At 36.5% G+C, this 57,671-nt stretch carries 47 protein-coding genes (1 of these 47 running past the window's edge); 12 read left to right on the top strand and 35 right to left on the bottom strand.

The window, feature by feature from the left end:
* Positions 1-339, top strand: the 3' end of a protein-coding gene (nadB, locus tag E0I26_RS06790) for an L-aspartate oxidase (protein ID WP_131915736.1). The gene continues 1,224 nt to the left of window position 1, outside the view; 339 of the gene's 1,563 nt are visible here — the last part of the coding sequence; its start codon lies beyond the left edge, outside the window; it ends in the stop codon at positions 337-339.
* Between the two features lie 431 nt (positions 340-770).
* Here the strand turns inward: nadB and E0I26_RS06785 are convergent, their stop codons facing one another.
* The 3 genes from E0I26_RS06785 to E0I26_RS06775 form a co-directional block, all read right to left on the bottom strand.
* On the bottom strand, positions 771-2,768 hold the full coding sequence (locus E0I26_RS06785) for a TonB-dependent receptor domain-containing protein (protein WP_131915735.1): 1,998 nt from the start codon (positions 2,766-2,768) through the stop codon (positions 771-773).
* Between the two features lie 68 nt (positions 2,769-2,836).
* Positions 2,837-3,688: a hypothetical protein gene (locus E0I26_RS06780; protein WP_131915734.1), complete on the bottom strand. Its 852-nt coding sequence runs from the start codon at positions 3,686-3,688 to the stop codon at positions 2,837-2,839.
* 124 nt (positions 3,689-3,812) lie between these two features.
* Positions 3,813-4,187, bottom strand: a complete 375-nt coding sequence (locus tag E0I26_RS06775; RefSeq protein WP_235831730.1) for a hypothetical protein — start codon at positions 4,185-4,187, stop codon at positions 3,813-3,815.
* A gap of 141 nt (positions 4,188-4,328) precedes the next feature.
* Here E0I26_RS06775 and E0I26_RS06770 point away from each other — a divergent pair, with 141 nt between their 5' ends.
* From E0I26_RS06770 to E0I26_RS06760, 3 genes are all read left to right on the top strand, one after another.
* Positions 4,329-4,922 (top strand): Crp/Fnr family transcriptional regulator, encoded by a 594-nt coding sequence (locus tag E0I26_RS06770; RefSeq protein ID WP_131915733.1) that lies wholly within the window; start codon positions 4,329-4,331, stop codon positions 4,920-4,922.
* Position 4,923: 1 nt separating this feature from the next.
* Positions 4,924-6,156: a hypothetical protein gene (locus tag E0I26_RS06765; RefSeq protein ID WP_131915732.1), complete on the top strand. Its 1,233-nt coding sequence runs from the start codon at positions 4,924-4,926 to the stop codon at positions 6,154-6,156.
* A 66-nt stretch (positions 6,157-6,222) separates the two neighbouring features.
* The gene (locus E0I26_RS06760; RefSeq protein WP_131915731.1) at positions 6,223-6,777 is read left to right on the top strand and encodes a fasciclin domain-containing protein; all 555 of its coding nucleotides are present in this window, start codon (positions 6,223-6,225) and stop codon (positions 6,775-6,777) included.
* A gap of 74 nt (positions 6,778-6,851) precedes the next feature.
* On the opposite strand, the gene E0I26_RS06755 is transcribed toward E0I26_RS06760, so the two are convergent.
* The 28 genes from E0I26_RS06755 to fucP all read right to left on the bottom strand — a co-directional run bounded on the left by E0I26_RS06755 (position 6,852) and on the right by fucP (position 40,765).
* A complete protein-coding gene (locus tag E0I26_RS06755; protein WP_131915730.1) occupies positions 6,852-7,223 on the bottom strand; it encodes a group III truncated hemoglobin in 372 nt (123 codons plus the stop codon).
* A 9-nt stretch (positions 7,224-7,232) separates the two neighbouring features.
* Entirely contained in the window at positions 7,233-7,526 is a 294-nt protein-coding gene (locus E0I26_RS06750) for a cupin domain-containing protein (RefSeq protein WP_131915729.1), read from the bottom strand.
* On the bottom strand, positions 7,526-8,293 hold the full coding sequence (locus E0I26_RS06745; protein WP_131915728.1) for an ABC transporter permease subunit: 768 nt from the start codon (positions 8,291-8,293) through the stop codon (positions 7,526-7,528). The genes E0I26_RS06750 and E0I26_RS06745 overlap by 1 nt, the downstream gene beginning before the upstream one ends.
* A complete protein-coding gene (locus tag E0I26_RS06740) occupies positions 8,286-8,999 on the bottom strand; it encodes an ABC transporter ATP-binding protein (protein ID WP_131915727.1) in 714 nt (237 codons plus the stop codon). Before E0I26_RS06740 ends, E0I26_RS06745 begins: the two co-directional genes overlap by 8 nt.
* Complete coding sequence (locus E0I26_RS06735; RefSeq protein ID WP_131915726.1) at positions 8,996-10,225, bottom strand: nitrous oxide reductase family maturation protein NosD; 1,230 nt, start codon at positions 10,223-10,225, stop codon at positions 8,996-8,998. The genes E0I26_RS06740 and E0I26_RS06735 overlap by 4 nt, the downstream gene beginning before the upstream one ends.
* Positions 10,226-10,261: 36 nt before the next feature.
* Positions 10,262-11,281, bottom strand: a complete 1,020-nt coding sequence (locus E0I26_RS06730; RefSeq protein ID WP_131915725.1) for a nitrous oxide reductase accessory protein NosL — start codon at positions 11,279-11,281, stop codon at positions 10,262-10,264.
* Positions 11,282-11,342: 61 nt separating this feature from the next.
* Positions 11,343-13,322, bottom strand: coding sequence for a Sec-dependent nitrous-oxide reductase (nosZ, locus tag E0I26_RS06725; RefSeq protein WP_131915724.1), 1,980 nt, complete (start codon positions 13,320-13,322; stop codon positions 11,343-11,345).
* 73 nt (positions 13,323-13,395) lie between these two features.
* On the bottom strand, positions 13,396-13,893 hold the full coding sequence (locus tag E0I26_RS06720; protein ID WP_131915723.1) for a c-type cytochrome: 498 nt from the start codon (positions 13,891-13,893) through the stop codon (positions 13,396-13,398).
* A 388-nt stretch (positions 13,894-14,281) separates the two neighbouring features.
* Positions 14,282-15,916 (bottom strand): beta-N-acetylhexosaminidase, encoded by a 1,635-nt coding sequence (locus E0I26_RS06715; protein WP_131915722.1) that lies wholly within the window; start codon positions 15,914-15,916, stop codon positions 14,282-14,284.
* Between the two features lie 32 nt (positions 15,917-15,948).
* Positions 15,949-17,271, bottom strand: coding sequence for an alpha-L-fucosidase (locus E0I26_RS06710; protein WP_235831729.1), 1,323 nt, complete (start codon positions 17,269-17,271; stop codon positions 15,949-15,951).
* Positions 17,272-17,503: 232 nt separating this feature from the next.
* Entirely contained in the window at positions 17,504-19,855 is a 2,352-nt protein-coding gene (locus tag E0I26_RS06705; protein ID WP_131915720.1) for a beta-galactosidase, read from the bottom strand.
* A gap of 12 nt (positions 19,856-19,867) precedes the next feature.
* Positions 19,868-20,773, bottom strand: a complete 906-nt coding sequence (locus E0I26_RS06700; protein WP_131915719.1) for a metallophosphoesterase family protein — start codon at positions 20,771-20,773, stop codon at positions 19,868-19,870.
* A gap of 292 nt (positions 20,774-21,065) precedes the next feature.
* On the bottom strand, positions 21,066-22,526 hold the full coding sequence (locus E0I26_RS06695; RefSeq protein WP_131915718.1) for an alpha-L-fucosidase: 1,461 nt from the start codon (positions 22,524-22,526) through the stop codon (positions 21,066-21,068).
* A gap of 77 nt (positions 22,527-22,603) precedes the next feature.
* A complete protein-coding gene (locus tag E0I26_RS06690; protein ID WP_131915717.1) occupies positions 22,604-23,659 on the bottom strand; it encodes an alpha-L-fucosidase in 1,056 nt (351 codons plus the stop codon).
* 18 nt (positions 23,660-23,677) lie between these two features.
* A complete protein-coding gene (locus E0I26_RS06685; protein WP_131915716.1) occupies positions 23,678-24,457 on the bottom strand; it encodes an SDR family oxidoreductase in 780 nt (259 codons plus the stop codon).
* 10 nt (positions 24,458-24,467) lie between these two features.
* Positions 24,468-25,295: an amidohydrolase family protein gene (locus tag E0I26_RS06680; protein WP_131915715.1), complete on the bottom strand. Its 828-nt coding sequence runs from the start codon at positions 25,293-25,295 to the stop codon at positions 24,468-24,470.
* Complete coding sequence (locus E0I26_RS06675) at positions 25,286-25,630, bottom strand: L-rhamnose mutarotase (RefSeq protein WP_205728778.1); 345 nt, start codon at positions 25,628-25,630, stop codon at positions 25,286-25,288. The genes E0I26_RS06680 and E0I26_RS06675 overlap by 10 nt, the downstream gene beginning before the upstream one ends.
* Before the next feature lie 3 nt (positions 25,631-25,633).
* Positions 25,634-26,488 carry a fumarylacetoacetate hydrolase family protein gene (locus tag E0I26_RS06670; protein ID WP_131915714.1) on the bottom strand — a complete coding sequence of 285 codons (855 nt, stop codon included), beginning with the start codon at positions 26,486-26,488 and terminating at the stop codon, positions 25,634-25,636.
* Positions 26,489-26,500: 12 nt separating this feature from the next.
* Positions 26,501-27,832, bottom strand: coding sequence for an alpha-L-fucosidase (locus tag E0I26_RS06665; RefSeq protein WP_131915713.1), 1,332 nt, complete (start codon positions 27,830-27,832; stop codon positions 26,501-26,503).
* Between the two features lie 70 nt (positions 27,833-27,902).
* Positions 27,903-30,272 (bottom strand): family 20 glycosylhydrolase, encoded by a 2,370-nt coding sequence (locus tag E0I26_RS06660; RefSeq protein ID WP_131915712.1) that lies wholly within the window; start codon positions 30,270-30,272, stop codon positions 27,903-27,905.
* 6 nt (positions 30,273-30,278) lie between these two features.
* Positions 30,279-31,784: an alpha-L-fucosidase gene (locus E0I26_RS06655; RefSeq protein ID WP_131915711.1), complete on the bottom strand. Its 1,506-nt coding sequence runs from the start codon at positions 31,782-31,784 to the stop codon at positions 30,279-30,281.
* Positions 31,785-31,802: 18 nt separating this feature from the next.
* Positions 31,803-34,127, bottom strand: coding sequence for a glycosyl hydrolase family 95 catalytic domain-containing protein (locus tag E0I26_RS06650; RefSeq protein WP_131915710.1), 2,325 nt, complete (start codon positions 34,125-34,127; stop codon positions 31,803-31,805).
* Positions 34,128-34,137: 10 nt separating this feature from the next.
* Positions 34,138-34,824: a LutC/YkgG family protein gene (locus E0I26_RS06645; RefSeq protein WP_205728777.1), complete on the bottom strand. Its 687-nt coding sequence runs from the start codon at positions 34,822-34,824 to the stop codon at positions 34,138-34,140.
* Positions 34,737-36,113, bottom strand: coding sequence for a lactate utilization protein B (locus tag E0I26_RS06640; protein WP_131915709.1), 1,377 nt, complete (start codon positions 36,111-36,113; stop codon positions 34,737-34,739). The genes E0I26_RS06645 and E0I26_RS06640 overlap by 88 nt, the downstream gene beginning before the upstream one ends.
* A 114-nt stretch (positions 36,114-36,227) precedes the next feature.
* Positions 36,228-36,965, bottom strand: coding sequence for a (Fe-S)-binding protein (locus tag E0I26_RS06635; protein ID WP_131915708.1), 738 nt, complete (start codon positions 36,963-36,965; stop codon positions 36,228-36,230).
* A complete protein-coding gene (locus E0I26_RS06630; RefSeq protein WP_131915707.1) occupies positions 36,965-37,729 on the bottom strand; it encodes an SDR family NAD(P)-dependent oxidoreductase in 765 nt (254 codons plus the stop codon). The genes E0I26_RS06635 and E0I26_RS06630 overlap by 1 nt, the downstream gene beginning before the upstream one ends.
* Positions 37,730-37,802: 73 nt before the next feature.
* Positions 37,803-39,458: a UxaA family hydrolase gene (locus E0I26_RS06625; protein WP_235831728.1), complete on the bottom strand. Its 1,656-nt coding sequence runs from the start codon at positions 39,456-39,458 to the stop codon at positions 37,803-37,805.
* A gap of 17 nt (positions 39,459-39,475) precedes the next feature.
* Positions 39,476-40,765, bottom strand: coding sequence for an L-fucose:H+ symporter permease (fucP, locus tag E0I26_RS06620; protein WP_131915706.1), 1,290 nt, complete (start codon positions 40,763-40,765; stop codon positions 39,476-39,478).
* A 111-nt stretch (positions 40,766-40,876) separates the two neighbouring features.
* Between fucP and E0I26_RS06615 the strand changes: the two genes are divergently transcribed.
* The 8 genes from E0I26_RS06615 (at position 40,877) to E0I26_RS06580 (ending at position 51,104) form a co-directional block, all read left to right on the top strand.
* Positions 40,877-41,743, top strand: coding sequence for an AraC family transcriptional regulator (locus E0I26_RS06615; protein WP_131915705.1), 867 nt, complete (start codon positions 40,877-40,879; stop codon positions 41,741-41,743).
* Between the two features lie 190 nt (positions 41,744-41,933).
* Positions 41,934-42,326 carry a DUF6660 family protein gene (locus tag E0I26_RS06610; protein ID WP_235831727.1) on the top strand — a complete coding sequence of 131 codons (393 nt, stop codon included), beginning with the start codon at positions 41,934-41,936 and terminating at the stop codon, positions 42,324-42,326.
* A gap of 107 nt (positions 42,327-42,433) precedes the next feature.
* The gene (locus tag E0I26_RS06605) at positions 42,434-45,694 is read left to right on the top strand and encodes an efflux RND transporter permease subunit (protein ID WP_131915704.1); all 3,261 of its coding nucleotides are present in this window, start codon (positions 42,434-42,436) and stop codon (positions 45,692-45,694) included.
* Between the two features lie 62 nt (positions 45,695-45,756).
* The gene (locus E0I26_RS06600; RefSeq protein WP_131915949.1) at positions 45,757-46,122 is read left to right on the top strand and encodes a four helix bundle protein; all 366 of its coding nucleotides are present in this window, start codon (positions 45,757-45,759) and stop codon (positions 46,120-46,122) included.
* A gap of 3 nt (positions 46,123-46,125) precedes the next feature.
* Entirely contained in the window at positions 46,126-47,418 is a 1,293-nt protein-coding gene (locus E0I26_RS06595) for a TolC family protein (RefSeq protein ID WP_131915703.1), read from the top strand.
* An 11-nt stretch (positions 47,419-47,429) separates the two neighbouring features.
* Complete coding sequence (locus E0I26_RS06590) at positions 47,430-48,689, top strand: efflux RND transporter periplasmic adaptor subunit (protein WP_131915702.1); 1,260 nt, start codon at positions 47,430-47,432, stop codon at positions 48,687-48,689.
* Positions 48,690-48,726: 37 nt separating this feature from the next.
* A complete protein-coding gene (locus tag E0I26_RS06585; protein ID WP_131915701.1) occupies positions 48,727-49,080 on the top strand; it encodes a heavy-metal-associated domain-containing protein in 354 nt (117 codons plus the stop codon).
* 35 nt (positions 49,081-49,115) lie between these two features.
* Complete coding sequence (locus tag E0I26_RS06580; protein WP_131915700.1) at positions 49,116-51,104, top strand: heavy metal translocating P-type ATPase; 1,989 nt, start codon at positions 49,116-49,118, stop codon at positions 51,102-51,104.
* 50 nt (positions 51,105-51,154) lie between these two features.
* Here E0I26_RS06580 and E0I26_RS06575 read toward each other — a convergent pair whose 3' ends face one another.
* The 4 genes from E0I26_RS06575 to E0I26_RS06555 form a co-directional block, all read right to left on the bottom strand.
* Positions 51,155-51,403, bottom strand: coding sequence for a hypothetical protein (locus tag E0I26_RS06575; protein ID WP_131915699.1), 249 nt, complete (start codon positions 51,401-51,403; stop codon positions 51,155-51,157).
* A gap of 537 nt (positions 51,404-51,940) precedes the next feature.
* Complete coding sequence (locus E0I26_RS06565) at positions 51,941-53,884, bottom strand: OmpA family protein (RefSeq protein WP_131915697.1); 1,944 nt, start codon at positions 53,882-53,884, stop codon at positions 51,941-51,943.
* An 11-nt stretch (positions 53,885-53,895) separates the two neighbouring features.
* Entirely contained in the window at positions 53,896-54,807 is a 912-nt protein-coding gene (locus E0I26_RS06560; RefSeq protein WP_131915696.1) for a PorP/SprF family type IX secretion system membrane protein, read from the bottom strand.
* Positions 54,808-54,861: 54 nt separating this feature from the next.
* A partial coding sequence (locus E0I26_RS06555) for a gliding motility-associated C-terminal domain-containing protein (protein ID WP_131915695.1) occupies positions 54,862-57,671 on the bottom strand: 2,810 nt, incomplete at its 5' end.

The raw sequence follows: 57,671 nt of genomic DNA, 5'->3' as shown, positions 1-57,671 counted from the left end.
ATTTCTGATTGTAAATTAGAACTAAAACCTATCATAAATCCAGATTACATTGCTAAGATCAAAACCGAATTGCAATTATTAATGCGCCAAAATGCAGGAATTGTGCGTTTTGATGTTGATTTGCGTAAAGCAAAAGAGCAATTGATGCAATGGCAAGACGAATTAGAAACAATAATTAAAAACAATCAAATTAGTACTGAGCTGTACGAATTGTGCAATATGATTACAATTGGGAATCTAATCGTGCAACAATCTATCGAAAGGGACGAAAATTGCGGTGGTTTTCTGAAGTTTGCACCCAGTTATAATTGTAGAAAAAAAATTAAACGAGTAACCTGAATTCGTTTATTATTTTAAAATATAATTCGTTTAAAATCATAAATATACACACAATAATCAGGTCAAACGCATTAAAATAAGTTGAAGTTTAAACCACATAGAAACATAGTGTTTATTCCTGCAAAAATAAATTTTGACGATGATAAGAGTTCACAATAGAAAAAAAAGCATTGGCTTTTTTCTATGTCTCCTAAATTTCGACTGTTCAGAACAGATTTAAATCAAAATTAAGTTAATTCCTATGTTTCTATGTGGTTCAATTTTTAATGCGTTTGACCTGACGCAATAATACATTTCCTGCAAGGTTTTTTTTAACCTTGTAGGTTTTGGATATATTATAATACCTACAAGGTTAAAAAAACCTTGCAGGACAATAAACACGAAAAAACAAAATATTAATATTCAATACTTTAACAATCGAATTCAGGTTGTTAATACGCAAAATTAATATTCAAAAAGAAATTTCTTCCTTTTCTGGGAATATTGTTCCAATCTGAAAAAGTGGAATAATTAGTGTCCAGGATATTTTCAATACCCACTCTAATATTCCATTTACTTTTTTCAATACCAAACGAATAACCCGAAGCAAGGTTTAAAATCGCATAATCCGGCGTTCTGTCTTCGCCATAAAAAGGGCTAAATTGGGTTTGCACAGCATTGCCCTGAACCATAATTTCGGCAGAAAATTTATTCACTTTGTAATTTAAAGACGCTGAATATCGCAACGGACTTATAAATGGCAAATTTCTCTTTTCAAAGTCTTTTCCGTAATTGTAAACTAACTGGCCCTTCCCTTTAAAATTGGCCGTAATTTGGTATTCAATATTCAAATCTGTATTGAAAATAGTGGCATACTCTAACGCCGTATAAATTTTTACACCGCTGGCGCCAATAGTCATTGGAATAAGAGTTGGGTCTGGTTTTCCAACAATAAAATCGGAAATATGAAAATAAGAAGACGTTATTTTAGCACTCAATTTTTTTGTTGCATATCCCAAAGAAACGTTTCCTTCAACTGATTTTTCGTTTTTTAATTCTGGGTTTCCAATGTAATCAAATCGGTCAAAACTATTAAACAAATAAAACCCGTATCCTTCTGAAACCGAAGATGCCCGCTCTCCATACGCTAAACCAAAACCATATTCAAAACCATTTTTATTGTGAAAATAATTAGATGAAACGCTTTTTAAAATTCGGTTTTTACTTTCTTTCATATTGGGGTAAAAAATCTGTAAACTTTCTAAACCCAACTGATTGGCAACTTTATTGAAATGGTTTGCCAGGCTTGCAGAAAATTTCAAACTGGAATACGGATTCAAAACTACATTGTCTTCTAAAAACAATCCTCCATATGAAGTCCTCACATCAGGCCAAGTAAACATAAACATCACATTCTCGTTCGGATTATTCGGATACATGGTCATTTCGGCAATGGAACGATTATAAAAAGAATTCAAATCTGCCATAAAATGATGGTTTTTAAAAACTCCTTTTACTTTCGAATAAAAGCCATACGTATCACTCCAACCGGGCATATCCATATGAATGGCAACCAAAGGTCGTTTCGTGTCATCCATTCTATGCGTAACGGTATTGTAATATATTTTGGTTTCCCAATTTTCTATTTTCGACAATTTAGGAGCATATTCAAATTTTAAGGAAGTTATTAAGGCTTCCGCCAAAGAAACATCCATTGGAAGTGCCGGATAACCAACATCGGTTGCTTTATCATAGATCAGCGATGCCTCTATGAGTTTATTTTTATTAAAAATAAAACCGGAAGTTGTGGAAACATTAAACTTTTTAAACTGTGAAAACAAAACTTCCTGGTTGTTTCCAGAACTATAATTCTCGGCATCCCGATACATAAAGTCGGTATCCACATAAAACGAACTATCGACATAATTAATCGTTGTTCCAATGATTTTCTGCTTGCTGTTGGTTTCAAAACCGGTATTTACAGCCGTTTCCCAGCCTAAATCAGCAAATTTGCTTCGGTTCCTTTTTAAATCAATGGCACCGCCAATCGTTGCTCCATGACAGCCGCCTTGTTGTCCGGATTTTATGATTGCTTCCGATAAATTAGAAATTTCAACATAGGATGTTATGGGATCCATTTTATCGGTACAAGCACCAAAAATACGCATTCCGTCTATGGTTATTACTGTTCTTTCGGTTGCCATACTATTGATGATTGGCTCCCAAGCATAACCGCCTCTTTTAATCATTTCGACTTTGCCGGACTGTTGCAAATATTCGTCAATAGTGGCTAATAGTTTAGGTTGTTTTTGATACAATTGTGCTTTTTTACCAATGACAATAACTTCGTTTAGGATTTTAGGAACTACGGTGTCTTTAGATTGTTCTTGGGCTGAAAGTGAGATTGCAGCAATACATTGTAGCAATAAGAGAAATATTATCTTTTTCATACTGAAATGGTTTGAAAAAGGTCAAAAAATGAGTTCTTGACCTTTTTGATTTAAGAAAATAAATATTTCTAGAATTCTACTTCAAAGTAAATGCTGCTTGTAGGAACCGCATCAGTAATTGCTTCGCCTTTTAAAACTTCGCCAGCGGCATTCAAAAGTTGCAAGTTAATTTTCCAATAACCGGTCATGGTTAACGATAATTTCCCGTGGTACAATTTATCTGAAACAGACTGTGTTAAATCAACATTATTAGGAGATCCATGATTTCCCATACTCGGCATTCTCGGGTCAATTTTCACTTTAAAATTATCAACAACCGGGAACACCATCATTGATTGCATCTTAAAAACACCAACAGTCATCTCGTTTGTAGCCACTTTTGGATTCGTTGGATCAATTAATGCCAAAAGATATTTTGTCCCGTCAGTTCCGATAAAAGTAGTTACTCTCTTTTTGGCGGAAGCTGGAACACTAATTTGATTATTCGCGGTATATGCTATACCATTAATAGTATAATTTATGGTTAGAGTCCAATGTTCCATGGTATTTTCGGCCATTTGAAAAACAATATAACCATTGTATAATGTTTCTTTTCCTGTAGTTTTTGTAACTGCCGAAAACGGACAGGCGTGCGACATTGTTGTCATTTGCATTAATGGCGCCCAAGTGATTGTCGCATTTTTTTCGTACTCATTCGTTGTTTTGTTTTTGATTCTCAAAGAGATTGTGTTGTGTCCCTGCTGCAAAGTTCCTGTAGGGGAATAAAGTTCTACAATGTGGGTATCATTTGTGATTTCTTGTATTTTATTCAATCCTTCTAATTCATTTGCCATAATTGATGGATTTTCATCATTTGAACAGGAAGAAAAAGCTAACGCCATAGCCATTACAGCTATTATATTTTTTAATGGAAATTTCATTTTGTATTTTATTAAAGTTTATAGGGAATCTGCTTGAGAAGATTTTATCTTTCAAACATTTGAAACCATAAGGTCTCCTCCGCTTGAAAAAATCAAACGAAAACGTACACTTTCGTGTAAAACTTTAAGAAATAACTGTGGGCGGATGAAAAACAGCGCAACTAATCCTGTGAGAATATAAATTAGAATAGTTACTATTTACTTTTTCAGTCTTCTGAAAATAAACTGGTAAAACGTTAAACGGATTAATTTCTTGAAAAAATAAAACTTCTACTTCTTGTGAAGTTATTTTTTTATTGGGAGAAATTGGGCTGTCGTTCTCGGAAGCTTTTGCCAATTCTTTCATTAAATGGCATTTTCCGTTGCATTGCAATTTGGGCTTGTCTTTATTAATGCAAAGCACTTTTGAAATATAATCATATCTAACTGCATATTCTAAAACCGGAAATATTGGTTTTAGAAGTATGAGTAACGCTATTATGAGTATTCCTTTTTTCACAAAACAAAGATATAACTACATTAACTAGAATTTGTATGACTTTTATCATATTTTCATTACTTTTATAGTAATTACTTTGTACTTAATTAGTTGTCATGTCATTCGCAAAAAAAACGTTACTAATTCCAAATCAGTTATTTTATGCAGATCGATTTAGATTTACTTTTCTCTTGGGGCGCGGTAGCCAAAAAATACAAAAAAAATGAAGTCATTTTTGATGAGGATGAAGTAGCCCATTTTTATTACCAAATCATTGATGGAAGCGTGAGAATGTTTAATTCAAATGATGAAGGAAAAGAGTTTACGCAAGGTCTTTTTTGTAACGGAAATAGTTTTGGAGAACCACCATTGTTTATTGATCAGCCCTATCCGTCAAAAGCGATTACCATCCAGGATAGTACAATTATAAAGTTATCAAAAGACAAATTCTTGAAAATCCTTGACGAATATCCGTCCATTCAAAAATCTTTTATGATTTTACTGGCCAACAAAATTCATTCTAAATCAAACACTTCAAAAGAGATCATAAACCAGAAACCCGAGTTTAGAATTGTCGCTTTTTTGAATACCCACAAGAAAAAATCGGAATGCTGTACCGAGAAAGTATTAATTCCTTACACGCGTCAGGAAATTGCTAATTTCACCGGTTTGAGAGTAGAAACAGTCATTCGTGTTTTATGCAAGATGAATACTTGTGAGAAACTAGAGATTGTGAATCATAAAATATATTATTAAAATGAAATTAAATGTGACGTTTTGGCTTAAATTATCCTTGTTAAATCTATGTTTTGTTGCTACACTAGGTGTTTTAATGCGCTATAAAATAGGTTTTGAATTTCCTTATTTAGACCAAAAACACCTTCAACATTCCCATTCCCATTTTGCTTTTTCTGGTTGGATCAGTCATACTCTGATGACTTTAATGATCTATTATCTTCAAAACAAAACAGCTGATTTTCAAGTAAACAAATACCGGAAAATAATTATTGCCAACTTGATTATTTCATATGTAATGCTGGTCTCTTTTATTATTGAAGGCTACGGACTGTTTTCTATAACAGCCTCTACAGCTTCTATTCTAATTTCTTATATTTTTGGCTATTATTACATTAAAGATTTAAGAAAAATTGATCGCGATTTATTATCCATAAACTGGTTTAAAGCAGCTATTGTATTTAATATTATCTCCTCATTCGGCACATTTTACTTGGCTTATATGATGGCGAGTAAGAATATTGTTCAAGATTACTATTTGTCTTCTATCTATTATTTTCTTCATTTTCAATACAACGGCTGGTTTTTCTTTGCCTGCATGGGGTTGCTTTTTGGATTTTTAAACCTAAAAAAGACCGATAATTCCTTTTATGAAACGGCATTCAAACTGTTTGCGTTTTCCTGTATTCCTGCTTATTTTTTATCCACGTTGTGGCTGGATTTGCCCGTTTGGCTTTATGTAATTACTGTAATTGCGGCAATAGTTCAGGTTTTTACCTGGTTTAAACTTCTTTTTATTTTAATACAATCCAGAAAAGAATTTTTGAAAAACTTATCGCCATTATTGCGTTATATTTTATTATTTGTAAATCTTGCTTTAAGTATCAAATTAGTACTTCAATTGGGATCAACCATTCCTGTCTTGAGTGATTTGGCTTTCGGTTTCAGGCCAATTGTAATTGCCTATCTGCATCTAGTTTTACTGGCAGTAATCACCTTATTTTTACTATTCTACATCTATGCTAACCATTTGATTTTTATTAGTAAAAGAATAAAAATTGGATTGCTCTTATTCACTTTTGGCGTTTTATTAAATGAAATTGTACTGGCTGTTCAAGGAGTTGCATCGTTTAGTTACACGATGATCCCTTATGTAAATGAACTTCTTTTTGCGGTAGCACTAATTTTGCTTTTCGGGATAGGATTTACGGCGTATTATTCCATAAAAAAAGTTAAAAACAACCCTCCTTTATGATTATACTCATAGAATAAAACGCTTATAATTAAGTACTTTGACAAACAAAACCTAAGTATTCTTATTATGAAAAAATCTATTCAAGTATTATTAGTCGTTAGTTTCTTTACCGCTTTTAGCTGTAAACAAAATAGCGAAGCTCCCTCTGAAAAAACTACAGAAAACACTTCAACTGAAAGTGTTGGGCAATCTGCAGTAAAAGATGAATCGTCGAGTCCAAACATCGTTCAAACTGCTTCCGGAAGCAAAGATCACACAACTCTTGTAACGGCAGTAAAAGCAGCCGGATTAGTAGATGTTTTAAGCAATGCAGGTCCATTTACCGTTTTTGCGCCAACAAATGCTGCCTTTGACAAACTCCCTGCCGGGACGGTTGAAGGATTATTAAAACCAGCGAAAAAAGAGGATTTGAAAAATATATTAGAATACCACACTTATGTAGGTGCGCTAAAAACAGAATACATGCAAGACGGTCAAGAGTTTGAACAAGTGAATGGCGGTAAAGTAAAAATCACAAAAAAAGGAGATAAAGTTTATGTAAATGGCTCCGAAATTGTCGCTTCAATCCCAACAGCAAATGGGATTATCCATGTAATAAATGATGTATTGCTTCCAAAATAATTATTAATTCGTATTCCTAAATTGAAAAAAGCGCAGACTAATTTAGTTTACGCTTTTTTTGTGTGAGCTCTTTTTTAACCTAATGTTTTATACATCATGGCCATTGCAATATTCGCCGCTCTCTGTTTAATTTCCTCTGCTTTTTCTCCGATAAATAATTCATCAACCGTTTCGTTAAACAAGGCATTCCAATGCTGAAAATGAGCTTCGGTCATTGTACTTTTTTGATGTAATTCCTTGTGTTTAGCCATAGGATTTCCGACAAAATCACCCGTAGAAAATATAATATTTTCCCAGAAATCATACATTCTGGGCAAATGTTTTTCCCAATTCACTTTAGCAACATCATTAAAAAAATAACCAATTTTAGAATCGACTTTTATTTTATCATAAAAGGCATTTATGAGTTTCTCAATGTCGGATCTGTTCTTTATATCTGTTTTCATTTGGAGATTTTATCCTTTAAACAATAAACACAAACTGTCTTCGATAGCTTCAACGGAATGAAGAACTGCTACCGGAATATTTTTTTCATCGTATAAAAAGAGCTCTTCTTGTTGACTTTGCTCTTTATAGATTACATTTCCTTTTATCACTAATAATTTGGCGGGAACATCAGTCTTATGCTCTTTGAGTATCATTCCTTTTTTGAAAGCGATAACCATCACTTTACCGCAAGTGGTGTTCTGTACTACTTGTGCCACCGGATTTACTGCATTTTCTAACTTCTGGAAAATTTCTTTAAACATTATAAATCTTTATTTTTAAATTTTATTAATGAAATGAAAAATGGGACAACTACCCATAAACATAATAGTAGAAATGAAATTAACAATCCCAATGAAGTACCAAAAAAATCCTTGAAAATTGCTCCTGTATATCCCATCATCGCTGATGCGTCAAGCTGCAATAGAATTTGAATTCGGGCTAAATCAATCGGGCTTAAAGCCGTAACGGCAACCATTGCTTTTTCTATTGGATAATCTGAAAATTGGAACAATAAAAACAATACAATTCCATCAAAAAGCAAAGCAAAATACAACCAGCTCATTATCGCAATTCCGATTCCCTTTGATTTATCTCTTGTAAGAATAGAACTCAAGAAGGCCAAAGCCACAAAAACCAAAGAAATCAAACATCCTACAACCAGCATCATTATCCCAACGGAATCGGGCGCATAAACCAATAGCGGTATTCCGGCACCAATAAAAAAGGCCAAAACCATTGACAAAGACAATCCCAGGAATAAACTCAACCATATCTTTTTTCGTTTGATGGGCTGGCTCAACAAAAGTTCTATAAACTCGGAACTGTTGTATAAATAGATGGTCGCAAAAAGAATGGAAACTAACGGAACAGTAAATAAAATTATATTCAAAATGGTAAGCAATCCTTTGGCAGAATTGTCTTCTAAACCAAATGAACTCCAGGAAAGTATGCCTAAAATTATAGTGTAAGCCAGTACAATTTTGTTTTTTAAAATGTCTAAAAATATAATTCTTATAATTCTATTCATTGCTTTGGCTTTTTAGAATTTTTGCAATTGCTTTCGATATTTTTTGTTCATTAGTCGATTCCAATAAATCAGCAATCGTTTTATGAAAATGCACTTTCCCGTCTTGCATGAAAATAATCTGGGTAATCATATCGTCTAATTCGCTTAGGAGATGGGACGTAATCAGAATGAGTTTGCCCTTTTCTTTCTCTTTTATAATTTTATCTTTCAATATTTCGGAAGCCAAAGGATCTAAACCTGCTGTTGGTTCGTCTAAAATCAACACCTCGGGATTAAATAAAAAAGCCAGTGTAGCACTCACTTTTTGGGTCGTTCCTCCGGAAAGTGTCCGCATTTGCTTGTCAAATATTTTTTCGAGATCAAAAGCCTTCAATAAATCCTCATCCAAAGTCTGGTTAGAATTTCGAATTTTTTTAATCATTTCGATAATTTGACCAACAGTCATATAATCCGGATAACGCCCAATTTGGGGCATATACCCTATTTGTTCCCGATACAGATACTCTTTTAGAATAGACTTTTGGTTAAATAAAACATCGCCTTTAGTAGGGATTACCATTCCTAAAATACTTTTTATCAAAGTCGTTTTTCCACAACCGTTAGGTCCAATTAGCGCAATGCATTCTCCTTTTTTGAAAGTAAGATTGACATCGCTTAAAACTTCTAATTTTCCGAATTTTTTGTTTAATTTTTTTATTTCAATCATAAAGGTAAAGAATGCATTAAAGGCGAATTATCAACGAAATTATCGGGTGTGATACTAGGCAAAATCCTTTCTGATTTATCTAGAAGTGTGATCATGAAACTCCGAAAAAGCAACATGGCCGAAGGATTTCTTTCGGTAAGTACGGCAAATAAGCTCAAGGGATGAAACGGGACATCTCCCACTCCATTTTTGTCTAAATCATAACCTTCATATTTATCCCAATAATTATTGTTGAATGTATTGAGGACCAAACTTCCATTGGTACTTATATCAAAAGTATTCCCCAAAAAATTATTGTTTTTTATTATATTATCGGAGCAGCTTGCCAGGATTTTCATTCCCCAACCATTGGCTTCAAAAACATTTTTTTCAACTTGAATTCGGTTGGTTCCTTCCATGTGAATTCCTGACGTATTTTTGCTGAATTTGTTTCCAATAATATAGCTGTCCGAGATTTCTTTAAGGAATAATCCATAGGCAGCATCTCCCCAGTTTTCTTCAAAAAAATTATTGAACATCTTCACGTTTTTGGTAAACATTACGGCAACACCGGCTCCATTATTCTTAAAGATATTGGAAATATAAGCATCATCATTGGAAAACATAAAATGTAGTCCATAGCGAACATTTCTGGTCGAAATATTTCTCCAGATTACTGAGTTGGTTACAAATTCAAAATAAATCCCATCCCGATGCCCCGAAATAGTGTTCCCAATAATTTGCAGGCTGTCGCTTTTCCAGCAATGGATTCCGTTTCCTATACTTTGTTCTTCTTTTCCATAAGCAGTAAGTCTATTGTTTTTGATGATACAGTGGCTTCCATTTTGAATGTAAATTCCAAAGAAATTATCATCCAGAACATTGTTTTGGATCACAACATAATTCCTGTTGTACACTTTTATTCCGCAAGGATCTTCGAGTGTAGCATAACCTGATTTTATAACTTTAAAACCACTGACAACTACGCTGTCAGCTTTTATGGAAAGTACTTCATACTTTTTTTGACCGTCTAAAACAGGTACGTTTTTACCCAGAAAGACAATTCTTTTATTGATGATTATATTTCCTTCTTTATACAATCCTTTATGAACCATTACCGTATCACCAGCTTTGGCTAAAGCGATGGCTTTTTTAATTGATTTTATAGGCTTGTTGGGTCCCACCTCAATCACATTAGCATGAAGTAAAGAAGAGAATAATAAACATATATAGAGTACTATTTTCATTATTTATTGTCGAAAATTGTATTAATAATAATGCTTTTATTGTTTCAAAATAGCATCCCAGGTAATGAGTTTGGCGTTTAATTTAGTGCCGAATTCCTTAGCGTCTTTTTCTGATGAAAAAGCAATAATTCCTCCTCTCATTGGACTCTGAATTGCACTTCCTGAAATGAAATGAGCCGTTGAAGCGGGAATTAAAACATTATCCTGAGTAAAATCATGAACGTAATACGAACTGATTTTTGTGCTTGAATTTTCTTTACAATAATTCGTCATGCACATAATATCGTCAAATTTATAAGTTCTTCCTTTTTCGGTCAGAACTTCTGCTCCATATTTGCCGTCAGCAATGCTCATTTTACAAAAATCACAATTGTCTACATTTAATTTTATGGGAACTGCTTTGGTATTATTCGAACAGGACAAAAAGGACAAAGACAAAAAGAGTAACAGAACTGTTGCAGTTTTAGGTTTTTTAAATTTTTGCAAAAGATTGGATTCTTTAATAACAATAATAAACAGTAAAAATCCTGAAGCAATCAACAGCCATCCGCCAATATCAGGGATAGAATACGCGCCAAAATTAAGTAGCTGCTTGTATCCTATTAATGGTGGTTGATAAGACATCCCGGGCACTTGTATCGCCGCATTTGGATCTAAATTATGTCCATATTCATAATTCCATCTGTAAAAATCGACAGCTGCTAAAACTCCAAAAAGCACAAGTGAAATGAATAAAACATAAAGTGTTTTTTTCTTTGCAATAATTGCTGTTGCCAAAGCAAAAAGTGCAAAAAATATAAATATATAGGGTAATACTGTAAACTCAACAAAATCTTCTTTATGTAGGGTTTTCATTCCTATGTAATGATTTAATCCATTGATAATATCAACATCCCCGGCAATTTTATTGGCATGCAATTTAAGTACTAATCCTTCCGGATATTGTGGTGCAGATAACTCAATTCGCCACATTGGAACAAAAATAGAAGACACCAATAGCACCATCACTAACAAAAGTACGCCTTTTGAAAGTGTTGAAATTTTTGAATTGTTCATGATTGTTGATTTAAAAAAGGGAACAAAATAATAGTGTTCCCTTTTTATTTAAGATTTATAATTACTTGGTGGCGGGTAGATTTGTTCCCAAACTAAAAGTTAATGGAACGCTGCTTCCAGCCGGAGATACTCTGACATATCCTTGCATTTCCTGGTGCAATGCACTACAGAAATCAGTACAATAGAATGGGAAAATTCCAACTTTTTTAGGGATCCATTTTAAAGTGGCAGTTTCTCCTGGCATGATTAAAAGTTCTGCATTATCAGCCCCTTTTATGGCAAATCCATGAGGAACATCCCAATCTTGTTCTAAATTAGTAACATGGAAATAGACTTCGTCACCCAATTTTATTCCTTCAATATTATCAGAGGCAAAGTGAGAACGGATTGAAGTCATGTATACATCTATTCTATTCCCTTGTCTAACTACTTTTGCTTCTTTCTCTCCCTTGGCAACATAAGGGTGATTGTTTTCTTCAATTTTATAAAATTTCAACTGACCATTGTTTCTGATTAAATCAGCTGGAGCAGATTGAGCATAATGTGGTTCTCCAATAGTTGGATAATCCAACAAAAGTTTCATTTTATCACCACTAATATCAAATAACTGCGCACTTTGAGCTAATTCCGGTCCAGTTGGCAGGTATCTGTCTTTGGTGATTTTATTATAAATTACCATGTATTTACCAAACGGTTTTCTACTGTCTCCACCTGGAATAGAAAGGTGTCCAGGAGAATAATAGGTCGGTGCACGGTCTAAAACCTTCAATGTTTTAATATCCCATTTCACCACTTCTGAAGAAACGAAAAAAGTAGTATAAGCATTTCCTCTACCATCAAATTCAGTGTGCAATGGACCTAAACCTGGTTTTTTAACTTCACCATGTAAAGCGGCTTCATATTTAATGACTGGAATTCCTTCATAATTACCATCAAATTGTTTCGCGGCAATCGCTTTTTGCATTTTATCAAAACTAAATACAGGAATTAAAGCGGCTAATTTTCCACTACCTACAATATATTCACCTGTAGGATCAACATCACAACCATGAGGCGATTTTGGACATGGAATCATGTAACAAATATCTTTCAACTCTTTTGAATCAAGCACCAAAACTGAAGTTCTAATTTCTGATTTTGCGGTATGCGTTTTTTCATCCCAAGTATTGTGAGCATATTTTACAGCTACTTTTTTACCTTTACCCGCTTTAATATATTCTTCGGCTTTTTTCCAGTTTACTGCCATGATAAAATCTTTGTCTTTTTGCGAAGCATTCACTTCAAGCAAAGTATTGGCTTGTTCCGTATTATAGCAAGAGAAGAAAAACCAGCCATGAGATTTACCTTTTCCAGCGTGACTTAAATCAAAGTTTACACCAGGAGCTTCTATTTGGAAAGCAATATCCATTTGACCTTCTTTTCCAACTTTTACAAAGCTTAAATAGCCTTTAAAATTTTTCTTATACGTATTAATAGGAACATCCCCATTAGCATTGTCTGGCGGAACACTAAAGCGGGTTCCTGCTACTACATATTCCGTGTTTTCGGTAATAAATGGAGAGGAGTGATTTCCTGCACTGTTTGGCAACTCTATAATCTCTACCGTTTTGAACGTTTTTAAATCAACACGCGCAATTCTGGGCGTATTATTGGCATTGGCAAAAATCCAGCGACCATCCACTTCTCCTTTGGTTTGAGACAATTCTAAATGATGTTGATCGTCCCAAGGCACAAATCCATTTGAAGTATTCAGCATGGGCTTTGTTTCCTCACTGTACCCATAACCACTTTGGGGATCTACGGAAAAGATAGGAACAACCCTTAAAAGTCGTGCGCTAGGCAAACCATACACACTCATTTGTCCGCTAAAACCTCCTGAAACAAAATTATAAAACTCGTCATATTTACCTGGAGCAACGTATACTTTTTGCGCAGCATCACCACTTACGGCGTCACTGGAATCTTTTGGCTTACAAGAACTAAAGAAAGCGCTTACCAATACAAAAGCAAAGATTGCTTTTGAAAATTTATTTTTACTCATAATTTCTATTGTTGTTTGTATTCGCAAATCATTGATTTCATCCTACTTTATAAATTAAATTATTGATCAGAGACTACTTTACACCATCATTTTTACGCATATACTCTAACAAACTTCTTGCATCGGCATCAGATAATGCTTGATTTGGCATACGAACCAAACAAATTTCTAACTGCGCTTGAAGTTTTGGATCTTTATCAATCATAGGGTCAGGATTAGTAATAAAATTCATAATCCATTCTGGTTTGTTTCGAGTGGTAACCCCTTTCCAGCCTGGACCAACTAGTTTTTCATCTGTCATTTTGTGACAAGAAGAACATTTAACCGATTGGATTTTTTCCCCTTCGGCGGCCATAGCCACATCCAGTTTTGCTCCTAAATCTACTGAAGTGTGCTTTCCAATTCCCCTGTTTGGATCATAAGTGGAAGCATCTGGAGCCGCTTCAGCCGCCGCAGGCATTCCTTCTTCAGATGAAGTGATTGTTGAAGAATCCTCTTCGGATTTGGTTTTTTTATCGCCACATGAAGTTAGCATTACTAATGCAACTACAAAAAAAGATAATTTGTACATAAGAATTGGTTTTAAAATTTCTTTAACAAATTTCCAATTATATTAACGTATCGGTTATGACTTCAATCATACTTAAATATCTTTTTTTTCTGTTTTTAAAAATAAAAAAGCAAACGATACCCTTTTTTTAACAGCTAAACCTTAGTCAACTATAACTTAAAAACAATAGAAATGAAAAAATTAATTATTACAGCATTATTGGTTGTTGGAATAACAAGCTTTGCTCAAGACAAAAAAGAAACGAGAAAAAGAAATGATAGAGCTGAGATGGAAAAATAATTTCAAGCCTTAAAACCAGAACCGTAAATAACATTATGATATAAAAAATGCCCTCTCAATAAAAATTGGAGAGCATTTTAATTAGGCGATAGTCAAATTGAAAAGAATATTATTTTCCTTTGAAATAATTAGCTCCCCACATATCATATCTTTTTTTCATCGTTTCAATTTTGGTCTGAAAAACAGTCCAGTTTTTCTTTTCCTTTGGTGACCATAATACTTCACTAAGTGCACTCAAACGCGGAAATATCATATATTCTACTTTTGCTGGATTAGCCATATACTCTGTCCATACATTTCCTTGGGCACCCATTACATATTTAGCCTGTTGCTCATTCAATTCTTTAGGAATCGGCTCATAGCTGTAAATTTTTTCCAAATTAGTAAACCCACCAATAGTTACTTCTTTTTCATTTTTAGTCTGGGTATGATCTAAATAAACGTGACTCCCCGGAGTCATAATTACCTGATGGTTTTCTTTGGCTGCCGCGATTCCGCCTGCCTCACCTCTCCAGCTCATAACAATAGCGTTTGGCGCCAGACCACCTTCTAATATTTCGTCCCAACCTATTAAGGTTCTCCCATTTTTATTAATGTATTTTTCCATGCGTTGAATAAAATAACTTTGAAGTTCGTGTTCGTCTTTCAAGCCTTTCTCTTTTATTAACTGCTGACAGAATTCACTTCTTTTCCAAGCATCTTTAGGAGATTCGTCTCCTCCAACATGGATATATTTTGATGGAAATAAAGCCATTACCTCATCAAGAACATCTTCAAGAAATTTGAAAGTATATTCGGTTGGAGCATAAACATCTGTAAAAACTCCCCATGTTTCCTGAACCAGTTTTATTCTACCGCTTGCTAATTCCTGTTTACTTTTTTCAGAAATCATATTAGCCGGTATATCGGTTTTTTCGTTTGGAAAACAACTTAACAAAGGATAGGCTGCAATTGCCGCACTACTATGACCCGGCATTTCAATTTCCGGAATTACCGTAATGAATCGGTCTGAAGCATATTTAACAATGTCTTTTACTTGTTCTTGGGTATAAAAACCTTCCTCTGGGGTATTGTCGTTTCCTTTGCCTGGGTATCTGCCAACAATAGTTCCGTTTCTTTTAGAACCTATTTCAGTAAGTCTAGGATATTTTTTTATTTCAATTCTCCAACCTTGATCTTCGGTTAGATGCCAATGAAAATAATTCATTTTGTGCAAGGCTAGGTAATCGATATATTTTTTAACGAATGAAACCGGAAAAAAATGACGGCTTACATCCAACATTGAACCTCTGTAAGCAAAACGTGGTCCGTCTTTTACCGTTACTGAAGCAATCTTTAGACTCTTGCTTTTCCCTACAGGTAGCAATTGAATAAGTGTTTGCATACCATAAAATGTTCCTTGATTTGAATTTCCTTCAATCAACACACCCTCTTTGTCTGATTTTAAAGTATAACCTTCTCCTTTAAGCCCATCAATATTTTTAAGGCTTACAAGTTTAATACTGTTTTTAGAGGCTTTTTGAACTACTGGTAATTCAAATCCATAATACTCCAATAAATATTTATTTAAAAAAGCAGCTGTAGGTTTGTCCTCTTTGTTGGCAACCACCAAACTGGTTTTCGGGTTAATAATAAAATTGCCGGTATTTGTAATGACTTCTGCTGGCTGAGGAATGATTTTTACTTCCTGAGCAAATGAGAATGTGGTACATAAAAGAAATGAAAAGAAAAATGACTTTACCATATTTACGTTTTTTATTGATTAATTATTCTTTGTTAATTTATTAAGAAGCCACCATGACCTCTGTATAATTTGATTGGCGTGTCTAATGTTACTTTGATACAAGTCACATACTTATCGATAGCATTTTCCGGCAAATCGATGTAAACCAATCCAGGAACAGCACTCCAAGAAATTTTACCCACTACTTTATGAGTCAACTTCTTATTTGAACCCAAAACAGTAATATCCTGAATTTTGTTATCTAACCCTTTCAACATTACTTGTCCAGAAGTTTTTCCGTGCACAAATAAGTATAGTGTTTTTGAATCTTTCGACAGTGTCGTTGGTCCGTAGAAATGCCCTTGTGGAATTCCTGGAATGGTTCCGAAAATACCTTCTCCGTTTCTTCTGTTCCAATCGCCTAATTCTTTCAATGTAGAAACAACCGTTTCCGGATAAGTTCCATCAGGTTTTGGTCCAATGTCCAATAATAAATTTCCTCCGTTTGAAACCGCATCCACAAATATAGTTATTATTTCATAAGGTGTCTTCCAGTTGGTGTCGCTCACACGGTAACCCCAGTTTTCATTCATGGTCATACACAATTCCCACCATTTGGATGCAGGACGCACCACGGGGAAATTTTGTTCTGGAGTATCGTAATCGCCATACCCCTGCAAACGACCGTTGATAATCGTATTTGGGTTTCTGTCTAACATCATTTTACGTGTTTTTTCGGCCTGCCATTCATCGGCACTGTGCTCCCAGTCACCATCAAACCACCACAAATCGGGATTGTACCAGTCAGATATTTCTTTGATTTGTCCCTGAAAGAATTTCTGGAAACGTTCCCAACGAGCCGGTTCTTTTTTGATATCATAACGCTTTTTATTCTTCAAAAAATCAGGATAATCATTGTGTGTCCAGTCAATTAATGAGAAATAGGCTCCGCATTTCACATCTCTTTTACGCAATTCTTCAAATAAAGGTTTTATCATGTCTTTTTTGGCAGGACATGTTTTTATCGAACTCAGTTTCCCCAATTTGGTATCATACATCGCTACACCATCGTGGTGTTTGGTTGTGATTACCGCATATCTGGCCCCACAGTCTTTGATCATTTCTGCCCAAGCAGCAGGATCGTAATTGCTTAAAGTGAAACTTTTTTGCTGTTTCATATAATCTTCAACCGAAATGTTTCCGTTATGAAAACTCCAAGATTCCGAAACATCGGCCACCGAATAAATTCCGGCATGGATGAAGATTCCTAGCTTAGCATCTTCAAACCATTGCATTTTTTCTTTAATGGTTGTAGGATCAATTTTGGATTGCGCATTCCCGCAAAATACTGCTCCGCTAAAGAGAGCTAACAACATTACTTTTTTTATCATTTTAACAACATAAAATATTAATGAAAACCACAACAATTTACTAAAAAAGATGATTTCATTTCCTACTTAAATACAGCAGTCATCCTCTCAGTCTTTTTATTAAATTCATATACTTTTAGAAATCGAAAGATATAATGTCTGCTGTTTAAATATTAATTCAATATTATCTTTGTTTAATCATTAATTGTCTTTCAAAAGAAAAAACTCCTAATATACTTTATAAACCAATGAAATTGCTTTTGCTTATATATACTTTAAAATCTTTGATTCTTCCGTTGGGACCATCCTGACGAGGTAGATATTTCAAACCACTGACATTCATTTCTGACCCCAAATCAATTACAATCTGATGTGGGTGTTTGGGGGATTTTCCTTGCCATTCCGTATGCCAGATAGAAGTACTTTGAAGATCAAAAACATTATCAGCTTTACCGTCATCCCCATCCATTTCTTCACTGTCGGCATAAACGACTTTCCATTTGTTTCGGGGAATCTCTTTTCCATTTTCATCCAATAGGTACAATTCGGCAATGGTGGTATAAGGATCATTATCCTTTTGGGGACTCAAGGCTTCTAAACAGAAGTATCTGCCTTTACTCCTATTGAATTTCACTGTTTGCCATTCAATCCCTCCATTAAAAATCCCTTGGTGTATTGGCGTAATGCCTGCCAATTGAATTGTCTGGCCTTCCTTGCGGTGTTTCTCATTTTTTGTCTTTTGAGCTAGTTCATCCAGTTTAGGTATTTCCAAACCAGCCAAGTTATTTTTTGCAGGACCTATGTAGTCCAGAATAATAATTTCGTTGCTGCCTTTTTTCAGCCAAGGAGCAGGAACATACATCGTTTGTGTTGGACCAATATTCCAGAATCTTCCCAGACAATGTCCGTTGATCCAAACCAACCCTTTTCCCCAAGTGCTCACATCAAGAAACGTATCACCCGTTTCACTAAGAGAGAAAGTTCCTTTGTGATAAGCAGGCATCGTAGATTTTCCTGATTTAAATTTCAAGTAGGCTGGAGCTCCCTCATTACTTAATGCAATAGGATAAACTTGCCAATTAGTTAACTCTTTGACATCGCCATTAGATCCGCTTAATAAAACTTTATCAGTTATACCTTTCCTGTCGTGCAATGCCCCGCCATAGTTTACCCTTCCCATGGCTTCCACTAAAATATCCAATACATCCCCTGCTTTTGTCGCCGGTAATTTGCAACTGTTTTCATTTTTTCTTCGATCAAGCGTGGCAATCTTTTTTCCGTTAATAAATACCAATGCGAAATCATGTACTTCCTGGATATTTAAAGTGGTGGCTGCTCCGCCTGACAATTTTGTGCGATAAAGAATACTTCCATAACCTTGATCGTATTCTTCCATATTTCTTACCTTCTTATCATTAACAAACGCCGGAAGATTAGACAATAAAGGAGCGATTTCGGTAGTGGTAAATGCCGGAATTTTTATGATTGGATTTCTTGCAGGCACTGTCGCTAAAGTTTCCCCTTCCTGTAAATATTTCGAAAAAAGGGTACGCAAAGCATAAAATTTTTCTGTATCCCAACCTGCTTCGCTTATTGGTGCATCATAATCATAACTGGATGTCTGGGGCAGATAAGGTGGGCTGTTGGCGCCTGTCCATTGTCCGAATGTCGTTCCTCCATGAGCCATATAAATACTAAAAGAAGCTTTGTGATCTAACATATACGCAATTTCCTTTACCACATTAGCAGTAGAACCGGTATGATGTTTTGTCCCCCATGAATCAAACCAACCCGGATAATATTCGCCACACATTAAAGGTCCTTTAGGTCGAATATTACGTAATGCCTTAAAACCAGACTCAGGATTACCTCCAAAATTGACTACACTAAAGATATCCTCACGCACATCGTTTTTTAATTGTGATGGGCCATCACAGGTAAAAAGTGGAACTTTAAAACCTGCTTTAACCAAGTAATCCCGGATCTTACCAATATATTCTTTGTCATCTCCATAGGAACCATATTCATTTTCCACTTGGGTCATAATAATGGGACCACCATTGGTAACTTGTAATGGCGCTAATATTTTCCCAACCTGATTTAAGTAGATTCGGCAACGTTCTAAATAATAAGGGTCCTGCGTACGCAATTTAATATCTTTCTTTTTAAGCAACCACCAAGGAAAACCACCAAAATCCCATTCAGCACAAGCATAGGGTCCTGGGCGCAGGATTACAAACAGACCTTCTTTTTGGGCAAGCTTACAAAACTCAGCGGCATCTGCCATTCCGGACCAATTAAACTGTCCCGGCTGTGGTTCATGCATATTCCAGAACAAATACGCACAAACTGTATTCAAGCCCATTGCTTTGGCCATCTTCAAGCGGTGTACCCAATATTCTTTGGGAATGCGGGCAAAATGCATTTCTCCGCAGCGAATCACATAGGGTTTTCCATTTAACAGAAAATCATTTTCCCCTATTTTAAAATCTGTTGACGTAACAAGAGTCCGTCCATTGGCAGGCAAGTCTTGAGATATTGCCTTGCCGACAATAAAAAGCAAGGATAAAAGTGCAATTGTTTTTTTCATTATTTTTTTTATTTAAAAAGAATGCGGAAAATATTGATTGTCAACAGAACCATCATCAAACAAATCAATAATGGCATAACCTGGAGGCGTTTGTTTATAATACGTCTTCCCTGCTGAGTCTTTGTCACCCGCTTCCCACCAGAAACCACTTAACGCACCGTTACAGTAATAATGTACGTCATTGTAAACAGCGTTGTCCAATAAATGAATGTGTCCGCTAAAGCAACTAATCTTTTTGTCCTTATGTATATAAAAAAGATCGCTTATATATTTTGAATCCGTGTGATTTCCTCCATCAACATGAGTACATGCGGCAAGGATAGGATAATGGCTTAAACAAATAACCGGTGTACCGATAGGAATAGCTTGCAAATCCTTTTCCAACCATAGTCGTTGTTCATCGTCCAACGAGCCTCCGTTATTATTACTGTCCAATATTACAAAATGCCAATCTTTTTTGTCAAAACTGTAATACCGATTGGGAATTCCCAATTGCTTCACCACATAGTCTTTTCCATACATTGGATCCTTTTTATCCGGTGCTGCCCACCACATATCATGATTTCCAAGGCAACTGTGAATCTCAAAGTCGTTAATCCCTTTGGTAGTTTCATCCCACACCTTCCATAGTTCATTCACTCTCTCACGGGTAATATTACCGTAGTCCGCTGCAAATATTGTATCTCCTCCATTCAGGAAGAAATCGACTTTATGCTTTTTTATCTCTTCTAAACATTTTACAAACCGATCGGGAGCATTTTCTTCCGGTCGGATATGCACATCGGTGATATGCGCGATGCGTAATACTCTTTTACGTTTATCCTTTTGTTCTGCAGCAGAAATAATTGATGTTGTTCCGCTCAATGCGACTGTACCAACAGTCATTCCAATATATTTTAATAAATCTCTTCTTTTCATATGTAGATACTATTTGTTTTTTATCGAAATATGGAATTGATGACATTCTATATTGCTTTTTTGGGAGTAATTGAACGTTGTTTCGCATCAATTGATTAAATTCCCGTTCAAAAATAGATTCCGAAAATAGAATATATTTTTCAAATCACATAACGGTACCTACCAGTTTGTAAAGTATTATGCTAAACTTATTGTAACATCCCAAACTGATAAAAAAAACACTTTAGCTTATTTCTAATATTAAAACAAAATTATTAAAAAAAGCGTTTGGTATTATTCATCATATTGGTTGTTAATTTGAAACTTTAATTACCCACACATGGTCTGTAACCGATTTAAGAGAAGCCGGAACATTTACCTCGACGGCATCTCCTTTTTGTTTCCATGAAAGGTTTGATTTACTCCCCAATAGCTGCAACTTTGTGTTTTTAGAAAACGGGATTTTCGTTAATAGCTGCTTCTCTTTCGGAAAATCAAACAGAAAAATATATTTTGTATCACCATCCTTGGTTTGGGTATAGCGGATTTTTTCCCCTTCGCCAAACACATTGAACATGCGGCTGCCGTAAATGGCTTCTCTATTTGTTTTGATCCAAGTTCCAATCTCTTTCAAACGCTGGTAAGCCACAGGATCGAGTTCACCATCTGGCCCCGGACCTATATTTAGCAAATAATTTCCTCCTTTGCTTACAATGTCAACCAATTTTTCAATAAGTTCATTGGCGGGTTTGTAAACATCATTAGGCACATAACTCCAGCTATTGCCCATAGTCATACAGGTTTCCCAAGGGTAAGGCAAACCTGCTTCAGGTATGTGCTGTTCAGGGGTAAGATAATTTTGTTGTTCTCCCGGAACAGCCCGGTCAACTACGATCAACTTGGGTTGCTTTGCTCTCACTTCTTTTACCAATCTCGGCATGTCTATGTCTTGATTCTGCGGGTTGCGTGCCCATCTGGAGCCTTCGGAAACATCTGCCAAATATTTCTTTACTTCATCGTCGCTTGTTTTTCTGACCCAGCCTCCGTCTAGCCAAAGGATATCCAATTTCCCATAATCACTTGCCAACTCATTAATCTGATTGTGGGTAAAATCAACGAATTTCTTCCATTGCTCGGGATGTTTTTGAATCGAATAATTTGCATTGCGGTCACTTGGTGGGAATTGTTTCCACCAATAGGTATCAGTATGCCAGTCGGGTTTGGAGAAATAAGCTCCTATCCAGAAATTCTCTTTTCTGAAAGCTGAAAAAATTTCTTTGGTAACATTACTTCTTGGATTGGTTGAAAACGGCGAACCCTTATCGGTAATCTTATAATCGGTATATTTACTGTCGAACATACAAAATCCGTCGTGGTGTTTGGTGGTAAACACCATGTATTTCATCCCGGCATCCTTGGCTGCGGTCGCCCATTTTTCGGGATTAAATTTTACAGGGTTGAATGTGTTTTTAAGATTTTCGTAGGCCTTTACATAATCTGTATAATTATCGGCCACCCCTTGTTTTCGGCCGCCACTAGCCCAACTTAAATCTTCAGGGCAAATGCTCCAACTTTCCACAATGCCCCACTGACTATAGGTTCCCCAATGCATCAGCAAACCAAATTTGAGATCCTTCCATTCCTCTAACCTTTCTCTAATGGCAGGATCCGGGTCCGGATAGTACTCTTTTTCCTGGGCTTGAAGATTGATTGTCATCAAAGAAAACAATAAAAACAGTACTGCTTTTTTAAGAATTTGGGGTATGTCTTTCATGGCTATTGTTTTTTTATTGACTTTTTAATTCAATTGCTTGAAACACAGTTTAGTATGTTTCATTTTTGTATTCAAATTTATTTTGGAAGTTTTTTATCCTCTATTTTCTTTTTAAGAGCCAGTAATAAGTCAATGTCCTTTTTTCTCATTTTACCTTCAGTATTGGGCGGACAATTAAGAATTAAAACATTGTCCTGCGCAGTGGCTTTTTTATACAAGTCATATAATTCATCTACTGATTTGTAAGTGGTGTCTGTTGTATTAAAAAACCAGTTTTTGCTCATACATACGGTAGATTCCCATGGTAAGTAATATTCTTTTCCACCATGTGTAAATATTTTAGGGTCATTTTCTTTGGGTAAATAGGGATCTCCTAATCTAAAATCACTTGGGAAATAACGAAAAGGGTAACCTTCTTTTTGATCTTTAGGCTCTACCAAATGGTAATCGGGATTTTCGGGCAAACCAATAGTCCAATTTATTCCTATTTGGCAATTTGGCTCCCTCGACTTTATTGTATTGTAAATATCTTGTGTTGGCCATCTGTAATTTGGTTTTTCCCATCCGCCATCAAACCAAAATTCCACAATATTTGTATGTTTTTTTGTTATCGTAATTAATTCATCCAATTGATTAATCATGTATTGATTATATTTAGCGTCTAAAGTGCTGTCTTTCGTATCGGCATTTTTATTTCTATCCCAAAGCGAATAATATAAACCCAATCCGATATTATATTTTTTACACGCTTTGGCTACTGCTTCCACCACATTGGTTTTGTTACCAGAATTTGCTACATCATATTCGGTATATTTACTATCCCATAAGCAAAAACCATCGTGGTGTTTTGTAATTAAAATTACATACTTCATCCCTGCATTTTTCGCAGTTTTTACCCATTGCTCAGCATCTATCATTGTTGGATTATAAGATGAGACCGCTATTGAACCATCTGTCCATTCCTGATTCACAAAAGTATTGATCCCAAAATGAATGAACATACCATACTTACGGGCAATCATTTTCTTTTGTGCTTCATTGGGAACCTTTGAAGGTGTGGGAACTATGCTATTTTTTTGGGCAAAAATTGTTATGGAACAAATTGTAAAGAAGATAAAAAATACTTTTTTCATTTTATAGATTTTCGAAGATTACAAAGCCCTGTCCAAATGCGTATACCCACCATCCACATGAATCAATTGTCCCGTGGTATGGCTGGATTTTTCGGATAAAAGAAAAGCAACCATATTGGCTATTTCCTCTGCAGTCGTCATTCTTTTTCCGAATGGAATCTTATCCGTGATTTCTTTTAATTTCTCTTCGGGATTGTCAAAAGTTTTAATCCAAGTTTCATACAAAGGCGTAAAACATTCGGCCACAATTACCGCATTTACGCGGATGCCGTATTGCAACAATTCCACCGCCCACTCCCGAGTTAAGGCATTGCGCCCGCCATTGGAAGCCGCATAGGCCGAGGTGTTTCCTTGACCCGTTTCGGCTGTTTTTGAACCGATGTTTACAATCGCTCCCTTTGATTTTTTCAATTCAGGCAAAGCATGATGCGCCATTAGATAATAATGCACCAAATTTTTATGTAGTGAAGCCATGAAAGATTCGTAATTGCCGTTTTCCAATCCAACACCGTCGTTTACCCCTGCATTATTAATAAGCCCATCGATGCGGCCGCATTCGGCCACGACTTGTTTTACGGCTCTTTCACAGTCTTGGGGATTTGTCAATTCGGCAACAACGGCCTTTGCTTTTCCTCCCGAAGCCTCAATTTCTTTCACAGCAGCCTTATTATCTTCTTCACTTCTTCCGATGATAAAAGGGATGGCTCCCTCTGAAGCCAACACTTTGCAGATTTCCAAACCTATTCCTTTGGCTCCGCCGGTTACGATAATTATTTTGTTATTTAAATCTAAGTTCATTTCCGTTTTTTTATAAATGATAAAATTCTATTGCATTTCCACCCCAGAGTTTATCTTGTTCCTCATTCGAAAATTTCGAAAAATAATGCTCAACAATATCCCATGATTCTCCATAAGATGCCGCCAGCAAACTCACTGGCCAATCACTGCCAAACATTAAACGATTGACGCCAAAAACTTCCGTAACCACATCTAAACAATACGTAAAATCGGCCTCTTTCCAATTGTTCCAGTCGGCTTCGGTCACTAGGCCCGAAACCTTACACATCACATTGGGGTACCTTGCAATCTCCCGCATTCCTTTTTCCCATTCTGTAAAATCCGTTTGCCTGAAATCTGGTTTTGCCAAATGGTCTATTACAAACTTTTGATTGGGAAATCTTTTCACAAACTCGACAGCAACTGGTAAATGCTTTGGAAAAATCAAAAGATCATATGTAAAATTATACTTCGCCAGTTTCGCTATTCCTTTGCAAAAATCCTCCTGTAACAAGAAATCCACTTCTGGTTCCCCCTGTACGATATGGCGAAAACCTTTTAATTTTTTAAATTGGAAAAAATGCTCCAACCTTGCTTCCAGATTAGCTGCCCTTAAATCAATCCAACCTACAACTCCCTTTATGAAATCATTTTCTTTTGCCAATAACAACAAAAAATGAGTTTCATATTCGCTTTGATCGGCTTGTACCGCGATACAGCCATCAATATTATTTTTCTCCAATAAAGGATATAAATCAGCCGGCAAAAAATCCCGCTGAATCACCTTCATGGCATCACTAATCCAAGCGTCTTTTACCGGATGGTATTTCCAAAAATGCTGGTGGCTGTCTATTCGCATTTCAATTCAAATATTTTTTCCATTAGCATCCATTTTTCTCCTGACTTTGCAAATGGTAGCGCTTGTTGAAACTTCCACATCAATTCTTCCCATTCCTGCACTTTAGGATTATTGGCATCCATTCCTGATTTTTTTTCAAAAGAAAAATCTTCATTGGCCTCGATAATCATTAACATACGATTCCCGACACAATAAATATCCAATACTTCAATTCCAGAATCTTTAATACTTTTGATAATCTCCGGCCAAACATTTTGATGATAGGCTTTGTACTCGGCCATCAACTGTGGATCTTCTTTTAAGTCTAAAGCCAAACAATATTTTTGTATTGACATAATTTATTTTTTATAAGCTACCGCAACTTGCTTGCTTGATCCTAATCCTTCCAATCCTAATTCAATCACATCACCCGCTTTAATATAAACTGGTTCGGGTTTAATTCCTAAACCAACTCCCGGAGGCGTACCTGTACTGATAATATCGCCTGGCAACAAAGTCATAAACTGACTCAGATAATGAACCAAAAAAGGTATTTTAAAAACCAGATTTAACGTATTGCTGCTTTGATAGGTTTTACCATTTACGGTCAACCACATTTTTAAATTATCTACATCCGCAATCTCATCTGTTGTAGCCATGAAGGGTCCTAATGGTGCAAATGTATCGCAACCTTTTCCTTTGGCCCATTGCCCGCCACGTTCCAGTTGATAGGCTCTTTCGCTGTAATCGTTATGCAAACAATAGCCCGCCACATAATCCATCGCATCGGCTTCCTCCACATAACTTGCTTTTTTCCCTATGACAAAAGCCAATTCTATTTCCCAATCTGTTTTTTCACTGTTTTTTGGAATTATTAAATCATCATTTGGTCCACACAAAGCAGTTGTCGATTTAAAAAAAATAATAGGCTCTTCCGGGATTGGCGCATTGGTTTCTAGACAATGATCCACATAATTTAAGCCAATGCAAATAATTTTTGAAGGTCTTGCCACCGGCGAACCCAAACGAACAGAAGCCTCAACTTCCGGCAATGATGGATTTCCGTCTAAGGCTGCCTTTAATTTTTCAAGTCCATTTTCTTCAAAAAATGCTTCGTTGTAATCTGTAACAATTGAAGAGACATCAAATCTTTTTTCTGCTATTATAACCCCTGGTTTTTCTTTTCCTGATTCTCCAAATCGTATTAGTTTCATTTTTCTTATTTTTTATTGTAATTTTATTTCTATAATCGTATCAATTGCATCTAATTGTAGCCCATCCAAATATACAAACACTCCTTCTGGTTGTTGTTTGAATTTCAATGTCTTTTTACTATTGAACAGGGTACACTTTACAACTTTGTTCTTTAATTCGGGAATAAAAATATAGGATGCCTGTTTAGGCGTTTTGATGATATGGGCATACCATATTTTATCTTTGGTTGTAACCACTCCCCATTCTTGCCCTTTCATAACAGCTCCTCTAGTTCCATAAATACTTTGACCGTTTATTTTCATCCAATCTCCCATTTCTTTTAAGGTATCAACAAATTCCGGTTGAATGGTTCCGTCAGGCATTGGACCTACATTCAACAAAAAATTAGCATTAAGGCTGGCCGCATTAACCATGTAATGTATTAAATCCTTGGTCGATTTGTATTTTTTATCTGTGATATTAAAGCCCCAAGAATCATTCATGGTTTCACAAGTTTCTAATGGCAACTGAGAAACGGATTGTCCACCGAAACCTGTTGAATTGCCTCCTGGTAAGTCTTTTTCGAATGCTTGAAAATCTTCTCCAGGCAAAGGCGTTAAATGATGGTTATTTGAAATCAAACATTGCGGTTGCAAAGAGTGAATGAGTTTATAAATTTCATCATAGTGCCAGTTTACCTTTGACTGCAACGCTTTATCATGGTCATTATCCAATTGATCCCAATGTCCGTCAAACCAAATTCCGTCAATTTTTCCATAATTGGTTAACAACTCGGTCAATTGTGCTTTCATGAAACGGATGTAACTTTCCCAATCGCTCTTCTGTGTTCTTCCTGTCCCTTTTCCGGTTTTTCCCGTTTCATATTGGTAATCGCTTCGATACCAATCCAACAACGAATAATAACAAAACAATTTAATGCCTTCCTTATGACATTCATCGGCCAATTGTTTCAAGGCATCCTTTCCGTAAGGCGTATTGGTAATTTTCCAATCGGATTGTTTAGTATCCCAATTGCTGAAACTGTCGTGATGACGGGTGATGAAAGTAATGTATTTCATGCCTCCGGCCTTTGCTGTCGCCACCCATTTCTTGGCATCAAAATTTTGTGGATTAAAGATATTTATCAGGCGTCCGTATTCTTTAACTCCGATATTTCGATTGTTCATGACCCATTCTCCATTCCCCAAGACGCTCGAAGCCCCCCAATGAATAAACATTCCCAGTTTCATATCCTGAAATTCTGCACGGGCCTCCAGATTTTCCTTTGTAGGTGTGTAGGTTTGTGCCTGTAAAGCCATTGTGACAGTACAGCTAAATAACAAACTCAATAATAATTTTCTCATTTTGGTCATAGTTTTTTGAAAGTTATATTCTTTTAAAATTTTAATTTGGCGTAAAATTTAATCCTCTTCCTTATATGGCTTGAATTTGTGTTTCAGATAAAATTTGATTGAATACTTTCAAATCTTTCATTTTTCCGATAAAAGAATTGCTGCTGTCTCCTATTGTATTTAGAGGAAAGAACAATGTTTTCATAACCCAAATCGAATCATTTTTATAGCCAGTCGGGATTTTTTCCCTCGTCAGCTTTTTAACCAATTCCCCATTCAGGTATAATGTTGTTGAGTTATTATCACCTGTAATTGCAATAGTAGTCCACTTATTTTCAGGAATCACAACACCAAAATCATAATCCTTTCCTTCGTGTGAAAAACCAAGATTCGATGTATTGCCTTGTTTTAGTTTTACAATTGAATGATTCGATTGAAAAAGCACCGCATTGGCAGCATTATTTTCCGAAGGATTTATTTTAAAACTGACCGTATAATTATATCCAATTTCGTTGAATGGAAGTTTTACATAACTGTCACTATTCTTAAGACTTAATACTTTTCTGTTTCCATCAGCTACATAAGTTGCATGATGCAGTTTTTTTATTTCATCATCGCCTTTCATCGCAAAATCCACAACTAAAGAATCCTTAGCAGTAATTTTTCCTCTCAAATTCAGTCCCGGACCTTCATTTGTACCTTTGGCTTTGCTGGAAAACTCATCGAAATTTACCGTTGTACCTGTACCAGTCCACATTTTTTCACTCAAGACTTGAATTGCAGGAAATACTCTGTCTGTTACATCCTGAGCGGTAATTCCATTTTTGGCAACATCATTCCATACGGCAAACATTCCTCCTCGTATAAAAGGGTCTCCCATTTTGAAAACCACATTTCCAATGGTAACCGGTTCCCATTTTTCATATAAATGTTTCAGGTTTAAATAATCATAATAATAACCCGCAGCAGGCACAATATAAAGCAAACCATCAGGCGTGCTAATTAAAGGATAGCCCAATTCCTTCATTTTCAAAGGATCAGCATATCCATTGTACCAGGCATTCATCGTAACGCCTTTTGAGGTAACAGGGGTAATGCCTTCAGCATGCGTTAAAGCACCCCAAATTCGTACATCTTTGCCAAAACTTTGTACGTATTTTATAAAATGATCTGTGAACTTTCTAAAAGGTTCCGCTTCTTTTTTTGCGTATTCGTCTGTTCCAATGTGCACTTCTTTGAAACGAAACACCGGATTTTTTCCTTCTAAGTATTCTTTAAATATATTTTCTACAATGGTATAGGTTTCTGGATTTTTTATATCCAAATGGTCTTTGCCAAATTCTTTACTTGCAATTTGCGGAAATGCTTTTGAGATAGCCAAAGAATGCGCAGGCACGTCAATCTCAGGAATAATATTTATCCCATAACTTTCGGCAAGCAATTGCAGATCAATAAATTCTTTCTTGGTATAAAATTCTCCCTTTGTAGCTAATTGTGGATATGTTTCACTCTCCAGCCTAAACCCGCTATAGGTGCTATCCCAGTCATCGTTGAAATGTTTCACAAACGCATTGTCACTTAGGTGTATTTGAAAATCGCCCATTTTATAATAGGACATCATCTTTACATAATCACGTAAAAAATCAATTTTGAAATATTTTCTTCCAACATCCAGCAGAAAACCTCTTACCTCATATTTAGGATAATCCCTTGAAATTCCCTTAGCCAAAGAACGGTGCTGCACATCCTTATCCAATATTTGCAAAATAGTACGCGTCCCCCAAAAAGCTCCTTTATATTCGGCCGCATTTATGGAAACATAATCTTTGATCGAAAGAGAATAACCTTCCGTTCCCAATTCTTCTTTATTGGCATTTAGAGAGATGAAAATATCACCGGCTTTGGGAGTCCCCACAAAAACAGCTGGTTTTATTTTGCATTGTTCAACCAGATCATTTTGAAAAACTTTGGCCGCTTGCATCAGGATCGATGCATACTTTGCATCCACCACAATTCTTGATTTAGCTGTCAATACAAAATTGCCTTCACCCCCATGCCACTCTCTCAACGAAGGAATCACAAAGGGTTTCGCATTCTTCCCTTTATCTTTATAGGTTCCTTCTACTTTTACGGAATAAGGAATCTCCATGGAGGAGCCGTCAGTTTTTTTAATTGCTTTAAACAACAAATTAACCTTCATATCATTTAACGGACTGAAAATGGTACCCGACTTACTTATTACCGAAAGATTATCCGATCCTATTAGTTGCACGCTATATCCTTCAGGACTAGCCTGCATCTTATAGGTCGAAGTCCCTTTTGAAATAAAGGATTCCATCACCACTTTTTCCTTTAAGAAAATCGAGTCTGTCTTGGTCATTTTCGATTGTGCTGATGCTTGCATTGACACCAAAAGAAAACCCATTAACACCAAATGTTGTTTGTAATTCATAATCAATTATTTTTTATCTTCTTTATTAAAATACAATCCAATTTCGGCCAATGCCGGCTGCAATCTGGCTGATACAATACGCAACCTTACTTTAGTTGTGGTTACAGCCGGAAACTCTAACAAGCGTTTGAAACCAATAGTGGTTCCTTCAGTAGCTTTTTTCCATTCTCCATCTACCCAATATTCCAAAATGAATTTCTCAACCCTTTGTCCGACACTAATATTTTCCTGAAGCGACAGTACATTGAATGTTTTTTCTCCCTTCAAACTCATTTCAACTACATTATCATTTCCTTTCATGGAAAATGAAAGATGTGTAGCATCATTCCCGTCCAGCAAAGATTTTATTTTTTTAACCGCACCAACTCCTTTTGCTTCTTTCAGAAGATTTACTTTGAATATAGCATCCAATTTCCCTTTCCAGCTTTTTAAGGCAGCTACGTCAAAATCAGTAAGCAATCCTCTTTTATCCGGTGGTATATTCAATAATAAAACTCCGTTTCTTCCAACCGAATGAAAATAAATTTCTTTCAGATATTCCGGAGTTTTCACTTTTTTATCTTCTGATTCATGATAAAACCATCCCGGACGGATCGATACATCTGTTTCGGCAGGATACCATTTTAAGGCATCTCCATCCCTTAATTGACTGCGACTTCCTAAAACCTGGCCGGTCATATCACCTGCTGGCGGCGTATCTACTTTGGTTTGAGAACCTTCATTTAATTTATTCTTTTTCCCTACCGGTACCACACTCCATTCTTCCTCACGACCATGTCCGCTCTCGGTTCCCACCCAGCGAACATCAGGTCCGGAAACCGCAATTACAGCTTGAGGTTGTAATTTTCGGATATGGGCATACCATCTCTCAAAATCATATACTTGTTTTTTACCGTTAGACCCTTCACCATTGGCACCATCAAACCATACCTCATCCACTTTGCCATATTGGGTAAGCAATTCCGTTAACTGATTGATAAAATACTCGTTGTATGCCTCTGTTCCATAGGAAGCATTATTACGGTCCCAAGGTGATAAATATACTCCAAAACCTAGTCCAAATTCCTTACAGGCATCAGCTACTTCTTTTACAACATCGCCTTTCCCATCTTTCCAAGGGCTGTTTTTTACAGAATATTCCGTGAATTTACTTGGCCACAAACAAAAACCATCGTGATGCTTTGCCGTAAGAATAATCTGTCTGATTCCCGCATCTTTACAAGCTTTTACCCACTGCTTTGCATTCAATGCGGTTGGGTTAAACAATTTAGGGTCATCTTTCCCCTCTCCCCATTCTCTGCCCGTAAAAGTGTTTATTCCAAAATGAATAAAACCCGTTAATTCCAAACGCTGCCAACGCAATTGCTGTGGTGTAGGGGTAATAGTAGCCGCTATTTTTAACAATTCATCGTCTGACATTGATGCATTGACTGAAACAAAATTCTTTGTTTGCGCAAAACCTACCGTTGTAAGTATTGTCATTAAAAACACTAAGTCTATTCTACTTTTCATTTTATATTTTTTAATTATCTAAAAACTGGCTTCCAATGCTTGTCCTTTGTTGAGTTTCACTTCATAAACATCACCATTTTTCTGAACATTCGCTGTATTCCATTTCGGTTTTTCTCCTTGAAAATCATCCTTAATTCGTACTATTCCTGCTTTGTTTGCAGCAATCCTGAACCAGATCGTTTTGTTATTTTTTCGGGATGCAGAAACTTTATAACCTCCTTCAGCCCTTAAATCGGTAAAGGAAACATCTGCCCATTTTTTTGGTGTCGCAGGAAATAAACGAATGATTCCCGTATTGATTTTTCCCGGTGTGGAGCTCCAACTTTGCAACAACATTTCCTGAACCGCTTGAGAAGCCAGAAAATTCCCTTCCAAGGTAAACGGTCGGTAGGTGAAATTAGAATACCCACTTTTAGTTTGGTCTCCGTTGACATGGAATCCGTTTCGCAATACAAAGGCTTTCACAAAAATGTCTAGGTTTCTGACTGCTTCCTCAGCATCCCCAACCCTTGCCTGCATACAGCTCATCCATGAAAAAGTGTAACCGCACCATTCACTTGTTCCTTTATTTTGCCAATTTTTCAAACTGGCTTTTATAATTTTGTCCTCTTTCTCTCCTCCTTCTTTTGTAATCAGATTGAAAGGATACAGTCCCATAATATTAGATAAATGCCTGTGACTCTCCGGCAATTCATTAACGGCATCAATTAATAATGTCCCGTCCGATTTAGTATGAAAATCACCTAAAGCGATAGCCGCATCCGACCATTTTTTGGCTTCCGAAGTTTTATTACAAGCCGTTGCCATTTCGCTCAGGGAAAGAAACAACATTTTCAAACACATCAAATCGTAATTGCTGTTTGGTTGCAACCATGCTTTCGGACTATCGTCAAAAATCTCCGGCGAAGAAGAAAGCGGTAATTTCAAAATACCTTTTTCATCAGGCTTCAACAAGCCTAACATGCACTCGCCTACTCCAGAGCTCCATGGATATGCTTTTTCTTTTAGGAAATTCTCATCGGCAGTATACATCCAATGCATATAGAATAAATGGGCGCTCCAGGCACTCATGGTAGGCGATAAACTATACTGTCCCCATCCGCCCAAAGGCTGACCCGAATAAGACATCGTTCCTGGACAAGCCAGTCCGCCGGTACCATAAAAATCTTTGGCAAAATCCTGAAAAACTTTACGTCTGTCCCATAAATAATTGATGTAGGACAAACCTTCTTCAAATCGACCTGATTCCTGATAAGCCATATAGGTCATCTGTGTGTTTAGGTCATTGTGGTAATCGCCTTTCCAAGGTGGCAATGCACCGTTGTCTGCAGTCCAAACACCCTGAAGAGGCATAGGAGGTGCATCGGAACGAGAAGCGGCACCGTAAAAATATTGTACCAAATTGTATTGTTTTTGTACCGCAGCATCAGGAACGCTGACACTGGATTGTATCCAAAACTTCTCCCACCATTTCTTGTGACTTTTCAAAACGAAAGCGTATCCTTTATCTAAAGCGGATGCGCATCGATCACGTCCTAAAGACAAGAAATCTTTGGCATCATTTGTTGATGTAATGGATATTGCCAAAAGCGTTTCGTCTTTAATCTGCTTTGACTGGACATAAACACAGTATTTCAATCCGCCTGCCGCTTCTTGAATATACCATTGTGCGTTATTTAATTTTCCTTTCACGGCTTCCGGATAGCCTAACTTCTCCATAGTTCCTCCACTGGAAGGACCTGAATTTCCATTCCTGTTTTTTCGAAACACATCCATGGTACTTAAAAGGTTAATGGAAGAAGGAATAGTTCCTTTTACAGAAAGAAGTATAACCGGATCTGTGGCACTATAGAATACTTTAATTATACCATTTGAATTGAACCGGGCAATGCCTTCAGCGGAAGATAAGTTTAATTCGAAATTTTTAACGATTTCAGATACGGGCAGCTGAATTTCTACACGTCCGGCCGGTAATTTGGTTGGAGTCACGCCATCATAAGGCTGGTTCCACCAATTATTAACCACGTCCTGTTTATTCTGTTTTATTAAATCAACTCCTTTTTGATAGGTATTCTTTTTCCACCATTCCGGTTCCCCATTGGTGCGTTCATCCCATAAATCACCACGATCCAAGGACAAGCGAATGATATTGTTTTCGCCCCATAAAAGTCCACCCATCAAACCATTACCTAAGGGAATCGCCTCGTCCCAAGTTTTTATGGGAGCTTGCAAAACTAAATTATCACCAGACTTTGGCAATTCTGGCAAAATACTTTTTTGAGCAAAAACGCAATCTTGGTTAATGACCAAAATCAGAAGAAGAATGTATTTTAATTTATTCATATTTTTTTATTTATTCAATAACATAAATAGTCGCACTTCTTGCACCATGCGCCCCAATTACCAAAGACTGTTCTATATCGGCTGTTTTTGATGGTCCGGCAATGAATGCACCGAAACCTTCTTTTGCCACATCAATGCTGTCATAAGCCTGATGCATCGTTGGCACAATATCTTTTTTGTCAATTACTACTATTAAATGCTGACAAATAAAAGGCAATAACCTGTTTACCATTTGACTTTCATAAATCCATACCGCACCATTTTCGGCTACGCCAACAGTTCCTTTAATATAGGCTTTTTCTAATTTTTCTAATTCCGAAGCCGTAAATGAAACCACCTGATCGTCAACATCGCCTAAAGCCGCTATGGTATTAACAACAAAATTGCCGCTTGCTTTATCTGCAATTAATTGCTCTTTTAATTCCGTTATGTCCTGTACCAATTCCACTTTACCGCCAATGCTTTCCAACACTGTTTTAAACTGCGCATAAACATCCTCATAACGAATTAATGCATTCCTATCGATAAGAGGAAGTGCTGTCAATTCCGGTTGATTGATCGCTATGGTATTTAATATTTTTTCTCTTGCACTCATGCTTCGCTCTGGCTTTATTTCTTGTTCGTTTTCCCGTTTTTCAAATACCAATCCCGGAACGATTCCTTTGGTGGTTCGGGCATTTCTCTTTGTTTGTACCAAACATTTAATTTATTGTTCACCACAAAAGGAACTATTCGTATCATCCATCTTCCCATTTTCCCTGCGAAACGATATACTTTTGGTTTTGACAATAGAAAGTCCATTCCCTTCATTCCTATTTTTTTGCTTGTGGCAACATAGCCTTCGGCAGCAATGACTTGTCTCCATTTCCACAACTGCTCATGGATATTAATTTTCACGGGACAAACATTGGTGCAACTGCCACATAGGGTTGATGCAAATGGTAAATCAGCGTTGGCTTTCATATCCAAATTTGGATTCAAAATAGAACCAATAGGCCCCGCCACAGCAGTATGATAGCTATGCCCTCCGCTACGACGGTAGACCGGGCAAGTATTGAAACAAGCCGCACAACGAATGCATTTTAATGAATTTCTGAAATCTTCCCGACCCAGTTGTCGGCTGCGACCGTTATCAACTAGTACAATATGCATTTCCTGATTGGGTCTGGGTTTGTGAAAATGGCTGGAATAAGTAGTAATTGGTTGTCCGGTGGCACTTCTTGCCAACAAACGCAAGAATACTGAAAGATGTTCTGCCTTTGGAATAATTTTTTCAAAACCCATGCAGGCAATATGTACGGGAGCTGTATGCGCGCCCATATCGGCATTTCCTTCATTGGTGCAAACCACAAAACCGCCCGTTTCGGCAACGGCAAAGTTGACACCTGTAATCGCCAATTGTGACTGAACAAACTTATCTCGCAAATGTTGTCTTGCCGCTTCGGTTAAATATTGTGGATCGTTATTTCCTTTTTCTGTTCCAAGATGCTCGTGAAAAGTCGCGCTTACATCTTCTTTTTTTAAGTGAATTGCCGGCAATACAATATGACTTGGCGGTTCTTTTCTGAATTGAACAATGCGTTCTCCCAAATCCGTATCGACCACTTCTATTCCGTGCTCCTGCAAATATTCATTCAGATGACATTCTTCGGTGAGCATGCTTTTGCTTTTCACAATTTTTTGAATATTGTGTTTGCGGATAATCTCGTGAATGATTTTATTGTGCTCGTCTCCATCAGCAGCCCAATGTACTTTTATTCCATTGGCGACAGCCTTTTCTTCAAATTCTTTTAAATAATTATAGAGATTAGAGAGCGTGTGGTTTTTTATCTGTGAACCCCATTCCCTTAGTTGCTCCCATTCCGGCAAACCATGCGCGGCCTTGTCCCGCTTTTCACGAACAAACCACAGGGTCTCATCGTGCCAGTCGGTTCTTGGCTCGTCAGCTATAAATTTTTCCGCTAATGCAGCATGAGTTGTTTTCATATGTTTTTTCCTCTCCCCAACCCTCTCCGAAGGAGAGGGAGACTGGACGGAGTTTTATTCGTTTACTTATTCTCTTTTCTCTAACTTCTAACCTTTAACTGCCTAACTTATACTTTATAGAGAACTATTCAATATCTCTGCAATATGAATGGTTTTCACCTTGCTTCCTTGTCGTTTCAGAATTCCTTCCAAATGCATTAGGCAACTGGTATCGCCACCTGTGATATATTCAATTTCATTTGCATCATGTTCTTTGATTCTGTCCTTGCCCATCTTAACACTTACCGCTTCTTCGAATACACAAAAAGTCCCTCCAAAACCACAGCATTCATCGTTGCGTTTTGGCTTACTTAATTGAATCCCTTTCACCATACTGAGTAACTGTTCTGGTTTAGAAAATTCCGGCAACATTCTTTCTGTCATCGAAGAAAGCGCTAATCCTCTTTGACCGTGACAGCTGTTATGTAAACCTACTTTGTGTGGAAAACGGGTATTAATAGTTTCGACTTTTAAAACATCGGTTAAGAACTCTGTCAGTTCATAAATGCTATTTCGAATCTTTTTAGCTTCTTCAGGATGTGATTCGTCTTTTAAATGTTCTTTTACATGCAAAACACAACTCCCCGAAGGAGCCACAATATAATCAAAGCCTGAAAAATTTTCAACAAAATTGATATCACAACCTTTACTCAAACTGGCAAAACCACTATTGGCCATAGGTTGACCACAGCAAGTTTGCTGCAAAGGAAAAGCAACTTCACAACCTAATTTTTCTAATAATTGTAGCGTAGCAATTCCTACCTGTGGATAAAACTGGTCTATGTAGCAGGGTATGAATAAGGCTACTTTCATTAGTTATTTAATTTTATAAATCCACCATCAATAGGGTAATCAGAGCCCGTAATAAAACCAGCTTCATCACTGCATAGAAATAAGGCCAAAGCGGCAATTTCTTCCGGTTTTCCCATACGTCCAATAGGTTGTGATTGAGATAACTTATCAAACATTTCGGCTTCCTTTCCCGGATAATTTTTTGAAATAAATCCATCCACAAACGGCGTGTGTACTCTAGCCGGAGAAATAGAATTACAACGGATATTTTCATTAATATAATCCTTGGCAACTGATAAAGTCATCGCCATTACCGCACCTTTGGCTGTAGAATAAGCAAATCGATCCGGAATACCAACCCAAGCCGCTATAGAAGCCATATTCAAAATAACCCCTCCGCCTGAATTTCTAAATTGAGGTATAGCAGCATACAAACAATTGTAAACCCCTTTTACATTCACATTCATAATGCTGTCAAAGTCCGCTTCAGGAGTGGTATCCACTTTCCCTACATGGGCAATTCCTGCATTGTTTACAAGAATATGAATATTCCCGATTTTTTCGAATGTTGCTAATACCTCTTGTTGATTGGCTACATTACAGGCGTGCGAAAATACTTTTCCTCCATTTGCCTTAATTTCGTCAACAGCCGTTTTGGCACTTTCTTCGGTTAGTTCCACAATATGCACTTCGGCACCTTGTTTTGCAAATAAAACAGCAATTGCTTTTCCTATTCCGCTACCGCCTCCGGTAATTACCGCTTTTTTATTTTGTAATGAAAACATATAATTAGATTTTTAGATCTTTAGATTATTAGACTTTTAGGTATTGAGAGTTACAATTTATAACTCATAATTACTACAATGATACTCCTCGTTTCCACGGAATAAAATCATCTTGATTTAATAATACCGCTTTCGGAATAATTTCGCCACTGGCCGCTTTAATGCAATATTCCAAAATGTCTTCTCCCATTTCTTCAATGGTCTTTTCACCACTAATGACCGGACCACAATCAATATCGATGATATCACTCATTTTTTTGGCTAAGACAGAATTAGTAGCCACCTTAATCACCGGACATACCGGATTACCCGTTGGCGTGCCCAATCCCGTGGTAAATAAAATCAATGTTGCTCCTGCCGCCGCCTGTCCTGTAGTAGCTTCCACATCGTTTCCGGGAGTGCAAACCAAATTTAATCCCGGTTTTGCTGCTGGTTCCGTATAATCGAGTACATCTGCCACAGGGGCTGTTCCGCCTTTTTTGGCAGCACCAGCACTTTTGATGGCATCCGTAATCAATCCATCTTTAATGTTTCCTGGCGACGGGTTCATGTGAAAACCAGACCCCACTTTATGTGCCAAAGCATCGTAAGACTGCATCAGATCGATGAATTTTTTCGCTGACCCTTCGGTTGTACAACGGTCAATTAAATTCTGTTCCACTCCACACAATTCCGGGAATTCAGCCAGTAATACTTTACCGCCTAAAGCCACCAACAAATCGGCAGTGTAGCCCACGGCAGGATTTGCGGAAACCCCACTGAAACCGTCACTACCACCACATTTAACTCCTAAAGACAATTCGCTTAGAGGAGCTGCTGTTCTTTCTTGTTTGTTTATTTCAATTAATCCTTCAAATGTTTTTTTAATGGCATCTGCCACCAATTGTTCTTCGCTTACAGCTTGCTGTTGCTCAAAAACAAGTAAAGGTTTGTCAAAAGAGGGGTTTTGTTTTTTGACATCGTCTATAAAGTTCTGCACCTGCAAATGTTGACAACCTAAACTCAATAGCGTAATACCACCTACATTAGGATGATTGGCATAAGAAGCTAACAACGAACTTAGGGTAGCAGAATCCTGACGCGTACCGCCACAACCTCCTTGATGATTCAGGAATTTAATCCCATCAACATTTTTAAACACGCGATTCGCGCTGGTAGTTGGCGTAAGTTGCATGTCAACCGAATCAACATCTTCCCCTTTTTGATAAGCCTCCAACAACTGATGCGTATACTGAGTGTACTTATCGGTCACTGAATAGCCTAATTCGTTATGCAGGGCTTCCTTTATTACGTCGAGGTTTCGGTTTTCACAAAATACCGTTGGTACAAACAACCAATAATTGGCAGTTCCTACACTGCCGTCTTTTCTTTTATATCCTTTAAAAGTTCTGTCTTTATATTTGGAAACATCGGGTGCCTGCCATGCAAAATCAACATGACGATAGCCGTAAGGTTCAGCAGCATGCTTCAGATTTGTCGTTGTCATCAGGCTGCCCTTAGCAACATCATTCTGTACTTTACCCACTAATACTCCATACATAATCACTTCATCACCCAAACTTAAATCAGTTGTGTAAAATTTATGCTTCGCCTTAATGGCTTCCTGAAGAACATAAGTTTGTTCTTCAAAAACCACCTTCGCATCTTTTGCTAAATCAGTTAAAGCCACCAGTACATTATCCCCTGGGTGCATTTTCACCACCAATCTTTTCACTTCGTTGTCTAACATCTTATTATAAATAGAATTTATGCTTTATTTGTTTTATGCCCGTTGAATGCAAACAATAGTATTACAGCAAAACAGACCAAAGGAACTGTATAACCATATTGAATATTGCCAGTAATATCTGAAATCAGTCCTAATACAGGAGGCAATAATGCTCCTCCTACAATTGACATCACGATCAATGATGATCCAATTTTAGTATTATGCCCCAATCCGTCGATTCCCATTGAGAAAATAGTTGGAAACATGATACTCATAAAAAATGCAATTGCTATTAAGGTATAAACCACTACCATTCCTGTTCCCGTTATTGCCAACAACGACAAAAGAATATTGATGGTCGCGTATGCTATCAGTAATTTTCTTGGCTGAATGTATTGCATCAAAAAAGTTCCTGCAAAACGCCCTAACATGAATGCCAATCCGAAAAATCCTAAATATTTAGCTGCGGTATCCTCTTCAAGACCGGCTGTAGTAGTCGCCATTTTGATAAAAAAACTTCCAACGCAAACTTGCGCTCCCACATAAAAGAATTGGGCCAAAATCCCCCATCTTAATTTCATCGATTTTAAAGCTCCACTAAAACTGGCTCCTTCGGTTCCTTCTTTATCTTCGTCTTTAACGTCTGGCATATTGGTAAAATAAAATACCACCGCCACTGCAAGGATAATCAAACCCAAAATAAGATACGGCATTTTAACGCTTGCCGCTTCTGAAGCCAAGTAAGTGCTTAATTCCGTTGACGACATACTTGCCATCTCTGCTTCGGTCAAATTTTTACCCGATAAGATCATTGGCCCAACAACCGTTGGAGCAATAAAAGCCGCTAATCCATTAAAGGACTGTGAAAAATTCAATCTTTTGGTTGCCGTTTCAGCCGGCCCCAATATGGTTACATAAGGATTGGCAGCAGTTTCCAAAAATGTTAATCCGCAGGCAATAATAAACAAAGCCCCCAGAAAGTAAATATATTGTAATGAATTAGCCGCAGGCACAAATAAAATAGATCCGATACCAAATAAGACTAATCCAATCATGATCCCTGATTTATAACCATACTTCCGCATGATATAACCCGCAGGTAAAGCCATAACAAAATAAGCTATGAAAACAGAAGAGTCAATCAAGGAAGATTGCAAATCAGAAAGATTAAACGCTTTTCTTAAATGCGGAATCAGAATAGGATCCAGATTGTGCACGAATCCCCAGAAAAAAAATAAACTCGTAACCAATATAAATGGCAATATCCAGCTTTTTTTTTCATTAGAAAATGCTTTATTTTGCAAAACCGAGTCAGATGTTAATGCCATAGGTATTATATTAAATTTATACTGTTTTGGAATTCGAAAGATATAATGACTAAAGTATATTTATTAATTCATTATTATCTTTGTTTAATTATTAATTATCTTTACACATAAATGAAAATTGAAAAAACAAAAATAACATCTTACCTAAACAGTTCCATTTCTGTTATTTCTCGTGAAGAATCGTTTTTTCAATCTCCATTCCATTCCCATCCTGAACTTGAATTAGTCTACATTAAAGAAAGTCACGGCAAAAGAATTGTCGGAAATTCTGTAGAACCTTTTGAGTCTGGCGATATGGTTTTTTTGGGTTCAGATATCCCTCATGTATGGCTTAATGACGAAATCTATTACCAAGGAATCAATAAGCTAAAAGCAAAAGCCATCGTAGTTTATTTTAATAAAGATTTATTTGGCCCTACTTTTTATGAATTGAAAGAAACCCAAAAAATAAATACTCTTTTCAACCAAGGCGTTAGAGGTTTGTCTATATCCGGAAAAACAAATGAACTTATTGCAAAAAAACTAGAGAAACTAGTTAAAAAAAAGGACTTCGAAATTATCATTGGTCTTTTCGAGATATTGTCTATTCTTTCAGAAAGTACCGATCTCTCTTTTGTAAACAATGAGGCTTATACCACGGTAAATGATCAAACCAAAAATGATCGTCTTTCGGACGTTTTTGAATATGTAAAAGAAAATTATAAGGAGGATATTTCACTTATTGCAATTGCAAAAATTGCCAATCTTACTCCAACTTCGTTTTGCAGAATGTTTAAATTAAAAACAAAAAAACATTTTGTGGAATACCTCAACGAAATTCGGGTTTCCAATGCCTGCAAATTTCTTATTGAAACCGACATGGGCATGTCTGAAATCGCATATGAATGTGGTTACAAAACCGCTTCCAATTTCAATAAACTTTTCAAAAAATTAACAGGAACCACTCCAAAAGAATACAAGAAAAATTCAGGAAACTAAGTATTTAAAAAGGTTCCTTAGTAAGTGTCTTAAAATTTAAATCTTGTATGAAATGATTTGCGAATTTCCTGTAAGGGTCACATTAGTGGACAAGTTAAGCTGTTAGATTTTTCTAGCTTTTTAAAGCTCCCTTTAAAGTATTTAATTTTAATATAATTAGGAGCCCCACAGCCAGAAATCCATTTTTTTTTTGAATACAACTTTTTTACTTTTAAAGTATTTAAATCATTTAATTTTTATTCCTACTTTTACATTCGTGAAATGGATTACAACAATAGTATCAATTTACCTAATAGCACTTTCTTGTTTGCCTTGCGCAGATATGGAAGTAAATAGTCCTGCACATGCTTTGACGGAACTTACGTCAAATAATGAGGAACATTCCCACGATAAAGAGAAAGATTCTTGCTCGCCCTTTTGTTTTTGTAATTGTTGTGGCGCACAAATATTAAGTTATCAGCCTAGCATTTCTTTTAGTTTTTCAGTAGTTTCGGCTGTCATTACAATACAACTACCTACTTACAAATCCGTTTTTGCTTCCAGTTTCTACGGAAGCATTTGGCAACCGCCACAAATAGCATAATGATGTCCGTCCCGACACTTCGGGATTCGGGTTAGAAAGTTGTGGTTTTTCCACAGTATTTAAAGGACAATTAGTTGTCCCTTTTTCTCATTCATTATAATATAAAAATGTTAGATAAAATCATACAATTTAGTATAAAGAACAAGTTCATTATACTTTTATTTACCCTTGTACTTATAGCTTGGGGCAGTTATTCCCTTAAAAACTTACCGCTGGATGCCCTACCCGATGTAACTAATAATCAGGTACAAATCATTACTACCGCCCCTACATTAGCCAGTCAGGAAGTAGAACAATTAATTACGTATCCACTGGAACAAGCGGTCAAAACAATCCCAAAAGTAATCGAGCTTCGTAGTATTTCTCGTTTCGGACTTTCAGTAGTTACGGTTGTTTTTAAAGATGATGTGGATATTTATTGGGCAAGAGAACAAATTTTTCAACGTCTAAAGCAAGCTGAAGAAAACATCCCAAAATATGCAGGTTCACCAGAATTAGCTCCTATAACAACCGGACTTGGAGAAATATATCAATACGACGTATATGCCAAAAAAGGCTATGAAGATAAATATGATGCAGTCCAATTAAGAACCATTCAGGACTGGATTATTATACCTCAATTACAAGGGATTGAAGGCATTGCAGAAGTCAGTACATGGGGTGGAAAACTAAAACAATATGAAATTGCGGTAAATCCCAACACTTTAAATAGTCTGGGCGTAACCATAACTGAAATTTTTGATGCCTTAGAAAAAAACAATCAAAATACCGGAGGTGCATACATAGAAAAAGACCAATATGCCTATTTTATTCGAGGTGTTGGTATGGCTACCGGCATTAGAGATTTAGAAAATGTGGTAGTCAAAAACCGAAATGGTTCGCCAGTACTCGTGAGAGATGTAGCCACCGTAAATGAAGGAATATCATTAAGGTACGGAGCTGCCACAAAAGACGGAAAAGGCGAAATTGTTTGTGGTTTAGCTTTAATGCTCAAAGGAGAAAACTCTAGTGCTGTAGTCGATCGGATTAATGAAAAAATGATCCAGATTAACAAAACATTACCCGAAGGGGTGGTTGCCGAAGCTTTTATCGACAGAGGAAAATTAGTCAATAGCGCCATCGGTACCGTTACTAAAAACTTGCTCGAAGGGGCATTAATAGTGATTTTTGTATTGATATTATTTCTTGGAAATCTTCGTGCCGGATTAATTGTTGCTTCTGTAATTCCGTTAGCAATGCTTTTTGCAGTGATACTGATGAATTATTTTGGCGTAAGCGGAAACCTGATGAGTTTGGGCGCCATCGATTTTGGGATCATTGTCGACGGCGCGGTAATCATTGTCGAAGCAACGATGCATCATTTGTATAAGAAAAAAAATAATGGGCAATTAGAAATTAGCAATGATAAATTAGTAATTAGCAATGGGCAATTGGCAATTGGCAATGAAGGAAAATTACCAACTGCTTCTGAAAGAAGTTTGCCTATTGCCAGCGAAGCTGATTTGCCTATTGCTTATTCTCAGGAGCAAATGGATAGCGAAGTTTATAAATCGGCTTCAAAAATCAGGAACAGTGCCGCTTTTGGAGAAATTATAATTTTGATCGTTTACCTGCCCATTTTAGCATTAGTGGGTACCGAAGGAAAAATGTTCAAACCGATGGCAATGACCGTAGGCTTTGCAGTAATTGGAGCATTTATTTTGTCATTGACTTATGTGCCAATGATGAGCGCGATGTTTTTATCAAAAAAAGTGGAACACAAACCCAATTTCAGTGATAAAATGATGGCTTGGTTTGAAAAAATATACGCTCCATTTTTAGATAAAGCGTTACAATTTAAGAAAGCCGTTTTAGCGATTGCTTTAGGGCTGTTCGTATTGGCTATTGTTATCTTTCAAAATATGGGAGGCGAATTTATCCCTACCATCGAAGAAGGTGATTTAGCCATTAATGCCACAATTATGACTGGAAGTTCGCTTTCGCAAATGGTAAAAACAACTACGGAATACGAAAAAATCCTAAAAGCAAAATTTCCCGAAATAAAAACAATAGTAACAAAAATTGGTAGTGGGGAAATCCCAACCGATCCAATGCCTATTGAAAGTGGCGATTTAATTATTGTGCTTAAAGACAAAAGCGAATGGACTTCTGCCGACAATTGGGAAGATTTAGCCAATTTGATGAAGTCAGCAATGGAAGCCATTCCTGGTGCAACAATAGAAATTTCGCAACCCATTCAAATGCGTTTCAATGAATTAATGACAGGAAGCCGAAGTGATATTGCCATTAAGATTTTTGGAGATGACTTGGAAGTTTTAGATACAAAAGCGACGGAACTTATTTCGAAAGTTAATAGTATAGAAGGGATTGGGGATTTGAAAGCGGATAAAATAACAGGTTTACCTCAAATAACGGTAAAATATGATTACAGCAAAATCGCTTTATATGGTCTAAACATTTCGGATATAAACCAAATTATTCGTTCTTCTTTTGCAGGGGAAACTGCCGGAAAAATTTATGAAGAAAGCAAGCGATTTGATATAGTCGTTCGCATGGATGCAGCCAACAGAACGGATATTACCGATGTTAGCAATTTATTTATTCCGTTGCCAAACGGGCAACAAGTACCGCTTTCACAAGTAGCCACAATCGATTATGAACAAGGTCCGGTGCAAGTGAGCCGTGAAGATGGTAAACGAAGAATTACAATTGGATTAAATGTTCGTGGTCGTGATATCAAAAGTGTAGTCGAAGAAATTCAACAAAAACTAGATACAGATTTTAAGCTTCCTGCGGGTTATTATGTCACTTATGGTGGTCAGTTCGAAAACTTGATTGAAGCAACAAAAAGACTCTCAGTAGCCTTACCTATCGCTTTGGGATTAATTTTAGTATTGTTGTTTTTTACCTTCAATAGTTTCAAACAAGCAGGATTAATTTTCACAGCCATTCCATTATCAGCTATTGGCGGCGTATTTGCATTGTGGTTGCGTGGCATGCCGTTTAGTATTTCGGCAGGAATTGGTTTTATTGCTTTGTTTGGAATCGCAGTATTAAACGGAATTGTATTGATTTCTTATTTCAACCAACTTAAAGCGGAAGGAATAACCGACCCCTTACAACGTGTCTTAATAGGAACAAAAGTAAGACTTCGACCTGTTTTAATGACTGCTGCGGTTGCCTCGTTAGGATTTTTACCTATGGCTTTATCCACCAGTGGCGGTGCCGAAGTCCAAAAACCATTAGCCACTGTTGTTATTGGCGGATTATTTTCGGCAACATTATTAACGCTAATTGTTTTACCGATTTTGTATTTATTATTTGAAAAATTTAGCAATAAGCAATTTGAAACAAGCAATTTAGAATAAATAATTAGTTTTTGCTGATAGAGATTCCAAGGGTTATTAAATTTAAAAAAAACAATAAAAAAATGAGTGTATATAGTTTTAAAGAGACAACAGTTTTTAAAAAATCGTTTTCGTTAGCAATGCAAGTTTTTGAAATAAGTAAATTATTTCCAAAAGAAGAAAAATATTCTTTAACTGACCAAGTACGTCGAAGTTCAAGAAGTGTATCTGCAAATCTTGCTGAAGCCTACCGCAAAAAAAGATATCCGGCACATTTCATATCAAAATTAACCGATTGTGATGCTGAAAATTCTGAAACAGGAGTTTGGATTGAGTTTGCATTTGCGTGTGAATATATAAATGTTGAAATAAAACAAAATCTTATTTCTCAAAATGAAGAAGTTGGAAAATTATTATTTCATATGATAAACAATCCTGAAAAATATTAAGCAATGAAAAAACATAAAAAAACTGGTAATTACCTGCGAAGAAGATTTGCTAATTACCCATTCCCCATTTCTTGCAAAGTAAATTTGCTTATTGCAAATTGTCTGCGAAGCAAATTTGCTTATTGTCTATTGTTTTTAACTTGCAATTTTGCTTATTGCCAATTGCCTATTTCTTTAAAAAAAGCTATCGAAATGGCTAAATCAAACAATATCGATTTAAAAATTGCCGATGCAGCAATTGAAAAACAGACCGTTCTCAAAAAAACTGCTTTTCAAGCTGATCCTTTACAGATTCAGTATCAAGGCGGACAGTTTAACAGCAAAGACTACGACCATAATATTTCGGTCCAACAATATTTTCCTATCGGAAAAATTACCAAAGCCAATCGACAACTACAGGAAGAATTGGTCAAATTGGCCGAAAAGCGTAAAGCATTATCGGAATATGAAATAGAGAAAGCCGTAACACTATCCTATTATCAATATTTATTTGGCGTTTCTATTCAAAAATTAAACAATGAATTGAACACTATTTATACCAAATTCCTCAAAAATGCAACCCTTCGTTTCAATACTGGCGAAAGTGGAAATATCGAGGTCATTAGTGCCAAAGCAAAGGTTAAAGAAATTGAAACCCAAAAAGTACAATTAGAATATGACTTGGCTATTTATCAAAAACAATTGCAGTTTTTTGTTCAAACGGAACTAAATATTGTTCCGGACAGTGCAACACCAGTCCAGTTTTCGTCCCTAACGGATACGAATAAATCAAAAGTTGAAGGCTTAGTAACCGAGTATTATCAACAACAGATTTCGGTGTACCAAAAAGAAGCAAATACATTTAAAGCACAAAGAACGCCAAAATTAGGATTGGGTTATTTTGCCCAAACAATTGATACAAAATCCTATTTTCAAGGATTTACGGCAGGTTTACAAATTCCATTGTTTGGTGGTGTGAATACCGCTAAAGCCAAAGCATCGGAAATCAGTATTTCGCAATCGCAATTAGAATTAGATAAAAACAAACTTTCGCTAAAATTACAAATGCAGGAATTGCAAAACGAGTTTGAAAAGCAACAAAAAGGATTAGAATATTACCAGAATGAAGGTCTGCAATATGCCGAACAAATTATTACAACGGCTCAAAAAAGTTATGCCAACGGCGATATGAGTTATTGGACTTACATTAGTTTTCTAAACCAGGCAATTGATATTAAAAAGCAACATGCTGAAACACTAAACTCATTCAATCAAAGTGCTATTCAGCTGCAATTTCCATCCATTTCAAACAACTAAATTTCTTAAAAATGAAAAATATAATAGTCAAAAAAATAGCTTTTAATACTCGATCAACATCATTCTGCTTACTTATTGTTGCTTGTTTCTTTCTTCTGGCCTCTTGTAACGATAAAAAAACGGAAGAAATAAAAGAAGAAGAAAAATCCGAAAATGAAGTCGCTTTAACTGCAACACAATTCAAAACAGTCGGCATCGAATTTGGTATTGTGGAAAACCGCAATTTGAATACAGTCATAAAAGCCAACGGTTACACCACAGTTCCGCCACAGAATGCAGCTAATATTTCAACCTTAATCAGTGGTGTGGTAAAAGATATTTATATACTGGAAGGCACTTTTGTAAACAAAGGAAAAGTACTCGCCACCATACAAAACCTTGATATTGTTGAAATGCAGGAAGATTATAAATCGGCAACAGCCACTATAGAATATTTGCAATTAGAGTTCAATCGTCAAAAAACATTAAGCGATGAAAATGTAAATCCCCGAAAAGTATTTCAAGAAGTAAAATCAAAATTAGCTGTTGAGAGAGCCAGAGCACAAGCCGCTAAAACCAAATTAGCCGCCTTGAATGTAAGCCCGAACGGCAGCAGTTCTTTAGTGCCAATTGTATCGCCAATTAGCGGTTACGTTGGAAAAATCAACATATCAAAAGGGGCATTTGCTGATACTGGAATTACACTTTTTGAAGTAGTCGATAACAGCCAAATGCATTTGGATTTGAATGTATATGAAAAAGATTTAGGTACTATTTCAGTAGGTCAGGAAATAGATTTTGTTTTAACCAACCAATCGAATAAATCGATCAAAGGAAAAATATTCGGCATCAATAAATCGTTTTCTAATGAGAGTAAAACCGTAGCCGTGCATGCTAAAATTAATCCGGGCGATGCCAAGGGGTTAATTTCCGGAATGTATGTTTCGGCTAATATCAACATTCACAATACAACGGTTCCCTCCTTGCCAAAAGAGGCAATTGTAAAAAATGGGAATAAATATTTTATCTTTATTCAGGAAGAAAATCACGAAGAATCAAAAAGCGATAAGCAATTGGCAATTGGCAAAGAAGAAGTGTACAGCCACAAAGAAGAGGAAGAAGAGCACAACGAAATACATTTCAAAGCCATTGAAGTAATTCCGGGTACAACAGATTTAGGCTACACCGAAGTCAAATTTGTAGCGGAAATTCCTGCTGATGCCAAAATTGTGGTAAAAGGAGCATTCTATCTATTGTCAGCTATGAAAGGCGGAGGTGGACACGAACATTAACATTAACATTAATTTATAAATTTTAAAAACACTAAAAATGAGAAAATTATTAAAAACAACAATCCTGTTAATCGCAGTATTCTTTATTTCAAATACGGCTGTAGCCCAAAAAAACAATCAAAAAGCGGTGATAAAAACAGTTTTGAATTGCGATCATTGCAAGGAATGTGAAACTTGCGGCTTAAAATTCAAAACAGAAATGCTGAAAATAAAAGGGGTGAAAATGTATGAACTCGATGATAAAGCAATGACGTTTACGGTATATTATAATCCTAAAAAGACCAATTTGCAAACCATAAAAGGGGCCATTTCAAAATTAGGCTTTGATGCCGACGAAATAAAAGCAGATCCTGCAGGCTACGAAAAACTAGATAATTGTTGTAAAGCCTAAAATTGAAAGTGTAAACGAATTAAATAACACAGAATATGGAACATCAGCATAAATACGATAAAGAAGGGAAACAACTGTGTTGCACATTAGAGGAAAAAATTAATCAAAAAACTGAAAATCATTCAGACGATGACGGTCACGACCACGACCATTCAAGTGGAAATGAAAGTACTTTCAAAATGTTTCTTCCGGCACTAATAAGCTTTGCTTTATTACTTATAGCGATTGCATTCGACAACTATTTACCGCAAACTTGGTTTACAGGTAGGACAAGGATAATTTGGTATGTAGTTGCCTATTTTCCGGTAGGCTTCCCTGTTTTAAAAGAAGCATTAGAAAGCATTCGCAAAGGAGAAGTGTTTTCGGAATTTTTATTGATGAGTATTGCTACCATTGGCGCATTCGCTATTGGCGAATATCCCGAAGGTGTTGCGGTAATGCTTTTTTATGCCGTTGGAGAAGTGTTTCAAACCTTGGCAGTTCAAAGAGCAAAAACAAACATCAAATTATTATTAGACCAAAGACCTGATGAGGCAACAGTAATGAATGGAGAAAATGCGACTATAAAAAAAGCATCCGAAATCACCATTGGAGAAATTATTCAATTAAAACCTGGAGAAAAGCTAGCATTAGACGGAAAACTACTTTCTGATACGGCCTCGTTCAACACCGCAGCGCTAACAGGAGAAAGCAAACCAGATACCAAACAAAAAGACGAAACCGTTCTTGCCGGAATGATTAATCTGAATACGGTTGTTCTTGTCGAAGTAACAACTGCCTACACCGATAGTAAATTATCTAAAATTTTAGAAATGGTGCAGGAAGCAACAGCCAAAAAAGCACCAACCGAATTATTCATTAGAAAATTTGCCAAAATATATACGCCAATTGTAGTACTACTTGCTATTGCCATTTGCCTATTGCCTATTGCATTTTTGGATAATTATGAATTCAATGATTGGTTGTACAGAGCCTTAATTTTTCTGGTTATCTCCTGCCCTTGTGCTTTGGTTATTTCTATTCCATTAGGCTATTTCGGTGGCATTGGCGCGGCGAGTAAAAATGGGATTTTATTCAAAGGATCTAATTTCCTGGATCTAATGGCATCCATTCAAGTGGTGGTTATGGACAAAACAGGAACACTGACCAAAGGGGTTTTCAAAGTACAAAAAGTGGTTGCTGTGGATATTCCGGAAGCCGACTTAGTAAAATATACAGCCGCGCTCGAAACCAAATCGACACATCCCGTTGGGACTGCTATTATCGAATATGCAAAAGGGACAGAGAAAAATGCAACTGTTACTGATGTAGAAGAAATTGCAGGTCATGGTCTTAAAGGAAAAGTGGACGGAAATGAAATCTTGGCAGGAAACGTCAAATTGATGAAAAAATTCAATATCAGTTATGATGTCGAAATCAATACTACACCTTTCACGATTATCGTCATTGCAATCAATCAAAAATATGCAGGGTATTTTTTAATTGCCGATGAAATCAAAGAAGACGCCAAAGAAGCGATTCAGAGTTTGCATAAAATAAACGTCAAAACTGTAATGCTTTCGGGCGATAAACAAGCCGTTGTAGATGCAGTTGCAAAAGAATTAGAGATTGACCAAGCTTATGGTGATTTATTACCCGAAAACAAGGTAGAGAAAATCGAGGAATTGAAATTACAAAACCTAAAAATTGCATTTGTTGGCGATGGTGTAAACGATGCACCAGTAGTTGCCCTTGCCGATGTCGGAATTGCAATGGGCGGTTTAGGAAGTGATGCCACTATTGAAACTGCGGACATTGTCATTCAAAACGACCAGCCTGTAAAGATTTTTACAGCCATAAACATTGGAAAACAAACCAAGAAAATAGTGTGGCAAAACATTACAATGGCATTTGTGGTTAAAGGCATTGTTTTAATTCTTGGAGCAGGAGGATTAGCCACCATGTGGGAAGCCGTCTTTGCCGATGTTGGTGTAGCTTTATTGGCGATTTTGAATGCAGTGAGAATACAGCGAATGAAGTTTTAAACCTGAGATAAATAAGAAGCGTCCCAATTAAGGGACGCTCTTTAAAATATTTATGATTTTTTTGGAGGTGTTTTACCTCCGCCACAACAAGAACCATCTACTGTACACGATTTTTTCTCATCAGAAACAGTTTTAGATTTTTCAGCTGTAGTGCCTGAAACCGTTACTGATGTCTTTTTTGAAGAAATAGCTTCCTGTTTAGATACTGGATTTGCTGCTTTTTTAGGCTCTTGTTTAACATCTTGAGCATTAGCATTCATTGCAAATGCAAATATTAAAATTGTGATTATACTTTTCATTTTTATTTATTTAATAATTTGTAAAGAGTTTGCTTATAACAAAATACCAACTATCATTACGAAGTAACATAGAGAGCATAAAAATTACAGCCAATTTTAATGAAGTATTAAATAAATCTTGGCGGATGCCAAATGTCAAAATTTCTTAAAGAAAGAAAAATTCGTTTAAGTTTGAAATTATTTTTTATAACTAAATCTGTTTGGAAAAGATTTGAATTTTTATATAAAAATGGAATTAATACTTGTAATTTAAGGCAACCCGAAAAAGGAGAACAGCTTTGTTCATCACAACCATTGGTGTCATTTTTTGAATCAGAATTCTCGGAACATGTTTTTTTACAATGTTCTGATGAAAATTTAGCATACATTATCCTAACGGCTGGTGTGACCGTCATGCTTAAAATGTAAAAACTTACTATAAATGCTAAATGTTTCATTGCATGGCAAATGTAATAAAAATTGATTGTAATACATTAAAGTGTTAACTAAAAACAGCCTCTCTGGGAAGAAAGGCTGTTTCATAGTCAAACTGGTTATTTATTCCATCGAAACAACAACAAATTCGCTGCGTCTGTTGGCTTGGTGTTCTGCTTCACTGCATTTTACACCATCAGAACATGTATTTACCAATTGGCTTTCTCCATAGCCTTTACCGGTCAATCGATTGGCTGCTATGCCGTTTTCTATTAACCATGCAACGGTAGCTTTAGCCCTTCTATCAGACAATGCTTCGTTATACTTGGCTGTTTGTCTACTGTCAGTATGCGAACGCACATCGATTTTCATTTTTGGATATTGCTTCATTACATCCAGAATTTTTTCCAATTCAAAAGCCGCTTCTTTGCGAATAAACGATTTATCCAAATCGAAATAAATCATTTTTATTCCGAAACATTTACCCAAATCATCTCCAACGGCCACTTTACATATTGCTTTTGTCAAAGCCAATGGCAAATCGGTTTTACCGTTGATCTCTCCAACAGTAATGGCTCTCTCTTTTGTTTCATAATCGGGCTTTTCGGCTCTTACATAATAGGTTTTGCCACAAGCAGCCTCAAAACTATAGTGTCCCCGATCATTTGCAATGCTTTCTTTGATTAATTGAAATTTTTCGTCAAACAAGCTCACTTTCGCATTGGCAAGAACCAATCCCGTTTCCTGATCGTTGATGACTCCTGTTAAAGCTTGTTCACAAGTCAGTTTTCTGATTTCAGTAAAAGCATAGATGTCGTCATAGCCTTTACCTCCTTCTCTATTGGAGGTAAAAAACCCTTTTCTGCTTTTGCTGTCTATTAAAAATGCAAAGTCATCTTGGGATCCGTTTATAGGACCTCCTATGTTTTTTACTTCTTTAAAAGCATTATCATTTTCTATTTTGGCAACAAATATATCTAATCCCCCTAGCCCTGGTCGTCCATCTGTGGCAAAATACAATTCATTGTCTTCTGATATAAAAGGAAAAGTTTCTCTGCCTTCGGTATTGATGCTTTTTCCAAGATTTTCCGGTATTCCGTAACTGCCGTCGTCGTTAATTGTCACTTTGAACAAATCCGATTGTCCAAGTGTTCCCGGCATATCCGATGCAAAGTATAAGGTTTTATCATCTGGACTAAGTGCGGGATGCGCCACACTGTATTGATCGCTGTTGAAAGGCAATTCCATTACATTAGTCCACTGTCCCTGCTGATCCAAAGTAGATTTATACAACTTTAATAAAGTCACCATTTTACTGTCCTTTCCTTTCTTTCCGTCCAAATAGTTATTTCTGGTAAAGTACATCGTTTTGCCGTCTTTAGTAAAAACCGGTGTCGATTCGTGGAATTTTGAATTTATTCTGTTACCAAATCGTTTTGGTTCACTTAGATCATCATTTGTATTTACTTCAGCCCCATAAAGATTCGTAAACGACCGATTGGTCCATTTGAATACTTTCTTGGAAACACCACCTGTATCGCGTGCAGAGGCAAAGACCAATTTGTTCCCCGAAAACGAACTTCCATAATCCGAAAACCCGGAATTAATTCCTGCGTCAGCTACATTATAACGTCCCGAATTGGCTTTGATTTCTTCAAGGTAATTTTTATTACTCGCAAATAGTTTGGCTCTTTGATCATTGCCTGATTTCTTATTGAATTGCTCCAGGATTTTATTTGCTTCAGCGTATTTGCCAATTGATTTTAACGATTGAGAATACCTGTAATAGTATTCGGCTTCTTGCTCTTGGTTCATCGCAAAAAGTTCAGCATACCATTTTGATGCTTTCGCTAATTCTGCATTGAAATAATAGGCATTGCCCAGCTTTTGAAACATATTTTCATCCTTATAGCCTTTCTCCGCTACACGCTCATACGTGGCAATTGCATCAACATAAGCGTAACTATCGTATTGCTTATTGGCATTCGCGATACGTGTCGTTTGCGCAACTCCCTTAAAAACAAATAAAACTAAAAAAACGGTATAAATTAAATTTTTAATTTTCATAATTGGAATAGTTAAAAGAATCTAGGTGAAGTTATTCGGTTGTAACTATTAAACAATTCGAAACGCAGGAATATTTCATGTGATCCTGAATTATAGTTCCTTAAATTGGTTGTTTCTCGGTCGTATCCATAACCAACATATAAACCATCGGTTATTTGAAATCCAACCATAGCACTTAATGCAGCACTCCATCGGTAAGCAACTCCAACTACAAATTTGTCATTAAACATAAAATTAGCCGAAACATCTGCTTGCAAAGGCGAACCTTGAACCATTTTGGTCAGTATTGCTGGTTTGAATTTTATGTAAGGATCCAGATCGAATACATAACCTGCCATCAAATAATAGTTAATTTTGTCTTTGAATACCGCAACTTCATTATCGTTATAACGATTGGTTTCGATGAAATTTGGCACCGATAAACCTATGTAGGCTTTATCAGAATGCCAATAAACTCCTGCTCCGATGTTAGGCGAAAATTTACTGTTGAAATTTTGAAGATTTGGGTCATCCTGATCTTCTGGATTTAATTTATTAACATCCAGATTAAATAAATTGGCTGTTGCCTTGATACCAAACGAAAGTTTAAAGGCCTCTGATGTGGGAACAGAATAAGACAAATCTGCCGATAAGGTATTTTCATTGGTAGGACCGATTTTATCATTTACTAACGAAACTCCTAATCCTAAATTACTATTATTTAATGGGGTGTTTAATGAAAAAGTACTTGTCTCCGGAGCTCCATCCAGTCCAACCCATTGGGTACGGTATAACCCAAAAATACTTATAACCCCTCTTGAACCTGCATATGCAGGATTAATATTGATGGTATTGTGCATGTATTGCGTGAATTGCGCATCTTGCTGTGCAAATCCAGTGTAACAGGTTAACATCAAAGCGAAAATTAAAATTTTTGTGCTCATATTTTCTATTTTGAACCTGAGGGTTGCTAAACCCTCAGGAATTAGTAGGTTTTTTTATCTTGAAAGGTATAAATATCCGGCTTTATTCACAGTTTGTTTATCGATTGTTGTATACTGGATAATGTAGTAATACGTTCCTGTTGGCAATTCTTCAGATTTGTTTACAGTTACTCTTCCTTCGGAGATACCTTCAAATCGTCTAGAACTGTTATCATAGTTATTAGTTTCATAAACTAAAACCCCCCAACGGTTGTAAATTTCAACTTTATTTGTCGGATAACATTCAACATTTTCAATGTTTTCAATATTAAAGAATGGATTGAATCCATCACCATTAGGAGTGAACGCATTGTGTATTAAGACGCTTTTACATGATAGTACTTCACAACTAGCATCAACAATCATTTTGATTTCAATTCTTCTAGGGCATACACCAGTTGTAATTGTATAAGTGAATGTATACACACCTGCTTGATTTCCAAAGGCATTGAATGAGGTTCCGGTAAATCCGATAGCACTATTTACATTTGTCCAAATGGCATCTGTAGGCACATCATCAGGATTTGGTAACAAAGAACGCAAATCATAAGATAAATCTACAGTAGTACAACTAGATTTAGGAATCTCTGTTACTTCAATTACTTGAGTTACGTGTAAAACCTGAATGAAAGTTGATCTATTTCCACAAGCATCAGATACAGTCCAAGTTCTGGTGATATCATAGATACCATTTACTAGAGCTGATTGAGTTTCTGTAAATACAGGTGTCCCAACTGCTGAACAATTATCTGTAAATTGTAATGTAGGTACAGCAGGTATTTCGCTACATACTACTTGTACTATAGGTTCAAGTTCTGTTACCAAAGTTGGCCCGTTTACATCACTAACTACTATGTTTTGTGTTATAGGGCCACTATTATTTCCACAAATATCGGTAGCAATCCAAGTTCTTACTATTGTATAGTTAGAAGGACAGTTTCCTGCTAAAATAGTTTGTGTCATAGTAACAGTCGCAGTTCCACAATTGTCGGTTGCAGTTAATACAGCAGCAGCAGGAATAGTATCACAAGATGCAATAGTATTGGCTGGTGCGCTTTCATTGAATGTTGGCAAGGTAGTATCTTCTATAGCGAATGTAGCAGTAGATGTTGAAGCGTTACCAGAGTCATCAGTAGCTGTAAATACTACCGTAGCACTTCCGGTACTACCACAACCATCGCTTAATCCATTATAGTTGTTAGACCAAGTTACCTCAGAAGAAGTATCTGTAGCTGTAGCTCCACCATGAGAATCTAACCAAGCTTGTAAAGCTTCATTATTACCATTATCATCACATTGTACGGCAAGATTAGCCGCATTTGTCATTATAGGAGGTGTTGTATCAATAACATTTACAGTTACCGTTGCCGAGTCACAATTCGCAGGGTTTAATTTCTCGCATAAGTTGTAAATGATAATATACGTTCCCGCTGGTGTGTTTGCCGGAACAGTTACAATTCCTGACGTTACATCAATACATGGCACTGGTGCTCCCGCTGTTGCCGGAGCAGCCGGTGTTGTTACCGTTAAGTTCACTAATCCGATAACCACTGCTGTACCGTTTAAAGTGTCTGGACTGGTTGGGTTGCCAACCAATACGTTACCTGCGTTTGGTGTTCCCGTTGTTCCGTTTCCGCCTGTCATCGCATCGTCTATAGCAACAATTGCTGGCGCATCTACAACTATTGTTGCTCTTGCTGTCGAACAATTTGTTGGATTCGCCACTTCGCAAATTCTATATTCTAACGTATAGCTTCTTGCTGACGTGTTTGGTGCTATTGTTACCGTTCCGTCTGTATTTAATGTCAATCCGCTTGGAACTGTTACTCCTGTCAATACTACTTCGCCAGGATTTGTTCCGATGACAACCGCAGTTCCATTTAAGGTGTCGTTTGCCGTTAATGACGGAGTTGTCCCTCCTGCGTTTCCGTTGATTGATACTGTAGTTTCTTCTTTGGCATCGATAATTGGGGCATTTACTGTAAAACTAACTGAAGCTGTATCACAATTACTTGGATTTAATTTCTCACAGATAGAATAAACTAAAGTATACATACCTGCAGGCGTTCCCGAAGCAACAATCACATCCGAGCCACTTAAAGTTATTCCAATATTTGTAGAACTTACAAACCTTAAAATAACATCAGCTGGATTAACCGTAGTACAATTTAATTTATCATTAGCCAATACATCTATCATTGCTATACCTCCTGTAAAACTATTTATTGGAGTTCCAGAATCGTCATTTGCAACAATAAAGTTTGTTACGATTAAATTAACCAAACAAGTATTTTCATTTCCACAAGCGTCTTTAACAGAGATTGTAACAGATGTTGATCCAGATCCAACTACAGTACCTACCGTAGGAACTTGTGTTATAATTAAAGAACTAGTTAAAGTACAATTATCACTTGCTGCAATGTCTGCAGTAAAATCTGGAACTAATGCGGTGCAACTTGAATTTGAAGCAATAGTTTTATTGTTAGCACAAGTTGTGATCACTGGTGCCGTCGTGTCAACCGTTCTGATTAAGTTTTGGGTAACATCGATTGTGTTTCCACAAGCATCTGTTACGCTGTATGTTCTAATTGTAGTTTCGGTAGAACCCACTAAACTTGGAACACCATCGCCAACAAAAGCAACAACCGGAGTTGAACATGTATCCGCCTCATCAGTCACCACAGCAATATCTGCAGCAGGGAAAGTTCCATTGCAACCCGCAAGGGTGATGTCGGTTGAGTTTGAAGCAGTCGGTTTATCGGTATCTCTGGTATAGTTGATTGTTTGCGAAGCCGTTTGAACATTTCCGCAAGCATCCGTTACTG

The organism is Flavobacterium rhamnosiphilum, from assembly GCF_004349195.1.
GTDB classification, from domain to species: domain Bacteria; phylum Bacteroidota; class Bacteroidia; order Flavobacteriales; family Flavobacteriaceae; genus Flavobacterium; species Flavobacterium rhamnosiphilum.
Note: the sequence above shows the minus strand (reverse complement) of the source record. Positions and strands in the feature narration are given on the sequence as shown.

Excerpts from the sequence above, each read along its gene's own strand:
- E0I26_RS06785 (WP_131915735.1), bottom strand. The coding sequence starts at position 2,768 with ATGAAAAAGATAATATTTCTCTTATTGCTACAATGTATTGCTGCAATC.
- E0I26_RS06780 (WP_131915734.1), bottom strand. The coding sequence starts at position 3,688 with ATGAAATTTCCATTAAAAAATATAATAGCTGTAATGGCTATGGCGTTA.
- E0I26_RS06770 (WP_131915733.1), top strand. The coding sequence starts at position 4,329 with ATGCAGATCGATTTAGATTTACTTTTCTCTTGGGGCGCGGTAGCCAAA.
- E0I26_RS06765 (WP_131915732.1), top strand. The coding sequence starts at position 4,924 with ATGAAATTAAATGTGACGTTTTGGCTTAAATTATCCTTGTTAAATCTA.
- E0I26_RS06760 (WP_131915731.1), top strand. The coding sequence starts at position 6,223 with ATGAAAAAATCTATTCAAGTATTATTAGTCGTTAGTTTCTTTACCGCT.
- E0I26_RS06755 (WP_131915730.1), bottom strand. The coding sequence starts at position 7,223 with ATGAAAACAGATATAAAGAACAGATCCGACATTGAGAAACTCATAAAT.
- E0I26_RS06750 (WP_131915729.1), bottom strand. The coding sequence starts at position 7,526 with ATGTTTAAAGAAATTTTCCAGAAGTTAGAAAATGCAGTAAATCCGGTG.
- E0I26_RS06745 (WP_131915728.1), bottom strand. The coding sequence starts at position 8,293 with ATGAATAGAATTATAAGAATTATATTTTTAGACATTTTAAAAAACAAA.
- E0I26_RS06740 (WP_131915727.1), bottom strand. The coding sequence starts at position 8,999 with ATGATTGAAATAAAAAAATTAAACAAAAAATTCGGAAAATTAGAAGTT.
- E0I26_RS06735 (WP_131915726.1), bottom strand. The coding sequence starts at position 10,225 with ATGAAAATAGTACTCTATATATGTTTATTATTCTCTTCTTTACTTCAT.
- E0I26_RS06730 (WP_131915725.1), bottom strand. The coding sequence starts at position 11,281 with ATGAACAATTCAAAAATTTCAACACTTTCAAAAGGCGTACTTTTGTTA.
- nosZ (WP_131915724.1), bottom strand. The coding sequence starts at position 13,322 with ATGAGTAAAAATAAATTTTCAAAAGCAATCTTTGCTTTTGTATTGGTA.
- E0I26_RS06720 (WP_131915723.1), bottom strand. The coding sequence starts at position 13,893 with ATGTACAAATTATCTTTTTTTGTAGTTGCATTAGTAATGCTAACTTCA.
- E0I26_RS06715 (WP_131915722.1), bottom strand. The coding sequence starts at position 15,916 with ATGGTAAAGTCATTTTTCTTTTCATTTCTTTTATGTACCACATTCTCA.
- E0I26_RS06710 (WP_235831729.1), bottom strand. The coding sequence starts at position 17,271 with ATGTTGTTAGCTCTCTTTAGCGGAGCAGTATTTTGCGGGAATGCGCAA.
- E0I26_RS06705 (WP_131915720.1), bottom strand. The coding sequence starts at position 19,855 with ATGAAAAAAACAATTGCACTTTTATCCTTGCTTTTTATTGTCGGCAAG.
- E0I26_RS06700 (WP_131915719.1), bottom strand. The coding sequence starts at position 20,773 with ATGAAAAGAAGAGATTTATTAAAATATATTGGAATGACTGTTGGTACA.
- E0I26_RS06695 (WP_131915718.1), bottom strand. The coding sequence starts at position 22,526 with ATGAAAGACATACCCCAAATTCTTAAAAAAGCAGTACTGTTTTTATTG.
- E0I26_RS06690 (WP_131915717.1), bottom strand. The coding sequence starts at position 23,659 with ATGAAAAAAGTATTTTTTATCTTCTTTACAATTTGTTCCATAACAATT.
- E0I26_RS06685 (WP_131915716.1), bottom strand. The coding sequence starts at position 24,457 with ATGAACTTAGATTTAAATAACAAAATAATTATCGTAACCGGCGGAGCC.
- E0I26_RS06680 (WP_131915715.1), bottom strand. The coding sequence starts at position 25,295 with ATGCGAATAGACAGCCACCAGCATTTTTGGAAATACCATCCGGTAAAA.
- E0I26_RS06675 (WP_205728778.1), bottom strand. The coding sequence starts at position 25,630 with ATGTCAATACAAAAATATTGTTTGGCTTTAGACTTAAAAGAAGATCCA.
- E0I26_RS06670 (WP_131915714.1), bottom strand. The coding sequence starts at position 26,488 with ATGAAACTAATACGATTTGGAGAATCAGGAAAAGAAAAACCAGGGGTT.
- E0I26_RS06665 (WP_131915713.1), bottom strand. The coding sequence starts at position 27,832 with ATGAGAAAATTATTATTGAGTTTGTTATTTAGCTGTACTGTCACAATG.
- E0I26_RS06660 (WP_131915712.1), bottom strand. The coding sequence starts at position 30,272 with ATGAATTACAAACAACATTTGGTGTTAATGGGTTTTCTTTTGGTGTCA.
- E0I26_RS06655 (WP_131915711.1), bottom strand. The coding sequence starts at position 31,784 with ATGAAAAGTAGAATAGACTTAGTGTTTTTAATGACAATACTTACAACG.
- E0I26_RS06650 (WP_131915710.1), bottom strand. The coding sequence starts at position 34,127 with ATGAATAAATTAAAATACATTCTTCTTCTGATTTTGGTCATTAACCAA.
- E0I26_RS06640 (WP_131915709.1), bottom strand. The coding sequence starts at position 36,113 with ATGAAAACAACTCATGCTGCATTAGCGGAAAAATTTATAGCTGACGAG.
- E0I26_RS06635 (WP_131915708.1), bottom strand. The coding sequence starts at position 36,965 with ATGAAAGTAGCCTTATTCATACCCTGCTACATAGACCAGTTTTATCCA.
- E0I26_RS06630 (WP_131915707.1), bottom strand. The coding sequence starts at position 37,729 with ATGTTTTCATTACAAAATAAAAAAGCGGTAATTACCGGAGGCGGTAGC.
- E0I26_RS06625 (WP_235831728.1), bottom strand. The coding sequence starts at position 39,458 with ATGTTAGACAACGAAGTGAAAAGATTGGTGGTGAAAATGCACCCAGGG.
- fucP (WP_131915706.1), bottom strand. The coding sequence starts at position 40,765 with ATGGCATTAACATCTGACTCGGTTTTGCAAAATAAAGCATTTTCTAAT.
- E0I26_RS06615 (WP_131915705.1), top strand. The coding sequence starts at position 40,877 with ATGAAAATTGAAAAAACAAAAATAACATCTTACCTAAACAGTTCCATT.
- E0I26_RS06605 (WP_131915704.1), top strand. The coding sequence starts at position 42,434 with ATGTTAGATAAAATCATACAATTTAGTATAAAGAACAAGTTCATTATA.
- E0I26_RS06600 (WP_131915949.1), top strand. The coding sequence starts at position 45,757 with ATGAGTGTATATAGTTTTAAAGAGACAACAGTTTTTAAAAAATCGTTT.
- E0I26_RS06595 (WP_131915703.1), top strand. The coding sequence starts at position 46,126 with ATGAAAAAACATAAAAAAACTGGTAATTACCTGCGAAGAAGATTTGCT.
- E0I26_RS06590 (WP_131915702.1), top strand. The coding sequence starts at position 47,430 with ATGAAAAATATAATAGTCAAAAAAATAGCTTTTAATACTCGATCAACA.
- E0I26_RS06585 (WP_131915701.1), top strand. The coding sequence starts at position 48,727 with ATGAGAAAATTATTAAAAACAACAATCCTGTTAATCGCAGTATTCTTT.
- E0I26_RS06580 (WP_131915700.1), top strand. The coding sequence starts at position 49,116 with ATGGAACATCAGCATAAATACGATAAAGAAGGGAAACAACTGTGTTGC.
- E0I26_RS06575 (WP_131915699.1), bottom strand. The coding sequence starts at position 51,403 with ATGAAAAGTATAATCACAATTTTAATATTTGCATTTGCAATGAATGCT.
- E0I26_RS06565 (WP_131915697.1), bottom strand. The coding sequence starts at position 53,884 with ATGAAAATTAAAAATTTAATTTATACCGTTTTTTTAGTTTTATTTGTT.
- E0I26_RS06560 (WP_131915696.1), bottom strand. The coding sequence starts at position 54,807 with ATGAGCACAAAAATTTTAATTTTCGCTTTGATGTTAACCTGTTACACT.